Source organism: Bacillus sp. V3B, assembly GCF_024494465.1.
Classification (GTDB): domain Bacteria; phylum Bacillota; class Bacilli; order Bacillales; family Cytobacillaceae; genus Bacillus_BD.
The window spans coordinates 1-53695 of record NZ_JAETXM010000024.1; the positions used below are offsets into that span (position 1 = coordinate 1).

Sequence of the window (53695 nt, forward strand, 5' to 3'; positions counted from 1 at the left end):
ATTTTTGAGAGGTGGTTTTGGTATATTTAGCTAATGACAGCAATAATTCCTTGTTCATCATCTAGCACAAGTTCAATTCCTGAATAGGGGTCTCGATGTAAAACCTCATCAAGCCATAAACGTAGAGCTTCAATCAGGTTTACCGTAACAAGAACTTGCTTACGGCCGTTTGCATAGCTTTCCGCAGAGAACCCATAATCATCATCATACATTAGTTCTATCTCTATTTCTTCAGGCTTTATTTGTTTTTTTCTAGAAATGTAAATGCAAAGAGCATTAACAATATCTTGTTCAGAAATGATTACCCTCTCCATGGATTCGTTTCCTCTTTTTTCTTTTTATCCTTGAAATAGGTGAAAATTTTACGAATAACAGAGATTAAAACAACAATCGCTAGAACATTTACAAGTAAACCTAGAATAGAACCGAGTATTCCCATGTTTCCAAATAAACCACCGAACAATAATCCAGCAAGTCCACCTAACATGAGACCTTTCATTAATCCACCTGACATAAATCCACCTTTATTATTTTGTGTAGCAGCTGATTTATTGGTTGTTGTCGTGTCATCTTTTTTATTTTGGAAAAAGTTATTGTTATTGTTTGTACTATTGTTATTATTATTAAAACTTTTCTTGCCTGACTTGTACGATTTTGCTTCTGCTGTTGTTGTTTCATCTTGGAAAACGACGTTTCCGAGAGGTGAAAATACAAGAGTTGCCATAAGTAAAACTGATAATATTTTTTTCATTTACGATATTCCCCTCCAAAATGTAAGTATGATTAGTGTATACGGTTCTGTACTAAAACCATAGTATATCACCTTTCATATTGTATAGTATTTACGATTGAAAATAAAAAAGGTTTCATTTATTTTTAAAGAAGTATTTTTAATAAAACTGTTCATAATAAAATGCAGATAAGTTTATAAATTTTATGTTAACACGTTAGAAAAGTATGGCAATTTTTTAGTTGCTATTGTAATATACTAGTATACATAATTCTTTTGATTTATGATATTAAAAGAGTTTTTTAGGTAGGCCTAACACGAATGAGATACTTTATTTGTTTGCAAAGAGGTCTATTTTTGAGAGCGAATTTATTATGAATCTAGGTGAATGTATAGAAATACATATTTTTATCAAGAGAAGTAAATAGTAAATTCTAGCTCATCTAAAAATAAAAAGAGGTGTACATACGATGAAAAATGTAGATTTGAAAGCAAAACCTTACAATTTATCCGATTCTGATATAAATTGGGTGAAAGAAACGATAGATTCTATGTCGATTGAAGAGAAGATTGGTCAATTATTTGTAAATATGGGAGCCCGTAGAGATGAAGAATATTTAACAGATATTCTAAATAATTATCATATTGGTGCTGTTCGCTATAATCCTGGAAAATCTGATGAAGTATACGACCAAAATAAAATTCTCCAAGAAAATAGTAAAATACCGTTACTCATTGCAGCGAATACAGAAGCAGGAGGAAACGGGGCTTGTACGGATGGAACGGAAGTTGGATTAGAAGTTAAAATTGGCGCAACAAATGATGCAAAATGGGCTTATGAAATGGGTAGAGTTTCTGGTGTAGAAGCTGCTGCTATAGGATGTAACTGGAGCTTTGCCCCTATTGTTGATATTAACTACAATTGGCGTAATCCAATTATTTCTAGTCGTTCTTTTGCATCTGATCCAGATTTGGTATTAGAAATGAGTCTTGCCTACATGAAGGGAATTCAAGAAAGCGGGATTGCTCCTGCCGCTAAACACTGGCCTGGTGATGGGATTGATGAACGAGATCAGCATCTATCTTTCAGTGTGAACAGCTTATCATGTGAAGAATGGGATCAGACTTTTGGAAAAGTGTATAAAGGATTAATTGATGCTGGTCTACCATCCATTATGGCTGGACATATTCATTTGCCTGCGTATGAAAGATTTTTTAATCCTGATGTGAAAGATGAGGATCTATTACCTGCTACTCTTTCTAAAGAAATCACGACAGACTTATTACGTGGAAAATTAGGATTTAATGGGGTTGTTGTCACAGATGCCAGCCACATGGTAGGGATGACAGGTGCAATGAAGAGAAGTAAAATGCTTCCTACAGCAATTGCTGCTGGTTGTGACCTATTCTTATTCTTTAATGATCCCGATGAAGACTTCGAATACATGATGAACGGATATAAAGAAGGAATCATTACTGAAGACCGCCTACAAGAAGCTTTAGAACGTATTTTAGGTTTGAAAGCTAGCCTAGGTCTTCATAAAAAAGAAAAAACTGAAATTTTATCATCAAAAGAAGAAGCAATGGCAAAAATCGGCCTTCCAGAAAACAAAGCATTGTTCAAAGAAGTTGCTGATAAAGCCATTACTTTAGTAAAAGACAAACAAGATATCTGGCCTGTAACTCCTGAAAAATATAAACGCGTATTATTGGTCGATGTTAAAGGTGTACAAGGTGGATTTGGTGCATTGATTGGTAGTAAAGAAAAGGCTGTCGATATCATGAAAGAGTTGTTGGAAGCAAAAGGATTCGAAGTAACAGTTTGGGAATCAACAGAAGAGAAAATTATGAAACTCCCAGAAGAAGAAAGAGGAGCAGCTATTGCAAATGTATATGCACAAAAGAGACCGATTACTGAGTTGACGGATAATTATGATATGATCATTAATCTCGCCAGTGTTAACCCAGGAACAGTTCAAAGAATCGTATGGCCAGCAAGTAAAGGTACACCAGATATTCCATTCTATGTACATGAAGTGCCGACTATCTTTGTATCTGTTCAATACCCATATCATCTTGCTGACGTACCACAAGTAAAAACATACATCAATACGTACGATAGTAGACAGCAAACACTAGAAGTATTAGTAGAAAAATTAATGGGACAATCTGAATTTAAGGGTGAAAGTCCTGCTGATGCGTACTGTGGCTTTGTTGATACCCATATCTAATCTCATTAGAAAGTATAGTGGGATCGATAGAGGTCACCTGAAAAAGTCTTTATAAAAAAAGTGGCATCTCTATCTGATTAGGGGATGTCACTTTTTTGTGTGTGAGGAGGCAGACCAGCAAGGAAAAGCGAATCCGCCTCGTTATTGAAGTGTGAGAAGTCTGAATGGATCATAAAGAATTTTACAAATAAAATGTCTTCACAATAGGAGAGTTTTCTTTAACCTACTAAAATAATAGTTACTTAGATTAGATAGTTTTCTCTTAAAACTTAATTCCTGTCTTTTTTTTTCTCCTGCCCATTTTCTTGTACAATAAGCCATCTTAAACAACATAAGTTGACTGTTGATTTCTTTTTCATCAGACTTTGTTTCTACATAATGATAATCTCCTGAAGAAACTTGTTCACGTGCTTTTACATTGTCCTTTAATATTAAGTGAAGACATGTACAGATTCTCTCTTTCAAATGAGTTATCAAGACTGGGAACAAAATTTCTACACGGTTATCCATGTTTCGTGTCATCATATCTGCCGATGATAAAAGAACTTTTTTCTCTCCATGATGATGAAAGTAATAGATTCGGGTGTGCTCTAAAAATTTTCCAACGATGCGTCGAACTTTTATCATTTTAGGCGAGAAGACTCCCACTTCAATCTTGTGAAGGGCAACGCCCAAAAATAAGTGGGAGATGAATCGTCTTTTTGCGTAGCGAAACATGTGTTTGCATGGTATAATATACCTGTACAAGTTGTTCTTTGAAAACTGAAGATAGGAGGTTCTAGCAGGAAAAACGTCTGCTAGGTAAAATCTTCAACGTTCTTTCGTCCCACACGTACCGAAGTTGCTAATCCTTAGCTAAAGTAGGACGTGTGGCGAGTCAACGTACAAGTTTGCATGACCGGCAGGAGGCTAAATTAGTCTTTTGTACTGCTAACCGTCGGTGCGACGGGGTTAGCCTGCTCAATATCTGTTCGATAGAACGGAGTTCGCAGGAATCCCCCCACTTCAAATTTCGTCAGAAATTAAGTGGTGGGTAGTTCAAATTTTCACTGATATCCTTTATACCTGGTCGTAAACAACAAATTCCTCTTACAATTAAGTCAATCTTTACCCCTGCAATAGAGGCTTCATATAGTTTCATAATGATTTTCTTATCCGTAAGTGAATTCATTTTAGCGATAATATGGCCATCGTCAAACTGTTGGTGGTATGTAATTTCCTGGTCAATCCCCTGCATAAATTCATCTCTTATATCAAAAGGAGAAACAATTAAATGGTGATATTTTGGTTTTTCCATATGGCCCCTTAAGTAATTAAAAAAGTTCGTGGTATCGACCCCTATTTGTTCATCAGATGTAATTAATCCCATATCTGTATAAATCCTAGCTGTAGCATCATTGGTATTAATAGCCTATTGGGTAGGAGGAAAGATGGGTATAATTCAAGTTATTTGATTCCTAGTAATTGTAAAATAATTATGAAGGTCCATTTTAAGAGAATCTACTAATTTAGCTAAATTCTCTTAAAATAGATGATTAAAACCAAAGTGGAGAGAGGTTGCCATGCTACTTTCATTTGGAATAAAATCGACAGTGCTAACTGAAATTCGATATATAAGGGAAAATGCTCACTAAAAACGAATCATGGTACATTAATCAACTCAACTTCCAGCCATTTTCGTACACTATTAATAAACCAAATTCTCGAGCTTTTTTTTAAGTCAGCAATAGTTAATATTTTCTCCTGAACTTCTCCATTTTTGATTAACCTTTCGCGAAAGGTACCAGCTAACAAGCCGCTATCTACAGGTGGTGTCCATAATAAACCATCTATTTCTAACACAACGTTTCCATTCGTAAATTCAGTGAGCTCTCTATCCTGATTCCAAAGGAGCACATCGAAAACAAGAGAGGGCTTGTTTCTTTGAAATTGAGAGTAGACTTCTCTATTTGTCGTTTTGTGATACAAAAAAGGGTTATTACGATCAAGGGGTTTGTCTGCAAGCATGACTTTCAATGTTGTTTCCGGTTGTGCAAGCGGTTGTCCTTCAATTGTTATTTCTCTATTTTTTGCTGCAAGAAAACGAACTTTTAACACAGCATGACGATTTAACTGTGCAAAATCTAGTAAAGCCTTTTTTATATCTTCTAAATTCAGTTGAAATCCAAAGTATTGTGCCGAGTTCTGTAGACGATAGAGATGTTCTTCGAGCAAGAAGTAACGTCCTTCGTGTAACAACAAGCTTTCTAGTAAATGAAACTCCGGTCGATCTACCTCAAGTAATTTTGCTTTTTCAATTACTTCATCATATTCCCCTTCAGAAGTGGAATCCCATGTAACCCCGCCGCCGACTCCATAGGTTGCCTTCCCGGACTGTTGTTCAATTACGACTGTTCGGATCGGCACATTAAAGACAGCTTCCTTATTTGGTGTGATGTAGCCAATCGCTCCGCAATAGACGTCACGTGGTGCTGTTTCTAAGTCTGCAATAATTCCCATTGTACTGATTTTAGGTGCTCCTGTAATGGAACCGCATGGAAAAAGGGCTTTAAAAATATCAACAAGTTGGATGTTCTCTGAAAGCTTTGCTGTAATGGTTGAGGTCATTTGATGAACCGTTGGGTATTGTTCAATGTCAAACAGCTTTTGGACGTCCACTGTACCAGGTTCGGCAATGATGCCTAAATCATTACGTAATAAATCAACAATCATGACATTTTCAGATCGATTTTTTTCTGAATGATATAGCCAGCTCATCTTTTCGTTGTCCTCTGCAAATGATTTTCCTCGTTTTGTTGTTCCTTTCATGGGCCGGGTTGTAATGGTACCATCTTTTAAGTGGAAAAATAGTTCAGGTGAGGCAGATAAAATACTGTGTTCTCCTGTATGAATGTAAGCACAGTAATGTGAATCTTGTGCTCGTTTTAGTTTTTCGAAAAAAGAGATGTCGTCACCTTGGAACTCAGAATTCAAGCGGATCGTATAGTTTGCTTGGTATGTATCTCCATTTTCAATGGATTGTTTAATGGACGTAATGGATGCATGATAATTTTCCATATTCACAGATGGCTCCCATTCGGTAAGTTTGTAGGACCCAGTGCTGCTGATCGAGTTTTGCTGTGGCTCTGAAAAAAGGCCAAACCAGAATAATGGCATGGTTTGGCCTTTTTTGACTTTATACGCAGGATCAAATGCAGCTGCGCTTTCGTATGAAAGAAATCCAGCAACGTAATAACCGTTGTTCACAGCCTCTTGAACACGTTGAAAGCTAGGCAAAACTTCTTCGATTGTACGGGCAATAATGATCTTCTGTGGATTTTTAAATGTAAGTGGTCTTACTTGTCCTTTTGAATTCGCAAATTCAAAAGATAAGAGAGGTTCTTGTTTTGTTAAATGGTTGGTTTGCATGATTACCTTCCTTTATGATCGTTTGCGTTTCCTGAAAGAAATTCTGTAGCATCTGTAATCCTTTTTCGGTCAAGATTGCTTCGGGATGAAATTGAACGGCTTCAATTTTATACTGCTTATGTCGAAGTGCCATAATTTCACCGTCTTCTGTTTTTGCTGTGATTTCTAAGCATGGTGGGAAGGTAGTTTCATCCACAACTAATGAATGATATCTTGCCACCTGTAATGGTGAAGGTATGTTTCGAAAAATATGCTTTTCATCATGGATAATAAGAGAAGCTTTTCCGTGCATCGGTTTCTTTGCTTTTTTTACGAGTCCACCAAATGCTTGCGTAATAATTTGGTGTCCAAGGCAAACACCTAATATAGGTATTTCTTGATAAAACCGTTTTACAACGTCTAAGCAAATACCAGCTGTATTAGGGTTCCCAGGTCCAGGAGAAAGGAGAATATGATCTGGTTTCATTTCTTCGATCCCTTCCAATGACACTTGGTCATTGCGGATGACGACAACGTCTTCACCGATTTTTTTTATATATTGAACTAAATTGAATGTAAATGAGTCATAGTTATCAATTACTAATATCACTTTAAATACTAGCTCCATTTCGTTAACATAAGTGTTTGCTTTTGTTAGTTATAGCAACAAGTTAATTATAGATAAGCTACTGAGTCTTGTGAAGATGGTGAAAAGAAGAAAATATCAAGAATAGGTTAAAGTTTGCTTCTTTTAGCATGATTGATCGTGTATATTCTTTCATGAAAAAAAGGGTGTTCAAAAGATATACTTTTGACACCATTAATGGAATTGTATTAATTTTTCTTTGATCCAATAAGAATTGGAGGTCAGAGATTGTCTAATGAATGATTAGTTTTCGTTTTTTTGTTAAAGGTTAATACTTCATCAGTGGGTTGATAGGATTCACCGTAAAATTGTTGGTCTTTGTACGTATGGATCAGATTATAGGTTTTTTTCATGGCTTCAAAGATTATTTCTTCAGACTCATGATTTGGAGCCCAATAAAGGATTTCTAACTCGTTTATCTCCTTTGTTGCTAGGGATCTTCTTTCGTATCCGATTGACTTTGCGTGTTCAAATCCTTCCCGTTTATAAAAGTTTAGTCTTTTTTTCGTATCGGTGTCCTCATAGTTAACGGGTTCAACTTCAAGTATGATTGGTTTTCCTTTTTGTTTTAATTTTTCCAATAGTCTATGACCAAGTCTTTGGCCGCGGGCTTCTTTAGAAACTAGAAGATAATCAATAAAGATAAAATTGTCTAGCTCAACATACATAATAATATGATGAGGACCTTCATCTTTATGATAGATGTCTGAACGTTCTTTGAGTAAGGTTTCCATGTGATCTCTCGATTTCATTTCTTCAATTGGAAAATATCGATTTAACTTTTCATACCAATGCATAGAATTACTCCTTTTAATGTTTTTCCATCGTCGACATTCCATTTATTTTCATGACGGTAAGAATCTGAATGGTGGAAGTATTTGTTTTTATATCTTATATTATACCCTTTTGATTTAGTATAATATTTAAACGTTTTGACATAATTCTTTTGGTAACGATCGAATAAGGTGTATGTACTTATATATTATAATGGTTAACGTACTAATTCGTGACACAATTAGCCAAAGGTAGAATATCGTTTTGTAGGAATATGCTTCATTTTTACGAAACAACTTGTTAACAAAATAAAAGAGATTATGATTATATTTAGTGAAAGTATTGGAGACTCGATAAAAGGAATAACAGAGAGGGATTTTAGGATCATGTCTACAGACTAAGCATATTCTGATGCTCCACCTATTAAAAAAGGTGAAGCATTTCTTCAGTAATATTTAAACAGAGGGGTTATCTTCGAATAAGCCTTCTAAATCCACCACTTGTTCATGACCCATTTCATCAAGTGGAAAAACAGTTGCTGTCTGATCAATTGAATGAATTTCTTTAATATAAACGGGAATCCCACGGTAACTTACATTAATCATTGATGGGGAATGGATAATTTCCATTGAACGCTGAATGTCCATTAATTTAACTCCTTTAAAAAAATATTCAGTTTATCAAAGAAAATAGATCACTAACCATATCAACATGCTGTGGTTAGTGATCCATTTTTATTTATTATTTTATTTTTCTTGCTGCTATTTTTCTGGCTTTTTTACTAAGTGTTAAATCTGTTCCAAATTCCGTATCGCTTTGTCCAGCTTTACTTCCGGTATGTGGTTGATTTCGATTGTTATTACGGTTTGTCATTGTTCATCCTCCTGATGTATCCCAGAATTTGATTGGAAGAGTTAAATAGCCATAAAAAAGTTACTGTTTGAGATTTTCACAGAGTAAGGCTATTTTAAGCTCTCCAAGTTGCAAATAAGTAAAGGTGAAAAGCTATTTTAACAGTAACTATTACTTATTATGTGTGATCACTAAAATAATTATACTTAAATAGTGTTGTGAAAATACATGAATTAAGTGTGTAAAGTAAAATGGTAACGCTTTTGAAATAAAACTGACCAGTATGGTCTAATTTGTTATACTTTAATCGATCCATTTGGTCTAATAAAATTGCCAAAACAAGAAATGAAGGAAAAGACTAGTTTCTATAAACAGGAGGCGAAATAAATGCGTTTATTAGAAGTAAAAGGCCTAAAGAAAAAATTCGGGAATTTTACAGCATTGGATAACGTTAATCTTAGTATGAAGGAAGGGGAGGTTTACGGCTTTATCGGTCCAAATGGTGCCGGGAAATCAACTACGATTCGCGTGTTGCTGGGAATGTTAAAAGCTACCGAGGGTGAAGTGAAGATTTTCGGTAAGGATGCTTGGAAAGAAGCTGTAGAGATTCATAAAAGGGTTGCCTATGTTCCAGGAGATGCTAATCTTTGGCCAAACTTAACGGGTGGAGAGGTAATCGATCTATTTTTAAAAATGAGAGGCAATGGAAACAAGAATAGGCGTGAAGAGCTGATTAAACGATTTGGTTTGGATCCCACTAAAAAATGTCGTACGTATTCAAAAGGAAATCGTCAGAAAATCGCTTTAATTTCTGCTTTTGCCTCTGAAGCGGATTTATATATTTTGGATGAGCCCACTTCAGGGTTGGACCCACTAATGGAAAGAGTCTTTCAAGAATCTGTAATGGAAGTAAAAGCAGCCGGAAAAAGCGTGCTTCTTTCCAGTCATATTTTATCAGAAGTCGAAAAATTATGTGACAAAATTGCTATCATCCGCGAAGGTAAAATTATTGAAACAGGAACTTTACGTGAGATGCGACACCTGACCCGTACAAAATTAACCATTAAGACGAAAGAGGCTATCCCATCTTTATCTGAAGTAAGCGGGGTTCACAATCTTGTGGAGAAGGATTCAGAACTTTCTTTCCAAGTAGATACAGATGAAATGGATGCACTTATTCGTTATATTAGTCCATTTGGAATTATTAAATTAGAGAGCACACCGCCAACGTTAGAAGATTTATTTATGCGCCATTATCAAGGAACGGAGCACACTCATTCTGGAGTGGGAGGTGGGTTGTAATGTATGCCCGTTTATTTAAAGGAACTGGCCATTTAACCTATTTAATGTTCAGGCAAGAACGTTTTAGGATTCTTATCTGGCTGATCGGATTGATCGCTGTGACCTTAGCGGCTGCCTCAGCTTATCCGGGTATCTATCCAGATGAACCGTCACGGTTGGCCTTTGCTTTAACGATGGAAAACCCGGCAATGATCGCCATGATTGGACCCGTATATCCAGCAGTCTATTACACCATAGGTGTTATATTTGCTAATGAAATGTTACTTTTTACGGCGATCACCGTAGCCATTATGAATATATTGCTTGTTGGGCGCAGCACCCGAGCAGATGAAGAAGAGGGTCGTACTGAGGTGATTCGTTCGCTTCCCGTTGGTCGGTTATCTTATATGAGTGCTTCCATGTTTGTTATGTTTTTAATCAATATTCTTTTGGCACTGTTTATAGGAATTGGACTAGGTGCATTAAGGGTTGATGGAATCAACTTTGAAGGTTCTATTTTATATGGCTCTATTTTAGGTGCGACCGGTTTGATTTTTACCGCTTTCACCGCTTTTTTTGCTCAACTCTCAGAAACTTCAAGAGGGGCGACGACACTATCCTTTGCCACTTTAATTGTGGCTTATATTATTCGGGCCATTGGGGATGTAAGTAATGAAACTCTTTCTCTCTTGTCACCGCTTGGATGGATAGTCAGAACAGAAGTTTTTGCAGGGGATGATTGGTGGCCAATCTTTTTAACGGTAGCTGTAGCTATTGTGATGCTAGTTGCTGCGTTTTACCTAAATGCAATTCGTGATGTTGGTTCTGGATTTATACCAGAAAGAAAGGGGAAAAAGTATGCTTCTTCCTTTTTACAAACACCATTAGGCCTTATTCTAAGACTACAACGTACCCATATTATTGCCTGGTCCATCGGTCTTTTTCTTATGAGTGCTTCTTTTGGTTCTGTTCTAGGAGATTTAGAGACGTATTTTGCCGACAATGAGTTTGTTCAGGCTTTTTTGGCAGAAGACCCAGCCTATTCGATGACTGAGCAGTTTATCACCTTGCTGATGGCGATTATGGCGTTACTTAGCACTATTCCAGCAGTAATGTTAGTATTAAAATTGAAGGGGGAAGAAAATAAGAATCGGACAGAACATTTTTATAGTCGTGCCGTATCACGTACACGCATACTAGGTAGTTACTCCCTTTTAGCCATTGTGTTGAGCTTTGTTATGCAATCATTCGTTGCGGTTGGCCTTTGGTCTGTAGGATCTACCATGATGGACGGGGTACTAACATTTGATAGCATTTACACTTCAGCTCTTGTCTATTTACCTGCTATGTGGATTGTGATTGGCTTTGCGGTTTTATTTGTCGGGGTTGTTCCAAAAGCAACAGGATTGGTTTGGTTTTATGTGATCTATTGCTTTATCGTTGTATATCTGAGCGGAATACTCGATTTCCCTGAGTGGATGAATAATCTATCTGTCTTTGAACATATCCCGCAAATTCCAATTGAAGACATGAGTTTTGTGTCAATGATCCTACTTGTCTTCATTTCTATCGTTTTGACGATTATAGGATTTATTGGTTACAACAAACGAGACCTTGCAGGATAGTGTGATATACGTATTTTCATAATAACGTAGACTGGCATCTATATAAGTCTAACTTGATTTTTCGACATAAGATTGGATGGGAATGCCACTCCACTCTCCTTTCCCTGCGCTGTTCATTCCTGCGTAATAAAAGGCTTGCTCAAGCAGGCTGACTGACCGTTTCTTATGTCGATTTAACAAGTTGATATATATACATACCGGTCTTTTTCCTATTTCAGTTCCTGTTGTTAGGCCATTTTTTGTTTAATGCACTTATAAATGTTTTAACATTCTTTTTATCTTGCATGATAGGAGAATAAACATAGGACAACATTCTGTTAAAGGAATCATTTTTTAACTTAATAATCGAAAGATTCCGATGCTGTACGTCCCTTTCGATGACACTATGGGAGAGAAGGGCTAATCCCATCCCATTTATAACCGTTTCTTTAATGCCTTGATTACTGCTTATGGTAAGAAGTGATTTTACTTTTAACCCATTTGAACGAAACACGTGGTTAAGATATTCGCGAGTACCTGATCCCACTTCTCTCGTTATCCATGCTTGATTTTGAAGGTCAGTCATTCGTACTTCATCTTTAGATGCGAGTATATGGTCGTTCGAAGAAACAATGTATAACTCATCTTGCATAAAAGGATGCACGGAAAGCTCCTTTTCATTTGTTTGACCCTCGATTAATCCGATATCGACTTGAAACAATCGAACGGATTGAGTAATTTCTTCTGTATTTCCAATGAAAACTTGAAGTTCCAGTTCTGGAAAGTCATGTTGGAGGTCAATAAGCAATGAAGGCAAAATATACTCGCCGATGGTAAAACTTGCGCCGATCTTTAACTCTCCTTTGATCGAGTTGTTATATTCAAGAATATCTTGTTTTGTCTGATCGTATATCGTAATCATTTGTTTGGCACGATCATACAATATCTCGCCAGTTGGAGTAATCTTTAAGAATTTTGGAGATCGTAAAAATAATTGAGTTTGGAATTCCTTTTCTAAATTTTTGATATGTAAACTAACACTTGGTTGTGACATACGAAGAATTTCAGCTGTTTTTGTGAAGTTTTTTACATCTGCAAGGGTGACAAAGGTTTTTAACTCGTCATAATTCAAAAGAATTTCACCTCATTATTAGAAATACTAATAGTTATCATAATTTATATGTATTTTACTAATTTTATGTCTTTTGGTAAAGTGTAAGTAAGAAAATTAGTAAATAATTAGTCTATGTTACAAAATATATTTAACCTATAAGGATAATGTATATAGTGAAAACGTCAATTCTTTCGAGATTTGCGCAATTCCTACTTGACTTATATGAATAGTAAAATTACTATAGAGATAGTCAATTTAAAGGGTAATTAGTATGAATGGTTTAAACATTCTTTATTAATAAAGTAAGAAGTACAGAAATTTTATATTCTTTTGTGAGGTGGATATCGTTGCAACTTCAGGTCATGAACAGTCCGTTTAATCAGGAGCAGGCAGAGCTCCTTAATCGTCTTCTGCCATCTTTGACAGAATCGCAAAGAGTCTGGCTTAGCGGTTATTTGGCCGCATCATTGTCAGTTTCTCAGTCTTCTGCGGCTTTGGAAACACCAGTAGCATTGGAAGGACAACTTCCAGCAGAAAGCACAGGGAAAGCAGTTTCAAAAGAAGTGACTATTCTTTATGGTTCACAAACAGGAAATGCACAAGGGATTTCTGAAAATGCAGGTAAGACCTTAGAAGGGCGAGGTTTTCAGGTTACGGTTTCGTCCATGAATGACTTTAAACCGAATAACTTGAAGAAAATTCAAAATCTACTTATTGTTGTGAGCACACATGGTGAGGGTGACCCACCGGATAACGCACTATCTTTCCATGAGTTTCTTCATGGAAGACGGGCACCAAAGCTTGAGGATCTCCGCTTTTCTGTATTAGCACTAGGAGATAGTTCGTATGAATTTTTCTGTCAGACAGGTAAAGACTTTGATAAACGACTTGAAGAACTTGGTGGTACTCGACTATATCCTCGTTTTGACTGTGATCTTGACTATGATGAGCCTGCAAGCGAATGGCTTGAAGGTGTATTAGAAGGATTGAGTGAAGCACAGGCACAGGGTGGAAGTACTGCTCCAGTTCCGGTAACAGCATCACAAGCAGTTGAATCAGTGTATTCAAGAACAAATCCATTTAAAGCAGAAGTGCTTGAAAATTTAAATTTGAATGGCCGTGGCTCGAATAAAGAAACACGCCATCTTGAATTATCGCTTGAAGATTCAGGTCTAACGTATCAACCAGGTGACAGTCTTGGCGTCATTCCGGAAAATGATCCGGCTCTTGTAGAGTTGCTGATTGAGGCATTGAAATGGAATGCTGACGAAATGGTGACGGTAAAACAAGGAGATAATCGAACGCTAAAAGATGCGTTGATCTCTTATTATGAAATTACAACCTTAACAAAACCGCTTCTCCAAAAGGCTGCAGAGCTTTCAACGAATAATGATTTGCAACAGCTTGTAGCGCCGGGGAATGAAGAAAAGGCAAAAGCCTACCTTGAAGGACGCGATTTACTTGACTTCGTTCAAGATTTTGGTCCATGGGGCGAATCAGCGCAAGAATTTGTTTCGATTCTTCGAAAAATGCCGGCTCGACTTTATTCGATTGCAAGCAGTTTATCAGCGAATCCAGAGGAAGTACACTTAACAATCGGTGCTGTCCGCTACGAGGCGCATGGTCGTGAACGAAAGGGAGTTTGCTCGATTTTATGTGCAGATCGTCTGCAACCAGGGGATACATTACCGGTTTATATTCAGCATAACCAAAACTTTAAGCTGCCAAATAACCCAGATACCCCGATTATCATGGTAGGACCAGGAACAGGGGTTGCACCTTTCCGCTCCTTTATGCAAGAGCGCGAGGAATTGGGTGCAGAAGGAAAGTCATGGATGTTCTTCGGCGATCAGCATTTCGTAACAGATTTCCTTTATCAAACGGAATGGCAAAAATGGCTACAAGATGGTGTACTAACAAAAATGGATGTTGCGTTTTCACGCGACACAGATGAAAAAGTATATGTGCAACATCGCATGCTTGAACAAAGTAAGGAATTGTTCGAGTGGCTTCAAGAAGGAGCGGCCGTTTATATTTGTGGCGATGAGAAAAACATGGCACATGACGTCCACAATACATTAATCGACATTATTGAAAAAGAAAGTGGCATGAGCCGTGAAAAAGCGGAAGAGTATCTTGCCGATATGCAACAGCAAAAACGCTACCAACGTGATGTATATTAATGTTGGATTGAAAGGAGTTTTTTCTACATGGTGACGAAAAATTTAACAGCGCCGGAGGGCTCGCCAAGTGATGTTGAAGAAATAAAAGAAAGAAGTAATTATTTGCGTGGCACGCTGAAAGAATCAATGTTAGAACCGATTAGCTCTGGGATTTCTGACGATGATAACCGTCTGATGAAACATCACGGAAGCTATTTGCAGGATGACCGTGATCTTCGTAATGAGCGTCAAAAGCAAAAACTTGAACCTGCGTATCAATTCATGTTACGCGTCCGTTTGCCAGGAGGAGTAGCAAATCCAGATCAATGGTTAGTCCTAGACGAGCTTGCCGATAAATACGGCAATGGAACGTTAAAACTTACGACACGTGAGACGTTTCAAATGCATGGTATTTTAAAATGGAATATGAAAAAAACGATGCAGGAAATTAATAACACTCTTTTGGATACGATAGCAGCGTGCGGTGATGTGAACCGGAACGTTATGTGTGTTGTGAATCCATATCAGTCAGAGATTCATAGCGAAGTATATGAAATGTCGAAACAATTGAGTGATTATTTATTACCACGCACAAGAGCGTACCATGAAATTTGGTTGGATGAAGAAAAAGTGGCAGGCACTCCTGAAGTGGAAGAAGTTGAACATATGTATGGACCGCTTTATTTGCCGCGAAAATTCAAAATTGGGATTGCCGTTCCACCATCAAATGATATTGATGTCTTTTCACAGGATCTAGGGTTTATTGCGATTGTGGAAAATGACAAGTTGATCGGATTTAACGTGGCGATCGGTGGCGGTATGGGCATGACGCATGGTGACAAAGCGACATATCCGCAGCTTGCGAAAGTCATCGGTTTTTGTACGCCTGACCAAGTTCAGGATGTAGCGGAAAAAGTCATTACGATTCAGCGTGATTATGGAAATCGTTCTGTGCGTAAAAATGCTCGATTCAAGTATACGGTTGACCGTCTTGGACTGGAAACAGTCAAGACTGAACTTGAAAACCGCCTTGGTTGGAATCTAGATGAAGCGAAGTCCTATCATTTCGAAAGTAACGGAGATCGCTATGGCTGGGTAAAAGGTCTTCAAGGAAAATGGCATTTTACAATGTTTATCCAAAGTGGTCGTATTGCGGATGCTGGTGATTATAAGTTGAAGACTGGTCTGCGTGAGATTGCTAAGATTCATACGGGAGAATTTCGTTTGACAGCCAATCAAAACGTGATTATTGCTAATGTATCAAGTGAAGAAAAGGAAAAGATTACCGAACTGATTGAACAATACGGTATCACAGATGGCAGCCATTATAGTGCACTTCGTCGCAGTTCAATGGCCTGTACGTCCCTGCCAACTTGTGGATTGGCGATGGCGGAAGCAGAGCGTTATTTACCGACTCTTCTTGGGAAGATTGAGGAGATTATCGATGAAAATGGTTTGCGTGATAAAGAAATCACCATTCGTATGACAGGTTGCCCGAATGGCTGTGCACGACATGCGTTAGGTGAAATTGGATTTATCGGAAAAGGACCGGGCAAGTATAATATGTATCTTGGTGCGGCCTTTGATGGTAGTCGTCTAAGCAAAATGCATCGTGAAAACGTTGGTGAGGAAGAAATTTTGAATGAACTAGGTGAGATTCTTCCTCGCTATGCGAAAGAACGCGAAGAAGGCGAACACTTTGGTGACTTTGTGATTCGTGCGGGTATCATCAAAGAAACGACAGATGGCACAAATTTTCATGAATAATTAGGATGTATGTGAGACAGGATTTTGAATTCCTGTCTCTTTATTTTTTCTATTTGATTAACCGTAAAGGCACTCAAAAAATAAAGAAAACAATAGTCTATGAGTTGAAAGGGGAGAGTTTTAAGGGTAGGGGGTGTCTATCCTTCGCTAATGTATTAGTGTAGCGGAAGACAGGATTCTTTTCCATTAAAGAATGTTGGACGTTATCCTTGTTTGAGGAGTATACTGTACGAGTGAATATTTCGAATTATAAAATTAAACTAGTATATAAGTTTTGAGATTAAAGGTTTACTCGTTCAAAGCCGCTTTGGGACATAGACTAGTGGATCATACTTTATCAGATTATATACAATGAAATATTTTTTTGAAACAGGGAGAGGGGAACATGCGAAGTTATCTTATTTTGGGAATGTGTACTTTATTTATTATTCAATATTTTGCTCAAATCGGGTGGCTACAGTATGTGGTTGTCCTATTGTCATTACTGGCTTTCCTTGGTAGTGCATCAAGTGCGGATCGTTTTCCTCGTATCCTTGGCATTGTAATGATGATTGCAGGAATCAGCATTGAATGGAGCAAAGGAACCGGTTTGGACGGTATTAGTGAGGGAATTTTCTTAATCCTTCCGCTGCTCAGTCTGATTACGTTAGCACCACTTCTTTCGATTCCCTTAAGGCTCGGGGGATACTTTGGATCTGTTTCACATATGCTACATAATTTATTACATAAACCGAAAAAATTATATGCAGGAATAACGGGAACCTTATTCTTATTAAGCCCGATCTTAAACTTGGGTTCTGTCAGAATTATAAATGAGTTTCTTGAAGACCTTAAGCTTCCATCGGCTATGTCAGCAAAAAGCTATGTGGTAGGTTTTTCAACTGCTATGATGTGGTCACCTTATTTTGCATCGGTTTCATTAGTTCTTCATTATTTAAATGTGCCATTCAAAGAATACATGATCTATGGACTAGGATTATCCTTACTATCATTATTAATTGGAAATTTGTTGTTTGCTTTCTGGGAGAAACTACATCCTTTAGAAAGAGTAGATTCAGCAGTGGTTCCATTAGAAAAGGTTCAACGAAATCAGCTACTTAAGCTAGTGCTTTTTGTTGTCATATTAATGAGTGCTTGTCTCTTAATCGAAAGTTTGACAAGTTGGTCTATGATTGTGATCGTTTGTCTCATTTCAATCATTGTTCCACTGCTCTTTGCGATTTTCTCTTCAGATTGGAGAAAAGTCATTCCTTCATTGATTGACTTCCGCGATCGTGCTGTACCGATGATGAACAATGAAATTATGCTTTTTATGAGTGCGGGGATGTTAGCGTTCGCTTTGAAAGGGACCACTGTAATGAATGGAGTGAGTGTATTTCTTAATGCCCTGGCCAATTATTCCTTTTTTCTAGTTGCCTTAGCCATCATGGTCATTGTTTTTTGCCTCACTTACATGGGAATTCACCAAATTGCAGTTGTTGGTGCATTAGCTATGCAATTGAATGCGGCAGCATTAGGAATGAGTAACATAGCACTAGCGATGATTCTATTGCTCACTTGGGCTACATCTACCGCTTTAAGTCCATTCTCAGGTTTGAATCTTATGGTAAGTCGCTTTGTCCGTCTTTCTGGGATTCAAGTAGGTCTTCGTATCAATGGTCTGCATTTATTGGCTGTTGCTTTTATTGGAATAGCGATTATTTCGTTTATTAGGTAGTGTTTTTTACTATTTTTTGTCAATCATATTCTTATTCACATACCTTTTTTTATTTTATTTTTTTGATATAATTATAAACGGTAAGAATATCTAACATAAAACCTATGTATATAGTTATATCTTGCAAATATAAATTAATAGGTGGAATAAGAAAAATGAATCAAAAACCTTATCGAGTATTGTTGTATTATATGTACGTTCAGATTGAGAATCCTGAGGAATTTGCGCAGGAACATTTAAACTATTGTAAAGACATCGGTTTAAAAGGTCGAATCCTAATTGCCGCTGAAGGGATCAATGGAACCGTTTCGGGGACAGTGGAACAAACAGATCAATATATGGAAATGATGAAACAGGATCCTCGTTTTGCGGAAATGATTTTCAAAATAGATGAAGCAGATGAGCATGCCTTTAAGAAAATGAAGGTTCGTCATCGAAATGAATTAGTGACGCTTCGCTTAGAAGACGACATTAATCCGAATAAACTGACAGGTAAACATTTAAGTCCGAAAGAGTTTTTTGAGGGAATAAAGGATGAAGATACCGTATTATTAGATGCAAGAAATGATTATGAATATGATTTAGGCCATTTTAGAGGGGCGATTAGACCCGATATACAGAATTTCCGTGATCTTCCGGGGTGGGTTCGAGAAAATAAAGACCTGTTAGAAGATAAAAAAATCATTACGTATTGTACGGGTGGAATTCGTTGTGAGAAATTCTCTGGTTGGCTACTAAAAGAAGGGTTCGAGGACGTAGCTCAACTAGGTGGAGGAATTGTTACGTACGGAAAGGATCCAGAAGTTCAAGGGGAATTATGGGATGGCCAATTGTATGTTTTTGATGAGAGAATAGGAGTACCAGTTAATCAAAAAGAGAATGTTGTTGTTGGCCGTGATTATTTTTCAGGTGAGCCTTGCGAACGGTATGTGAATTGTGCTAATCCAGAATGTAATAAAAAAATTATCAGTTCAGAAGAAAATGAACATAAATATTTACGGAGCTGTTCCCATGATTGCCGTACGCATCCAAGAAACCGATATGCAGCTGAACATGGTTTAACCGAAGAAGAAGTAGCAGAAAGAATCCAGAAAATAGCAGAATAATCAAAGTGAACAAAGGGGAGTAGACTGCCTTAACTTGGCAAGATACTCTCCTTTTCTTTCTTTCTTCATTCAACAATGTGGGGCTTAAATCAATCGCTTCTCTAGTTTAAAAACACCGCTCACGGCCATGTGTAAAAAAATGGACTGCGTTTTTTCTACGGAAAAATGGGTTAGAAAGTTACATCATGTAGGGATTAAGGAGTTATAAACAGGATGTTTAGAGAAACTAAAGATTGAACAGAAGTGGGATGATGATGGACATAAACAATGCGGATGTAATCATGGCAATACTTCCCATAGCTACTTCTAGTTCACCCCACTCAAAGGCACGATTAGCTCCGACTATTTGGGCGGAAGTTCCTAATGAGAGTCCTTTTACAATTCTACCTTTGATACGACCGATTTTTAAAAATAGAGGTCCTGTAATCTTAGATGTGCCATTTTGGCTAACAGCACGACTGAAATGAAGCCAGCCAATGTTCCGAGCGTAACAAATGAAAGATTACATTTTTCTTAAACCGTGATAACTCATAGCCCTTTTTGAATATAATTCTGGATTTTTATTAATGATAGAAGGTGTTATCTCTTTTAGATGGTATAAAAATAAACTATAATGAAATTGTAATACATATTAAAGAAAATAAATTGGAATATAAACAAGGAGGAATTTTTACGTGATCATTGCGATCATTGTTCTATTATTTGTTTCATCTTTCTTTTCAGGTAGTGAAACAGCTCTCACAGCTACGAATAAGATGAGGCTTCAAACAAAGGCTAATAATAATGATAAGAAGGCTGAAAAACTTTTAAAGTTAGTTTCCCAACCAAGTGAATTTATTACGGCTATTTTAATTGGAAATAATATTGCCAACATATTGCTTCCGACACTTGCGACAATGCTCGCTCTTCAATATGGATTCAATGTGGCGCTAGTATCCGCCGTTTTGACGATTACGATTATCATTTTTTCTGAGGTCATTCCGAAATCAGTAGCAGCAACATTCCCAGATCGTGTTGCATACCTTGTTTTTCCGATCATTCAGTTAGTTGTCGTCATTTTGAAGCCAATAACGATTGTTCTAAATGGATTTACAGGATTCATTACAAGAGCACTTTCTAATGGCCAGGAGAAGGCTGTATCCATATCAAAAGAAGAGTTACGAGCAATGGTCGATATTGCGGACTCGGAAGGGATGTTTAAAAAAGAAGAATCCTATCGTATTAAGGGTGTTCTTGATTTTTATAATTTAAATGTGAAAGATGCACTGAAAACACCAAGGGTTGAAATTGTTGCTCTCCCTAATACGGCAACATTTAAAGAAGTAAGAGATATTGTCATTCGGAATCCATTCACTAGATATCCTGTTTATAAAGAGGATATTGATAATATTGTTGGAGTCTTTCATTCAAAATACTTGTTATCATGGTCAACAGAACCAGATAAGTCTCTTAAAGCATTCAGTGATACAGATCCTTTAGTTATTTATGAGTTTCATTCAATCGAATGGGTTTTTCGACAAATGACGAAGGATAAAAAGCATATGGCAATCGTATTAGATGAATATGGGGGAACTGAAGGAATCATAACACATGAGGACGTTATCGAGGCAATGATTGGTTTAGAAATTGAAGATGAAACAGATCTTGAAAAAGAAGCGCTTGTTGAAAAGCTTACCGATACTGAAATCATATGTGATGGAAAAATAACACTTTATCGACTAAATTCCATTTTTGGTACAGATATACCGGAAGAAGAAGATGTTCTTGCGGGATACCTATTAAAAGAATTTAATGATTTCCCTGAAGAGGGAGAGGTAATAGAAAGAAATAATTTAACGTATAAGATCTTGAAAATTGAAGGAAGAACGATCAAGAAAGTTCAGATTATTAAATAATTGTATGAACCTTTTCTTAAAATACATATAATGTAAATTTGATAAGTGGTAGCTCCTAAATAATTAGATGATACTAACTTTAGGGTTGTTTTTGTCTCTAATAGGTAGTATTTTATAGGACATACTAGTAGGGCTACTTTAAATAAATGGTATAAAAGGGGCAGTTGAGATGGCAGAAGAAAAAAACATGGATGAGAATAAGGATGTTCAAGAGAAAAGACCGAACATAGGAGATACGATTCATATTAAAAAGGGAAAGCAAAAAGGGAAAAAGGGAAAAGTTATTGTGTTGCGGGAAAACTCCGTTATTGTGGAATTGGGAGTAAACCCAAGTACAGGAGAACCAATCAAAACAGTAGTCAATCATAATAATTATAAACATTAATGGTTTAGATAAACGAACTTAAAAATAGTTTTTAACGAACAAGTATAGGTATATGATTACAATTTTTATAAAATAAAGGAAATAGGACAGTTTTCCACCTTCACAAACTGTCCTATTTTTTTATGAGATGAAAAGGTTATTCATGATTTGGTTGACTGGATTTTGGAGCATGATGAATGAAATATTTATTAATAAATCTAACTCTATTAAGGGTGAACATTTTGGGGGATTTTTCATGTTATGCTTATTATAGCAATTAGATTAGGAGGGGTTTTTTTGAGAAAGTACGGACTTCATTTAGTCGTTATTTTATTTATGACGTTGTTCATAGTAGGTTGTAACCAAGATGAAAAGGAACCGGAATTAGTAGTAGAAGATCATGAATCAGGGGAAAATGTGACTCTTGCAGAAGAATTTATTGTGATGTTGAATGAAGGACAATTTGAAGAAGCCACAGGATATTTTGATGAAACGATGACGGCAGAGCTTAGACCCGCAGCACTTGAAGAGATATGGAACACAACTCAGGAACAGGTAGGGAAATTCATTGATCAGGAATATGGTTCTATTCAGGAGACAGAGGGGTACCAGGTTGTGTTCATAAAAGGGTTATTTGAAAAGCAAGATGTTGTTTTTACTGTAACTTTTGACGAGAATCAAAAAATTGCTGGATTCTTTATCCAATAAGAGGAATGATCAGTACAAAAGAATAGAAGTACCTGCTTGGATCCATTTTTAAAGCAGTTTTTTCGAGAGAGATTCATTTTAAGATGCCAGTATAAATCGTTAGTTATTTCTCATACTATTGGTGAAATATCTTTTTTTTCCTACGTATGATATGATTAGTTTTTATATTGAAAGAGGACGTGAAGAATTATGATAAAAATCGATATCCCTACACCTGATCTTACGATTACAGAGAGAACACAAATCCCGAAAGAAAATGAACCGGAAATAAAGCCTATTTATGGATTTATTGATTTCCACCTGATTCCAAGAGATAAAGGCGGTATTTTTCAATTTTATAATATTAATGATGAACTTCTCTTCGTTGGAAAGGCAAGAAAATTAAGACAACGAATCAAAAAGCATTTTGAAGACAATGTTTCACCGATTAAAATGCATAGAGATGAAGTGTATCGAATTGATATTTGTTATGTAGAAGACCCGATGGACAGAGAGATTTACGAAACCTATATTGTGAATACACTAAAAGCTAAATATAATATAGATAAAGTATTTTTTAGATAAGAATTCGTGGTGACGAAGTGGCTAGTATTCAAAAAAGGAGCGCCGAATATGGATCAAGCCGTACAGCCTTATTTTGAAAGGTTACAATCTCAAGATAAGAACGAACAATATGAAGCTTTTCAGCAAATTATAGATGCAACCAATGAATCAGTAGACTGGGCTTATGACGTATGGGATCAATTGAAGGCGAATTTGACGCATTCAGACAATCATCAAAGATCAAGAGCCGCACAGTTTCTCTGTCAATTGGCAAAAAGTGATCCTGAAAAAAGAATACTTGTGGACTTTCCTGCCGTTTGAAAAGTAACAAAAGATAAGAAGTTTGTTACAGCAAGACATAGTCTGCAATCTATTTGGAAAATCGGGTTGGCTGGTCCTGAGCAAAAAGAGATGGTTATTAATCGTCTTATGGATCGGTTTACCCATTGTGTGGATGAAAAAAACGATACATTGATTCGTTTTGATATCATTCAAGGCCTTCGGAATTTGTTTGATGTACAAAAGGACGAGGAAATAAAGCGAGTCGCACTCGATTTAATTGAAGGGGAAGAAGACCCGAAATATAGAAAGAAATATGCCTCTTTATGGAGAAAAAGCTAACCCCACGTTAAATCCGATGGGGCTCTTTTGTTCCCTATCGTGGTTTTAAAGAAGTAAAACGGATAAGACTAACCAATGATAAGTACATAATTGTACAGAATAACGGAGTTGATTTTATGAGTAAAGCTAAAGGTAAGGGCGGAACAGGAAGAGGAACAGGGAAGAAGGGGTGGACTCGTTGGCAAACGAGTGCAAAAAAGGCGAAGGTCAAACCTTATAAAAGTAAAGGTGTAAAAAATCGCGATACAACGACGGGCAGCGACACATCAGGAAAATCGTGATGGAAAAAAGGGAGTGTTCCTTTTATTTTCTTTGAATACAGATAAGAACCACCCTATAATCAATTGTCATTCAAATAATAACGATCCTGAAAAGGAGTAAATGATGGAATACAAAGTACTTTTTCTAGATATAGATGGAACCATTTTAAAGTCTGACCATACCTATACGTCTTCGACTAAGGAAGCGATTTCTCAATTGAAACATCAAGAGATTGAAGTATTTCTTGCTACGGGAAGACCAGTTCATGAAGTAAAGGATCTTGCAGATGAATTACATGTAGATTCATTTATTGGAAATAACGGTGCATATGCCTTGTACAAAAATAAACCGATTCTTGATGAACCGTTGAAGGGGAATCAAGTAAAGCAATTTTTAGAGACGGCTAAAGAAAATAAGCATGAGATGGTATTGTATACAAGTGAAAAAAATTATTATACAACACTAGATCATCCAGTAGTTGAGTTTTTCAACAAGACTTTTCAACTGAAGAATAATGCATTGTTTACAGAATCTGTAATCGATCAAATTATTGGAATTACGGTGATGAATGTAACTCCTGATCAAATTGCTCTTTATGAATTAGATGAAAATATTCGTCTTGCCCAAGTGAATTCTCCAGGGAACGAGCATGCATATGATGTTCTTCGGATAGATGTGAATAAAGGGGAAGCGGTAAAGAAAGTGTTGCAACACTTAAATATTGAAAAAGAACAATCTATTGCTTTTGGAGATGGAATGAATGATGTAGAAATGCTCCAGGCTGTAGGAGAAGGATTTGCAATGGGAAACGCGCAGCCTGATCTTTATCAATATGCAAAGCATAAAACAACATCTGTAACTGATTCAGGTATTTTTAATGGACTAAAGACATTAGGATTGGTTCACTAATCGATTAATAGGAATAGGGAGCCTTGTTTCATTATGTAAAGGTTAAGATGAACAAATTAACGGTTGATTTATATTCGCAATTGTGACAATATTATAGAAAGAAAACTTAATATTTAATAACACTAGGGGTGCGCTAAAAGCTGAGAGAGATGAAAGGTCTTAACCCTTGAACCTGCACTAGGTAATGCTGGCGAAGGAAAGTGGTACATAACATAACATGGTCGATATACCTTTTTTTTCGTATATCAATAAAATAATGTGATGAGATTAAAACCACCTTTTTTTCCTAAAAAGGTGGTTTTTTCGTTTTTAAAGGGGGATAGATGGGGGAACCCAGTTCATTGAGTTGATAAAACTAGATTATGAGAAATGGAGAGAGGATAGTAAATGAAGTTTTCCGAACGTTTACATGAGAAATTACAATCTGTTTGGCGGAAGAATCATGCCCATCCATTTGTGAAGGAAATGGGTGATGGAACATTAGATAAAGAGAAATTTCGTTTCTATATGATACAAGATTATTTGTATTTAATCGATTATTCGAAGTTATTTGCGCTCGGTGCTGTCAAAGCAACGAACTTAGAGGATATGGGGAGATTTTCCACTTTATTACATGCAACCATGAATGAAGAAATGTCACTACATCGCCAATATGCTGCTCGTTTTGGCATTTCTACTAGCGAGCTTGAAAATGCAGAACCTTCTCCGATTACATTAGCCTATACACATTATATGCTTCATTCTGCACAAAATGGAACACTTGCAGAATTAGTGGCGGCCCTGCTTCCATGTGCGTGGAGCTATTGGGAAATCGGGAAAGAACTCAGCCTAATCCCAGGAGCGATTGACCATGAATGGTATGGGGATTGGATTAAGATGTATAGTTCTGAAGACTTTGGTGAGCATACAACATGGTGTATTGATTTATTAGATCGATTAGCCGAGGGAAAATCGGAAGCTGACCTTTTTCAATTAGAAAAAATCTTCTTAAACACGACACGATATGAATATATGTTCTGGGATATGGCTTATAACAAGAGAATGTGGGCTATAGATGCGTAAGCCAGTATTAGCGTTTGATCGTGTTACCTTTCAATATCCATCTGAAAAAAATAAAGTTCCTATTTCAATTCTCGATGGTATCAACTTTCGTGTGAATGAAGGTGAATTTGTCAGTATCATAGGGGCAAGTGGTTCTGGTAAAAGCACAATCTTTCGGTTAATCACAGGGCTTGAACAACCGACAAATGGCGAGATTTTAATAGATGGAAAGATCAGGACAAACCGATTAGGACATGTCGGCTATATGCCACAACAAGATTTATTAATGCCGTGGCGAAGCATCATGGAAAATGCAGTGCTTCCTTTAGAAATTAAGGGAATCAAAAAAGCAGAGGCGCAAAGCCAAGTAAGAAAATTACTTGATGATTTTGGTCTAAAAGGGGTAGAAAATAAAGTTCCTAGTGATCTCTCAGGTGGGATGAGACAGCGGGTGTCCTTCTTACGAACGATCTTAAGTGGATCCAATATTCTATTATTAGATGAGCCATTCAGTGCCTTAGATGCGATTACAAGACTGACGATGCAAGAGTGGTTGCTAGAGCAGTGGAAAAAATGGAAGAAAACGATTCTATTTATTACACATGATGTGGATGAAGCGTTATTTTTATCAGACCGTATTTTTGTCTTGCAGCAAAAGCCATATGATGCCATCAAAGAGGTAAATGTTCCATTAGGTCGTCCGCGAAGTATTCATGATGTAAGCCAAATGGATGTTGTCACACTGAAAGAGCAATTAATTGAACAGCTTCGTTCAGGAGTGGAGAGATGAAAAGTCTTACAACCTATTTATCATCAAGTATACTCGTATTTGTGATGCTTATCATTTGGGAGATTGGTGCACGAGCGTATGATAAAAGTTTTATTTTACCAACTCCAACAGATATTGTGTTAAAGCTATGGGAGTTGAAGTCTGTTTTATTATTTGAGCATCTTCCAGCAACCTTCTTGGTCATAGTGGTTGGACTAACTGCTTCCATCATTATCGGTATTGGTTTGGCGGTATGGATGAACATGAGTAAACTTGTGGAGAAAACATTTTATCCGCTTATTATTGCTTCACAGACGATCCCGATCATTGCTTTGGCTCCTATTTTTGTTGTTTGGTTTGGTTATAGCATTTGGAGTAAAGTGGTCGTTACATTTTTAATTACTTTTTTCCCGATTACGGTTAGTACTTTTGATGGACTGCGTTCATCGAATAAGGATTTAAAAGAATTATTAGTGACAATGGGAGCATCTAAGAAAGATATTTTCTTTAAATTAGATGTACCATCTGCGTTGCCCTCCATTTTCTCAGGATTAAAGGTAGCGGTTACTGTCAGTGTCATTGGAGCAGCGATTGGAGAATGGCTAGGAGCACAGGCAGGGCTTGGTTATTTTAGCCGCCGAATGATGACACAATTCGATGGTGCCGCTGTATTTGCGCCTATCGTTCTATTATCAATAGTGGGCATTTTATTATTTTTATTAGTAGTATGGTTAGAAAAAATATGTTTGAGATGGAGAAAATAAAAATGAAAAAATATGTAGGTAGAGTTTTAAGTGTATTGTTACTTTTATTAGTAGCTGCTTGTGGTGGAAATAATACCACTCAAGAGGGAAATAACGAAACAGAATCAAATCAAGAATCAGAAGAAACAGAATTAAAAGAAGTAAGTATTATGTTGGATTGGTATCCAAATGCTGTACATAGTTACTTATATGTTGCAAAAGAGAAAGGTTATTTTGAAGAAGAAGGTGTCAAGGTCGATATTCAATTTCCAGCAAATCCAACAGATCCACTGAGTCTTGCAGCTGCTGGTAAAATTACATTAGGTTTATATTATCAACCAGACGTTATTATGGCGCGTGCAAATGAGAACCTTCCAGTCAAGTCTGTTGCATCGATCGTACAGACACCCTTAAATCATATGGTATTCTTAGAGAATAGTCCGATTCAGTCTCCAAAAGATTTAGAAGGTAAAAAAGTCGGCTACCCAGGGATTCCGTTAAATGAGGCCTTATTAGAAACGATGGTCACCCATGATGGTGGAGACACAAGTAAAGTGAATTTGATTGATGTAGGATTTGATCTTGGTACCGCGGTTGTATCGGAACAGGTTGATGCTGTATTAGGGGCTTTTATTAACCATGAAGTACCGGTATTAAAAGATAAAGGATATGAAACTCGTAACTTTAACCCAGTTAATTATGGAGTACCTGCATATAATGAAATTGTCCTTGTTACAAGTGATGAAACATGGGCGCAGGATAAAGAGGCGATTCAATCGTTCTGGAAAGCTGCCAAAAAAGGCTATGAGTTTATGAAGGAAAATCCAGAAGAAGCACTAACGATTCTTTTCAATCATCAAGATGAAGCGAATTTCCGATTAGATGAGACAGTAGAAAAGGAAAGCCTTGACATCCTGCTACCGAAAATGGAAACTAAGGGAGTAGGATTTGGTTCACAAGATGAAGAAAATTGGGAAGAAGTAGGAGCTTGGCTGCAGGATGTTGGTTTAATTGAAACCGCACCTGAAGTAAACGATATGATTGTCAATATAGAAGAATAAAGAATAGCTAAATTTCTTTGTTAAGGTGCTTGTTCCCCATTTCGTTCATGTATTGGCGTACAAGGGGAATGGTGCTTTTTTATGAAGGTATTGACATTTTATTTTAAACTGGTAAAATAATTAATTATTTTACAATATTTAAAATATGGTTGTTATGAGAATAAATGATAGCTAGAAAGATCGACTTTAAAGTTGAAAATCTAGTCATTTGCCCTTAGTAAATAACCAAATAATAAGCATGCGTTGATTGTTATGGGTTTCACTATAACAGGAGCAGCTTCTGGAGAGAATGCAATGAAATAAATGCAACGCCGAAGGGTTCACAATCTCAGGCAAAAGGACAGAAGAGTAGCAAATATGTATATTTATTTGTTATTCTGACGTATGATGAGATTGGGAAAATACCAATCTTTTTTTATTGGCTGTGAAATAGTCTTGTCCACTCGTAGCTAAATGAATGAATTACTAGTCATCTTATTAATCAAAGGGCCTTGCTAAACAATCGTGTTGTTGCTTTTAAAGCTTTTGGGGTACACGAGTATTAAATTATTCTATGGAATAATTTAATGCCTGTTTACATTAAAGGGAGTTTTTAAGGAAATAATCATTAACACAGCTAGCCAAAAAAATATTATAATACAAAGGGGAAACGACACAAGTGTATACAATTAAAACGTTAAATAATATTGCTGAATGTGGATTAAATGTATTCAAAGAAAATTACAAAATTGATAATGATAGTAAGAATCCCGATGGAATTCTTCTACGTAGCTTTAATATGCACGGTATGGAATTAGACAGTAATGTTAAAGCAATTGCACGAGCTGGTGCAGGTGTTAATAATATTCCTGTTGATGCTTATACAGAGCGTGGAGTTGTTGTATTTAATACACCAGGTGCCAATGCGAATGCGGTGAAAGAACTTGTACTGACATCTTTAATGGCTTCTTCACGTAACTTATTTGCCGGAGTGTCTTGGGCGAAATCATTAGATGGAAAAGGTGAAGAAATTCCAAAACTTGTGGAAGCTGGAAAAAAACAGTTTGCCGGTAAAGAAATTAAAGGTAAAACGCTCGGTATTATCGGTTTAGGGGCCATCGGAGCTCGTGTAGCAAATGATGCACTAGATTTGGATATGGATGTAATCGGATTTGATCCATTTATATCTGTAGATACGGCTTGGAACTTAGCTCGTAACGTACAGCGTGCCATGACAATTGAGCAGCTGTTTGAAAACAGTGATTATATTACGGTACATGTTCCATTACTTGACGCAACAAGAGGGATGTTTAACGAAAAAGCATTTAGCATCATGAAAGATGGGGTTCATATTTTAAACTTCTCTCGTGGTGAGCTTGTTAATGAAAAAGATATGGCTGCTGCACTTGAAAGCGGAAAAGTTGGTAAGTACATTACAGACTTCCCGAATGAAGCCGTATTGAAAATGAAAAATGCTGTTCCGATTCCTCATCTTGGTGCTTCAACGAAGGAATCAGAAGAAAACTGTGCGATTATGGCTGCTCAACAGGTTAAAGAGTTTCTTGAAACAGGAAATATTAGAAATTCAGTAAATTTTCCAAATGCATTCATTCCTTATACAGGAAAGCGTCGCGTGACAGTCTATCATAAAAATGTACCAAACATGGTTGGACAAATCACAAACGTTTTATCAAACTATAGCTTAAATATCGCTGATATGGTCAACAGAAGCCGTGGGGATCACGCTTACACGATGATTGATATCGATAATAAATTTAACGGTGATCTGACTCCTACTTTAGAAGAAGAAGTTGGCCAAATCGAAGGTGTCGTTACTGTTCGGATTATTTAATAGGTGCTAGGCACCTCCCAGAAAAAGAAAATCTCAAGCGGGATAGATGTGAATAGTCAGCTAGACCGCTTGCTAGGGGTTTATATGTTCTGTATGCAAAAAAACTAACCAACAAAGGTTAGTTTTTTTGTTTTCCCATTCTAGAAAATTTTTAATGGATTATTGATCTCTACTTATATGTGAAGTAGGTTGTTTCAGATAACAAGCTAATAAAAAACAGACTCTCCTAGGAGAGTCTGCTGTATCGGCAGTTAGTTATTATGCTTTTTGTACGTTAGTTGCTTGTGGTCCGCGTTGACCTTGTTCAACTTCAAAAGTTACGCTTTGTCCTTCGTCTAAAGACTTGAAGCCTTCGCTTTGGATAGCTGAGAAATGTACGAATACATCGTCTCCATCTTCACGTTCGATAAATCCAAAACCTTTTTCTGCATTAAACCATTTAACTTTACCTTGTTCCATTTTTGTTGCCTCCTAGTGCGTTTCAAACACAATATATTACTATCCTTGCTCAAAGATTTAGACGAAAAGTTAATACTTATACAATCCATTACACCGAACAAAAATAATTCTTTTATAGAATAACAAGAATTGAAGAGAAAAGCAAATGGTTTATTATATATTGGAGAGAAGTTACTGTTATATTGAAACATAAAACCTTATGGTATCACTTGTTTCAAGCTTAATTAATAACCGTTAAAAATAATTTCCACCTTGAATCTATTTGATGAATTGAGCGGGTAGTTCGTTATGCCAATGAGAAGGGACAGAAGAGTATATCATTTGGTTTGAAATAGTAAAAGTGATATGGAGAAGCGTAGATGGATGGATGTTTATCAATTATCAGGGACAACTTTTTGACATGTAAACCTACCAGTACCACAAAATTGGGCATATATGAGAAATTATATAAATGTGCAGAAAACATGAAAAAACAGACTCTCCTAGGAGAGTCTGTTATATCGGCAGTCAGTTATTAAGCTTTTTGTACGTTAGTTGCTTGTGGTCCGCGTTGACCTTGTTCAACTTCAAAAGTTACGCTTTGTCCTTCGTCTAAAGACTTGAACCCTTCGCTTTGGATAGCTGAGAAATGTACGAATACATCGTCTCCATCTTCACGTTCGATAAATCCAAAACCTTTTTCTGCATTAAACCATTTAACTTTACCTTGTTCCATTTTTGTTGCCTCCTAGTGCGTTTCAAACACAATGTTACTATCCTTGCTCAAAGGTTTAGACGAAAAGTTAATACTTATACAATCTATTACACCGAACAAAAATAATTCTTTTATAGCATAACAGGAAATGAAGAGGAAAGCAAATGTTTTATATGGTATTGGGAAGAAGTGACTGTTAAACTAAAGCGTAAAACCTTATCGTACCAGTTGTCTCCATCTTAAATAATAAACCTTTATGAATCACTTTTTTCTTGATGTTGCGTTTAGAAAATTATTCTTATATTACGTAGGAAGTAGATAATTCCCCAATGAATTCTTTAAAAAGAAGATTAAACATGAAAGAGCAAATGATTATTACTGCCATTTTAAAATCGAAAGAGGGGCTTCCTAAAAGTAAAGGTATCAGATACCACAAGACAATATCTAGTATCATCAAGTTGAACCTGATGATACTAGATAAATGTGATTTTGTGGATGTCTGACACCTTATAGGGACAGTCCTTTATAGAGTAATGAGGATTCGTCTAACCCATTAGTTCAACTAAAGAATAGATCAAAAGCGAGGTTAATTAGCCATAGGGCACTAAGGGCAACAGATAAATACATACCTATGTAAAGTAATAATTCCATTATTTACCTCTTTCTTAGTTAATGATTTTTTCTCCACTAGACATTATATATAAGATTATCTTAATAATTTGTCGAATTATTGAACTAATCTATATTTTTATTTAAAATGTAAACTGTTTTTAATAAAAGAATAGTATAAAGGCATATTGAATCTTTATTTTTGAGGATTAGGTCGTTTTACTAGCAGGTATTATAGGATGTGTTCTAGAATGTATAGATACTGGAGTCTAAAAAGGGTTAATGAATCGAAAGAATTCATCTAATTTGTTAAACTAAGTAAAAAACGTTTAATAATTCGAACAATATGAAGGTTGAAAGCAAGCCTATATCCACGAACCTAAAGGTATCGTGGTTTTAAGGGCACTACAATTATTAAAGAAATTCTTATGGAACTCTTATATTGGTGTGAAACAAGGTGAATGGAGGAATGGGATGTTTGAGTATGATACAAATATAGACCAGAATGCTAGAATTAAGGTAATTGGTGTTGGCGGAGGGGGAAACAACGCCGTCAACCGTATGATTGAGGATGGAATTGAGGGTGTCGAATTTATTGCTCTGAATACAGATGCACAGGCTCTTAGATACTCGAAGGCAGAAATCACGATGCAAATTGGTACTTCATTAACTAGAGGTTTAGGGGCAGGTGCCAATCCAGAAGTAGGTAAACTAGCAGTAGAAGAAAGTGAAAATGAGATCCAAGAGGTATTAAACAGAGCAGATATGGTTTTTGTTACAGCGGGAATGGGTGGTGGTACTGGTACAGGAGCAGCACCAGCTATTGCCAAGATTGCCCGTGGATTAGGTATTCTAACAATAGGAATTGTCACGCGTCCATTTACATTCGAAGGACGTAAGCGTGCGAAGAATGCAGAAGTCGGAATTGAAACGATGAAGCAGGCCGTGGACACCTTAATCATCATTCCGAATGATCGTATTTTGGGTATTGTAGATAAAAAAACCCCTATGCTTGAAGCATTCCGTGAAGCGGATCACGTTCTTCGACAAGGTGTACAAGGAATTTCAGATTTAATTGCGGTACCGGGTTTAATTAACCTCGACTTTGCTGATGTAAAAACGATTATGTCCAATCAAGGAACAGCTTTAATGGGAATCGGTATTGCTGAAGGGGATGGCAGAGCTGTTGAAGCCGTAAGACAAGCAATATCTAGCCCATTACTTGAAACTTCTATTACTGGAGCTCAAGGGGTATTAATGAATATCACTGGTGGCAGTGATTTAAGTTTGTATGAAGTACAAGAGGCCGCGGATATCGTTGCTTCTTCTTCAGATGAGGAACTTAATATGATTTTTGGTTCGATCATTAATGAAAATTTAAAAAATAAAATTATTGTAACAGTCATTGCTACTGGATTTGATGATAAAGAGGCTAAAACATTGAAAACGACTTCTCGCCCTTCAATGGATAGGGGGATGAATCCACGTTTAGGAGTACAACAAACAGACAGAAATCCACTAAAACGTGAGGAACCTGCTCAAGCTCATAGCCGACACCAAGCATCGCAAGAAGCAGAATCACTAGATATTCCAACTTTTTTACGTAATCGAAAAAGAAGGTTTTAATAGGATGACACAGGAGGATACCTTTTGATCTTAAATAAATACTGACTGGATCCTATCTATCTTAATCATATTAAAGTGATCGTTATCCGAAATTAGAAGATTATGCATAACTATATCTTTACTATCATATGCTCTTCATTTGGGCTGTCCTAAAGGAAAAGGTGTCTAAGATCCTTTTTTAGGACAGTCCTTTTTCATGGTAATAAGACAAAAAAAACAGACTCTCTAAGAGAGTCTGTTGTATCTAGCTGTTATTAAGCTTTTTGTACGTTAGTTGCTTGAGGTCCACGTTGACCTTGTTCAACTTCGAAAGTTACGCTTTGTCCTTCGTCTAAAGACTTGAACCCTTCGCTTTGGATAGCTGAGAAATGTACGAATACATCGTCTCCATCTTCACGTTCGATAAATCCAAAACCTTTTTCTGCATTAAACCATTTAACTTTACCTTGTTCCATTTTTGTTGCCTCCTAGTGCGTTCACACACGATTATATAACTATCCTTGTTCAAAGAGCTTTAGACGAAAAGCAATAACTTATACGATCCATTACTACAGAACAAAAATAATTCTTCTATATCATAACAGGAAATGAATTGGAAAGCAAATGCTTTTATATATTAGATTGAATAAATTTTTGAAGAAGTTCTTCTATCATAAAGAAATTCCCATTCAAATCTAGTGATAAATTGGCTCGAGAGAAGTAAAGGGAACAAATTACCATTGAAAGATGAAAGGATATAGAGTATTATACTAATACAAGCTGCGTTGTCCGTAAGCATAACAAAGTTTTAACCTTTAAGCTGTAATAGGGAGTTTAACATTGAAACAGAAATGACAAGCCTCTGTCTATAGGACAAGGAGGACATGCAAGAATGTTTCTGCGAACACCCACTTTGAGGAGTGGTGGTTTAAAACTTTCTTAATTCGTTTACGACAAAGGCGGCTACATATTTTTTGATATCAAACCAGTTTCCAATCGGGAGCTGGTTTTTTATGTAAAAAAATTTTTAATAGTAGGTAGAATGTGAAAGAAGGGGATTCCTGGTACAATACTGTATTAAAGTATAAAGAGATAGAGTCCTTTTCAAAAACTAGGTTTCAGTTGAGTTTATTCTTGTTAAAAATGAGTGTCTGCCCCCTGATGTATGAAAATACTAGGGAACAGGCACCTTTTTCCATTTCATTTTATCGAAGAACCGTTCAGAAATTTTTTGCAAAATGTTAAGGGAATGTTAAGATTTTTACTGAATGAGTCGAAATAAATCAAGGTGTATCCTTATGTACAAGCTTTGTAAGGATTAAACAAGTTAGTGAAGTAATTGACACTCTTTTCTGAAGTGAGTCTGTATGTAATATAGAAATATTTTTTGAAAAAACTAACTATAACGAATTATCAAGCTCTTATGATATTATTTAATTAATAGAATGTTAATTTTCTAGAATGGGTATTTCTTTTGTCTATTAAAAGAAAGTAACTAAGGAAATTCTAGATAATTTATGTAAAATAGTATTATGACATAATGTATTTGATAAAAAATGAATTTACTTTTAGTAGGAGGTAGTATGAAATTTAAGACAAAGCTCTATTCGAGCATAGGATTAATTTTAGTATTAATTTCATTTAGTGTAGTTGTGTTAATGAATATGCTGGAAAAATCTATGGTAAATATGCATGTAGTTGTGAATGAACTATATGTACGAATTGAAAACGCTTCAGATATAAGATACGAGACGGCTAATATAGATAGGATTTTTAGGGGGATTATTGATAATCCATCAAATGAAGGTGATCAAACATCCATTAACGCTTGGGAAGAATCAAATTTAAAGATTAGACAAAGAATTGAATCACTTAAAGAAATGGATACTCAAGAAAAGTCCATCGAGTTAATGGAACAATATACAGCTCTACATGATGGTTACCAAAGTACCGTACAGCAAGTGATTATAATGCAAAAAATAGATGGTGAGGTTGATATTCAACTGGAACTTTTGAATGATTTAAAAATTACCCAGGAAAGAATGCTGCAAATTTCTAGTCTTCTGATTGGATTGCAAGAACAAGAGTTGAAAAATGAACTTGTAAGATCTAGAGAAACCTATAATTGGGCTATCACAACGATATACTTTTATCTAGGAATCACATTGACCTTAGGAATAGGACTCATCATTTGGGTCATTAGGAGTATGACAAAGAACCTCCATAAAGTAACAACAGTCATGGAAGGTGTTAGCAATCATAATGTGAACCAATTGCCTAGGGTTGCGATCTCCTCAAAAGATGAAATTGGTTCAATTGCCAATGCTTTTAACAAAATGGTTACGGAGCTAGAGGCACACAACAAGCTTGAAAAAAAATTATTAGAAGAAGCAGAGGAACAGGGCTGGGTTCAAACGAAAATTGCGGAAATCGTAACGATGTATCCTGAAGCTAAGGATATAAGGATGTTAGCAGAGTTAATTATATCTAAGCTTGTCCCCACGGTTGGTGCAAGTTTTGGGGTGTTTTATTTTAAGAGTGATGAAGGAGAGAAGCCTTCCCTTAAAAGGATGGCTAGCTACGCTTATTCCAATAGCCTTAAGGTATATGAATCCTTCCAAATAGGAGAAGGACTTGTAGGACAGTGTGCACTTGAAAAGAAGACCTTATTACTCAATCAAATACCAAATGATTATCTAAAAATACGTTCAGGTATAGGAGAAGGTTCACCGAAAAATATTATCATCTTACCTGTGCTAATTGAAGATGATGTACTAGCTGTTATCGAAATTGCCTCCTATGAATCCTTTACTTCTAGCCATATAAAGCTTCTTGAGGAAGTCATGGGTACTATTGGTATAACAATCAATAGTATCTCAAATCATATGAAGGCAGAAAAGTTATTGAAAGAATCACAGACCTTAACAGAAGAACTGCAAGTTCAATCGGAAGAACTTCAATTACAACAAGAGGAGTTAAGAACAACAAATGAAAAACTTGAAGAACAGTATATCGCCTCTGAACAAAAGAAAGAAGAGTTAGAGAAAGTGAAAGAGGATCTTGAAGAAAAAGCGCAACAATTAGAGATCAGCTCACAATATAAATCTGAGTTTCTCGCTAATATGTCTCATGAGCTTAGAACACCACTGAATAGTTTACTCATTTTAGCGCAGATCCTTTCCGAAAACGGTGATGGTAACCTTACAGAGAAACAAGAGGAGTATATTCGTACAATTTATACTTCCGGGAATGATTTACTTCTATTAATAAATGATATTTTAGATTTAGCAAAAGTAGAATCAGGGAAATTAGACGTGGTACGCAGAGCAGTAGATTTAGAAGAAATTCAACATAGTATGATCAGGCAATTTTCACCGATTGCTCATCAGAAAGACATTCAGTTTAACATTCAACTAGATCCAGATGTCGCACAGAATTTTTATACGGATGAACACCGTTTAAAGCAAGTTTTAAATAATTTGCTTTCAAATGCTTTTAAATTTACAGAAAAAGGTAGTATATCACTCGTTATTCATAAGATCATGAAAGAAAGTATGAATAAACAAATGGAACCGAGCGAAAGCATAGAAGATCTTTTAGCTTTCTCCGTCATTGATACAGGTATTGGAATTCCTAGAGAAAAACAGGGCTCCATTTTTGATGCCTTTAAGCAGGTTGATGGTACGACAAGCCGAAAGTATGGCGGGACAGGGTTAGGATTATCAATAAGCCGTGAAATCGCTCATTTATTAGGTGGATTTATTGAATTAAAGAGTAGAGTAGGAGAAGGAAGTAGCTTTACTCTTTATTTACCCATTGAACAACCAGTGAAAAGGATCGAAAGGAAACCTTATCTAGAGGTAGCTGCAGCAGCTCCTTCGTATGAGCCTGATCTACTGAACAAAAGTGATGAAGTAGTTGAAGAAGCTAGTCTTTTAAAAGAACAAGGGAAATCTTCGTTGAAAAATAAAAAGGTACTTATAGTCGATGATGATATACGAAATGTCTATGCTTTAACGATTGCGCTTGAAAAGGCTGAAATGGAGATTATTGTAGCGGAAAATGGTCGTGAAGGGATTGAAATGTTACAAGGTAATCCAGACACAGATCTGATATTAATGGATATTATGATGCCTGAGATGGATGGTTTTGAAGCTATACGTAGAATTAGGCAACTACCAAAGTATCAAACATTACCAATCATTGCTCTTACGGCGAAGGCGATGAAAAAAAGTCGAGAAGAATGTTTAGATGCAGGGGCAACAGATTTTATTAGTAAGCCCATTAACGTTGATCAATTACTCTCACTCATGCATGTATGGTTATATAGAAAGGCAGGGTAAGTGATGACGAATGAATAAGGATATAAAAGATCCAATACAAAATGAAGAGATTGAAAAAATAGAAATAGAGTTACTCCTAGAAGCTATTCACCGCTACTATGGGTATGATTTTAGAAATTATGCACAATCATTTATTCAGAGGAGAATACTTCAGCGTGTTCAAAAGGAGAATCTAGCAAGTATTTCTGCCCTACAGGAAAAGGTTCTTCGTGATCCTGAAATGATAAAGAAATTGCTTTCTGACTTTTCTATTAATGTCACAGCAATGTTTCGCGATCCTGAATTTTTTAAGTCGTTTCGAAAAAATATCATCCCAATTCTAAAAGATTATCCGACTATTCGAATTTGGCATGTTGGCTGTTCGACTGGTGAGGAAGTGTATTCTATGGCTATTCTTTTACACGAAGAGGGAATTTACGAAAAAGCTAGGATCTATGCAACCGATATGAATGCAAATATGGTAGAGAAGGCGAAGGAAGGGAATGTTCCTTTAGCGAACATGCAGCAATACACAAAAAATTATATTGAAGCTGGAGGAATAAAAGATTTCTCAGAATATTATAAGGTTGTCGGAGAACAGGTTGTTTTCAGTCCTATTTTGAAGAAAAATATGCTGTTTGCAGAGCATAATTTAGTAACAGATTCTTCCTTTAATGAGTTTGATGTAATTATTTGTCGGAATGTCCTCATCTATTTTAATAAGAGTTTACAAAATGAGGTACACCAGCTGTTTTATGAAAGTCTAAGCTTATCTGGTTTTCTAGGACTAGGGAAAAGAGAGGGGATTAAATTTACTCGTTATGAAAATTACTATGAAGAAATCGACTCAACAGAAAGATTATACCGCAAATGTAAATAGTGTCATTTCCAAAAAGGTAAATATATTAATGGTGGACGATCACCCTGAAAATTTGCTAGCGCTGGAAGCTGTACTTTCATCACCAAATTATCGTTTAGTGAGTGCCAACTCAGGGAAAGAAGCGCTGAAATGTCTACTTCAACAAGAATTTGCTGTTATTTTACTAGATGTACAGATGCCAGGATTAAATGGCTTTGAAACAGCTAAACTGATACGGGCGAGAGAAAAGACAAAGCATACGCCTATTATTTTCATTACGGCCATTAGCCAAGATAGCGAGAATGTTCAACGCGGTTATTCTGTTGGAGCAATTGATTATATTTTTAAACCATTTCATCCTGAAACATTAAAACAAAAAATAGAAAAGTTCGTTGAAATACACCAGAATTATGAAGAGGAAATTAGTAAGAGTGAGTGGAAACGTACAGTAGAACTAAAGGAAGTGAATCAAAAGTTAGATCGAACCGCCTTAGACTTGCGTCGAACGGCGGCATTAAATAGAGTCATAGGTGAGACATTAATCGATACAATTATTACTTTGGACGGACAAGGTAGTATATTATCAGTAAATCCTGCTGTAAAAAGTATGTTCGGATATCAGCCTGAAGAACTTATAGGACAGGATGTCTCCAAGCTCTTTCTAAAAGTCATGGAAGAAAAGAGTGAGTGCTCTCCGTATATTTTCTTATCTTTAATGAAACAAGGAAAAGGAAAAGTGATTGAGTCGGTTGCATTGCGTAAGGATGAAAGTTATTTTCCTGCAGATCTACAAATGGGAGAGACGCAAATAGAGGGCAGTCAAATATTTGTTTGTACGATTCGTGATGTAACAGAAAGAAAACAAATAGAGAAAGTGAAAAAGCAAGAGTTTAATAATTTAGAAGATATGGTGGAAGAGCGTACATTAGATCTGCTATTAGCGAATGAAAAGTTAAATCAAGAAATTGTAGAGAGGAAAAAGATTACGGATGACCTTTTTGTTTCACAGGAACGATTCCGAAAAATATTTGAGTCCAGTCCGAACTTAATGGCCATAGTATCATTAAAAGATGGAACCTATGTGGATATCAATACAAGCTGGATCGACTTTACTGGTTACAGTTATGGTGAGTTGAAAAATCAAAAAATGAATGTACAAGATTTTATTGAAGAGGATGGAGGCTATTCTATCCATCTAGAGCAATCCATTCATAATATAAAAATTCACTATAAGACAAAAGAAGGAGAAATACGTTCTGGTTTATTATCATCAGAAATGATCGATATTAAACCAGAACCTTGTATTCTATTTGTATTAACAGATATTACAGAAAGGGTTCTTTTTGAGAAAGAACTATCTCGCTTAGATCGATTAAATTTAATTGGAGAGATGGCTGCGGGGATTGCTCATGAAATTCGAAATCCAATGACAACGGTTTATGGTTTTTTGCAAATAGCAAAGGGAAATCAAGTGTCAGATGAAATCATTGAGCTCATGTTGGATGAATTAAACAGAGCTAACTCGATTATTACTGAATTTCTCAATTTAGCTAAAAATAAAGTGAGTGATAAAAAACCACAAAATTTAAATGTAATTATTGAAGCGATATTTCCATTGATTCAAGCAGAAGCTATGCGAGCTAGTAAGCAGGTACACCTCCAGTTAAATCAATGTTTAGATATATTAATAGATGAAAAGGAAATTCGTCAAGTGATCTTAAATATAGCTTTGAATGGACTTGATGCGATGAGTCCTGGAGGGGAACTTACGATTAGGACGTATGAGGAAGAACAAGCCGTTATTTTGGAAATAATCGATCAAGGAAGAGGCATAGATCCAGAGATTTTAGAGAAAGTTGGCACACCATTCTTTACGACGAAGGAGCAAGGCACAGGGTTAGGTTTAGCCATTTGCTATAGTATTGCGAAACGCCATCATGCCGATATTGACATCGATACAGGAACAAAGGGGACAACCTTTTCAATCCGATTTAAAACGAATAGATAGATATAACGGTAGATGCTAGTCATGGAAATGTTCCTTATTAGAAGAAAGGAGGATTAAATGTTAAAAAAACGTAAATGGCTTCTTCTTATAACGTTTATGATTTCTGTGATCTTAATCGTCACTGTATTCAAACAGTTTGAAGAAGAAAAGCCAAAAGTAGTTATAGTTTTAAAAAATTTCGACTTCCACTATTGGGATTTTGTTAAAGCTGGAGCAGAAAAAGGGTTTAAAGATTTTGGGGTAGATGGTAGAGTGATTGCACCTAAAGGAGGAACACGTGAGGAACAGAAGAATATGGTGAAAGATATCCTTAAAGAAAAGCCAGATGTATTAATTATTTCACCGATTTATGCACCTACTCTCATTCCTGAATTGGAAACGTTTGTAGAAAATGACATTCCTGTGTTACTGATACATTCAGATGACTCTTGGGAGAATAAGACTGCCTATATTGGTACGAATAATTTAGAGTTAGGTAGAAGAGCGGGAATATTAATGGCTTCACAGTTGCAACCAGGAGATAAGGTAGCTCTTCTTGGTGGAGAACAAGTTGCCGTTGAAGGTGAACGGACAAAAGGCATTAAAGCTAGTTTAGAAGCTGTAGGGATTAAAATAACGGTACAAAAAGAAGGATTACCACCTAATCATCCTGAAGTAGTTGAAAACCGAATGGAAGTAATTTTACAAAATAATCCAGATCTTAAAGGTGTCATTACGACGAGTGAGTATCTTGCTATTCCTGCATTAAAGGTTATCCAGGAACAAGGGCTCGATATTCCTGTCACAGGAGCGGATGGAAGTATCGAAATGCTCAAAGTAATACAAGAAGGAACATTACCTTCTGCAGTAACACAAAACCCTTATGACATGGGATATTTAAGTGTTGAAACGGCCACGAAAGTGACAAAGGGAGAGAAAGCAAACCCAATCATTGATAGTGGTGTGGATATTATCACAAAAGAGAATGCGAAGCAAAGATTAGAATTTTACAATAAACTTTTAAAGTGAATTTTCTTTTGTTCTTATTTTTAACGAGCGTACGTTATAAAGTCCAAAAAAGGAAGGGAGTATGCCCTTCCTTTTTCTTGTAAATAAGTTTACCTACTTATTTTTATTTTTCGTTCTATTGGTTCCATTCTTTCATCTTTCTTTGACTTCCATTCAAAATGGTCCTTTTCAATTAGAAGAGAGACTAGTAAACTTCCGACAATGGCCCATAACGGTGCGCTAATGTTGAAGAAGTTGACGCCAGACATGCCGATAATAAAAGCAAAAAAAGCACCCATTTGAAATTTACTATTGGAAAAAGCTGTTTTTAGTGCATTTAAGAGAACACCTAGCATGGCTAATCCGGCGATTGCACTCACAATAGCACTAGGCATGGCGATCACTAAGGGAACAACAAGTGATGCAAATAATCCAAAAATAGCAAACCATACTCCATTCACAACGGATGCTGCGTACCTGCTTTCTTTTTTTCCTGTTTCTTTTGCCGAACAGATGGCTGTCATGGGTCCAGCAATATTGGCAGCATGAGAACCAAAGAATGAAGCGAAAAATCCGACGCTTGCACCGTAACTGGACATAGCACTTACCGGAGGCTTGTATCCTTGAGCCAATAGCACGCCTGTGGCTTGTGCATTCTCTGTACAAATAATGAGTAATGCAAGCGGAATGGAAATAGACACAATGGCTTCAAGAGTAAATAATGGCATTTCTACTTGAGGTAGGATAAAAGCACTTTGAATAGTCTCGACCTTAAACTCACTTGTCAAAAAGGCTAGCAAAATAGAAACGACTAACGCCGGTAAAATAGGTGGAAGCTTTTTCAAAAATCGTGAAGAAAGCAGATACACTAAAATAGCTGAACCTGCAAGTAATGGTGATAGTGAGAGAGAGGTAATCATTTCTGTCGCAAAACGAATCATGACCCCAACAATCATTCCCATCACAATCGGAACAGGTATCCAGTTCATCACTTTTTCAATTAAACCTGATAAACCTAAAACAAAGATAAGGAGATTGGCAACGATGTAAGCTCCTATTGCTTCATTTAGTGAAAAATGAGTTAAAGCCCCAGCCATTAAAACAGATCCAGCAATGGAAGCAGCACCAGAAAGGGGCATACGATACTTTAAAGATAAAAATATGCCGAGTAAACCGCAAAAAAAATAAGCAGCGAACAGCCAGCTGATTGTCTGAGAATAAGTCAAGCCACCGCTTGTAGCTCCTCCAATGACAATCATGGCAGGCCCTGTACATCCAAATATTGCGGCAACCGTCCCTGCGCTAATGGTATTCATATTTAGATCCTTACCTAAGCTTTTAAATCCCAAACGTACATGATTCTCTTTCATTAAGATCTCCTAACTTTACTTAAAATTATTTTGTCATAGTTCTATAATAAAATATATAAAAATATTATAAATCTTTCAACTATTATAATTCTATAGAAATTCAAACGTTAAGAGAAGAAATGAAGAATAGCTGGGATATAGTAAGTGGTGAAATGCAGTGAGTATGTATGGTAAAAAATTATTGTAGACAAAAAATATAAATGAGTGCTAGAATATTCTTAATATAATAAACCGATGAGCAAGAGTAGTAAGGATTATGACTTGTACATAGAGAGCCGCTAGCTGGTGAAAATGCGGTTGCAAGGATGATTCTGAATGGACTTGTGAGGGAAGCCTGAAATTTAGAGAGAGTAGGCGCTTACGGGGACCTGTCCGTTATCAGTGGGCTGTATATCATAGTATACAGAATAAGTGGACGATTTATCGTCAATTTGGGTGGTACCGCAGAAGTTGCAAGCTTTTGTCCCTTTTTATAGGGATAAGGGCTTTTTTATATTAAATCATGAAGAGGAGACTGGTGCATATGTCTAAAGGAAGATTTGGAATTCACGGAGGGCAATATATTCCTGAGACGCTAATGAACGCCGTAATTGAGCTTGAAGAAGCTTACAATCACTTTAAGAACGATCCGGAATTTGTAGCGGAATTAAATGATCTATTAAATAATTATGCTGGACGTCCATCAAGACTCTATTATGCGGAAAAGATGACGAAAGATTTGGGTGGAGCAAAGGTTTATCTTAAACGTGAGGATCTTAACCATACTGGTTCCCATAAAATTAACAATGTATTGGGACAGGTACTTCTTGCAAAACGGATGGGGAAAACACGTGTCATTGCAGAGACTGGTGCAGGACAGCATGGTGTGGCAACAGCAACAGCAGCTGCACTTATGGGGCTGGAATGCGAGATCTTTATGGGGAAAGAAGACACAGATCGGCAGGCACTTAATGTTTACCGAATGGAGTTACTAGGTGCGAAGGTGCATGCGGTAACAAGCGGTACTCAAACACTGAAAGATGCCGTGAACGAAACGATGCGTGAATGGACACAACGTGTTGACGATACCCATTATGTGCTTGGATCTGTCATGGGTCCGCATCCATTTCCAACGATTGTTCGCGACTTTCAAAGTGTCATTAGCCGGGAAATTAAACAGCAAATGTTGGAAACAGAAGGAAAGCTTCCTGATGCTGTTCTTGCCTGTGTTGGAGGAGGAAGTAATGCAATCGGGGCATTTTATGACTTTATCGAAGACGCTTCTGTTCGACTTATTGGGTGTGAGGCAGCTGGGCTGGGTGCTGATACAGATAAAACGGCTGCCACAATGGCAACGGGAACAGTTGGTATTTTCCATGGGATGAAATCTTACTTTTGTCAAGATGAGTATGGGCAAATTGCCCCAGTCTATTCCATTTCAGCGGGACTTGATTATCCAGGTGTAGGGCCTGAGCACGCAAACTTGCGTGATCTAGGAAGAGCAGAATATGTACCAGTAACAGATGATGAGGCAGTAGAAGCCTTTGAATATCTCTCACGTACGGAAGGCATTATTCCGGCAATCGAAAGTGCTCATGCTGTTGCCTATGCAAAAAAGTTTGCTCCTACGATGAGTCAAGATCAAGTCATGGTTATCTGTCTTTCTGGCAGGGGCGATAAAGATGTTGCTGCAATAGCACGTTACAAGGGGGTGCAAATTTATGAATAAAATACAACAGATATTTTCAAATGGTAAGGCATTTATTCCCTTTATAACAGCAGGGGATCCATCAATGGAAATAACGGAGCAATTGGTTTTGCAAATGGCAGAGGCTGGTGCTGATTTAATTGAACTAGGTATTCCTTTTTCTGATCCGATGGCAGAAGGACCTGTCATTCAAGAGGCTGATTATCGTGCTCTTGCGGGTGGTGCCACAACGGATAAACTTTTTGACATGATGCGAAAAATCCGTCGGTCAAGCGATGTTCCTGTCGCATTTATGACTTATATGAATCCAATCTTTACGTATGGAACGGATCGATTTATGAAAAACTGTCAAGAAGTTGGGGTTGATGCTGTCATTGTTCCGGATGTGCCATATGAAGAAAAAGAAGAACTCATGTCTTATTGTACAAAATACGGCATTACGTTGATTTCAATGATTGCTCCGACATCTAATAATCGCATCCGTATAATCGCAAGCGAAGCAGAAGGGTTCATTTACTGTGTATCCTCTATGGGAGTGACTGGTGTACGGACGGAGATTAGTAATGATGTGGAAGAAATGATCAAGCTTGCAAAAGAGGTCAAAGACATCCCGTGTGCTATTGGGTTTGGTATTTCCACACCGGAACAAGCAGCGAAAATGGCTGGAATTTCAGATGGTGTTATTGTGGGGAGTGCGATTGTAAAAATAGTAGCACAATATGGTTCGGACTGTGTGCCACATGTTGTGGAATATGTACGTAATATGAAGAACGCGATTAAATAACTATTATTACAAGTGCCAGGCACCATCCAAAAATGGGATGGTGCCTGGCACTTAAATGCATTTACTTTAGAAGAACCAAGGATCTCTTCTTCTATCGTCTTTTCTATCGTCTTTTCTATCGTCTTTTCTATCGGGTCTATCATGGCGTTTTCTGTCATCATCATCTTTAATAATAATCACGTCATCTGCACGGATAATTACTTTATCAACATCCAATACTAAGTTTCCTCTACGATCAAATACACCAAGTACATCTTCTTGATCCACTCGGTCACGTCTTCTTTTTTTATCTGACATCTATACTTCACCTCCTTTATTTACGGTTACTATATACATATGCTGCTTTGGAAAAAAGGAATGGACAAGGATGTAAAAAAACGTCCAATTTTTGATTTGATAATATTGAAAGTAAAAAGATTATTTTCTTTTATAAAAACGAATGAATGGGTAAAGTTAAAATGAATATATAAGAGGTTCTTATTAAATTAATCCAAACAGGGTGAGGTTTGAATGATGTATAAAAAAAGATATCAAGAACTATTAGACAAGATGAATCAGTACAATTCTGGAGAACATGGGATTACTAGAGTTGCATATTCGAATGAAGAGCAGGCATGTACTCATGCATTTATGCGACTATGCAAAGATGAAAAATTAGAAGTGAGATTAGACAACTGTGGAAATCTTATTGCAAGAAGAGAAGGAAGAATAGCCGGGTTGCCACCTGTCGTAATAGGGTCCCATCTAGACACGGTTTACCAAGGGGGTAAGTATGATGGAACGGTTGGTGTAACGGCGGCTCTTGAGATTATTAAACGCTTTAACGAAAAGGGAATTCAAACCGATCACCCGATTGAGATTATTTCTTTTGCCTGTGAGGAGTCAGCTCGCTTTGGTGTATCAACAGTGGGAAGTAAGGCGATGGCTGGTTTTATTGAAAAAGAAAAGTACCGTCACTTAAAAGATCGAAATGGAATTACGATGGAAAAAGCTTTTTCTTTATGTGCTCTTGATTATAATAGTGTTGATCAAGCAAGCCGAAAAGGAGAAGAATTCAAGGCCTTTTTCGAGTTGCATATTGAACAAGGACCATTATTAATTAATGAAAATAAAAGTATTGGAATTGTTACAGGCATTGCTGCACCAGCAAGGATTATTTTGAAAATAATCGGAAAAGCATCCCATTCAGGAACAACTCCAATGAATATGAGAAAAGATGCCTTACTTGGGGCTTCAGAGATTGCCTTAGAGCTTGAGAAAGTAGCCATACAAGAACATACATATGGGACGGTTGCGACTGTTGGTGATTTGGAAGTCCGCTCGGGAGCGATGAATGTAGTTCCAGGTGAAATCGAGATGAAAATAGATATTAGGTCTTCCTCGATAGAATCTAGACAGAGGGTTTTAGACTATTTATGTGAGACTATTTTGCTTGTGAAAAATAAAAGACATCTTGAGATTGAAGACAATGTGATCAGTATGGAGTCACCGGTGACACTTTCAGAGGACCTTAGGGGTGATCTAAAAGACATCTGTGAGGAAAGGGGAATTCCGTATCGTATTATGCAAAGTGGTGCAGGACATGATGCCATGAATATGGTAGGATTAGGTCCAGTGGGTCTTATTTTTATTCCCTCTGTAGATGGGATTAGCCATAACCCAAATGAACATACTGACCTTGAAGATATCTTATATGGAATTGATGTATTAGAATCCATCATTCTTGACTATGCAATAGAAAAGTCATAAATAAAGCGAACAGTGTTTGTCACTGTTCGCTTTATTTATGGTTAGACCTCCAGCGAGTCAATGTTTGACTCTGTTGGAGGTCTAATTCTGTTTTTTGAATTCATTAGTCAACTAAACTTGCGTAACTTTCAAATATTTCTTTGTAATTGCCGGAAGTGGTAATGAAACCAGGATTTTCATCATAACACTTCTCATGAGTAAGCTTATTCAGAATGTCTAAAATTACTTGATCCTCGTCTTTAAATTCCACTTTACATTTAGCGCAAACACTTTCCATTTTAAATCCCCTCTCCCATTTAGAATTCTGGTTTTTTTTTGTGAATTCCCCCATTTAGAATTCTCTATTATTTTACCATGTAAGCGCTATTATGAATACTATAAATATGAACATTTTGTGAATTTTTGTAAATATATGTCGTTATATGTGATATAAGTTAGATCTCATCATTCAATTTAGTCTAGATAATCGTATTGTCTATTTAATCTTCCACTTCTACAATGATTTCAATTTCAACTGCAGAATTATTCGGAAGTTGAGCCATTCCTACTGCCGAGCGAGCATGCTTCCCCTTTTCACCGAATACTTCCACTAATAAATCAGAAGCTCCATTCATCACTTGTGGCTGTTCTGTAAAATCCAGAGCTGAATGAACCATTCCAAAAAGTTTAACAACCTTTTTTACCTTTGATAATTCACCAAGTTCATCTTTTAGTATACATAGAAGATTAATCATTGCTTGTCGTGCAGCTAAGTATCCTTCTTCTATCGTTAAGTCCATTCCTAGTTTTCCATGATATTGATCAACAGCCTGGCCGGAGGTATAGATTAAATTTCCTGTACGTACACAACTAACGTAATTCCCTAAAGGTTTCCTTGATGGGACAAGTGTAAGCCCCAATCCTTCAAGCATTTCTTCTGGAGTGCCGACTTCTCTTTGCATGTTACATCCCTCTTTTTTCTAAATTTAACGAACCTTAATTTCTTTCTTGCAGATCCTTTTTTTCTAAGAAAAAAGAATCGTATGCTTTTAAGAGTTCGACAACAAGTACGTTAGAACCTTCAATACGTTGTATAAATGTATTAGGTGTAAGATGGTTTTTAAAGATATCTTCTTATGAGAAATATCAAATACTGGGTTATTATGATAGGGGTTTTTTTAGAAAAGGAAGCTTAGAGTTGTTGATTTCGTTGGGACACTTGTTAAAATAAAGAGTGTAACAGCAGGGGATATTAACATTATTAGAATGCTGGATACTATGTAATATGTTAAGATACTAAATGGTACGGATTCCATGCTACTGTAAGAGATGAAAAACAAAATCATAAAAAGAAAGTATTCGAAGTAGTTAAAAGCTACTTCGAAGTGAAGAAATAGCCGTTAATAGGTGAATTGTTATGAAAAGAGGGAAATAGATGAATAAAGAGTCCATTTATGGATTAACGATAGATCAACTGACAGATTGGCTTATGGAACATGGCCATAAAAAGTCTAGGGCATCACAAGTTTGGGATTGGCTTTATCGAAAGCGTGTAACAAATTTCTCTGACATGGTGGATGTGAATCAAGAATGTATTCAATTATTGGAAGATCACTATAGCATTCAAACGTTAAACGAGCATGTAAAGCAAGAATCAGCGGATGGAACGATCAAGTTTTTGTTCAAATTACTGGATGGAAATTTAATTGAAACGGTTATGATGAGACATAAATATGGTATATCTGTTTGTGTCACAACGCAAGTAGGCTGTAATATTGGTTGTAGTTTTTGTGCGAGTGGTTTATTAGCAAAAAGTCGTGATTTATCGAGTGGTGAAATAGCCGAACAGATTATGAATGTTCAACTGCATCTAGATAAAATGGGTCAAGGGGAAATAGTGAGTCATATTGTCGTAATGGGGATTGGTGAACCGTTTGATAATTTTGATAATCTGTTAAGCTTTTTACGAATTATGATTGATTATAAGGGACTAGCGATCGCTCCTAGACGCATCACTGTATCAACGAGCGGGCTTGCTGACAAGATTTATGAGTTTACAGATACGAAAATACCAGTGAACTTAGCCATATCGTTGCACGCGCCAAATAATGAACTGCGAACTCGTATTATGAAAATTAATCGTGCGATTCCAATCGAAAAGTTAATGGAGTCACTTGAATATTATTTAGAGCAAACAAACAAAAGACTGACGATTGAATATATCCTTTTAAAGGATGTGAATGATCATAAAGAAGAAGCGGAGCAACTTGGGGATCTTCTTGGTCATATGAAAGATCAACTATATGTGAACTTAATTCCGTATAATCCTGTGGATGAACATAGTCAATATCAAAGAAGTGAGCAGGAGTCGGTGTTATCGTTTTATGATACGTTAAAAAAGAGAGGCATCAATTGTAAAATTCGCCAAGAACATGGAACGGACATTGATGCCGCTTGTGGACAATTAAGAAGTAAACAAATCAAAAAAACAGAAGTTAAATAATTTAGATCAGGGGTCAGTCCACAGCTACTTTAATGTAGTTAGGGACTGACCTTTTGAAAGAAATCCCATATCATTGATGTGGCATCTGGTCCAAGAGGATCGGTGAATTTCCCGGTTTCACTTCCTCCAGACCATCCATGATCCATATCATGGACCAGCCAAAGTTCCATAAAAGGATCATCATTACTGTCGTTATAAACCTCTTGGGTATAGCTTCTGCCATTTTTTATTGTATCTACTTTGATAGTAGTAGGGGCCAAGTTCACTTTATCTTGACCACCCTCTATGAGGTTATGGGTTTGCCCCCATTGAGTAACGACTTGTTCTCCATTTTTCGGATGAACTGTCGTATCATTCATGCCATGAAAAGCAATCATGGGAATTTTTCTTTTGATCCCTGTTTCGGTAAATGCCTTTTTCATTTCATTAAGGGCTTTATTTCCACACTCATAGGGGTCTTTTACCCCGTTTCTCATGGCCATTTCGGATTCCCTATTCCATGGGTCATTCCACAAATTTGTACTTGCAGCCTGATAGGGCAACCCGGAACATACGGCAATTCCGCTAAATATATCAGGGTATGTGACTCCAAGGATACAGGCCATTGCCCCACCTGAGGAAAAGCCGGCTGCATAAACTTTGTTCCAATCAATAGAAAAGTTATTATTATCTTTTACATTTCTTTCTGCACCATAGATCATGTCGACTATATTTTTAGGAAGTCCTTTTCCTCGATGTTGGTTTTCATCTAAGAACCAGTTCCAGCATCCAGCGAGATTGAATTTATGGGGAGTATCGAAAAGAGGATTATACCAGCGATTCATTGTGGGGTAGAGGACGATGAAATTTTCTTTTTCAGCTAGTTGATTCATTTTTGTTTCTTCAGCAAATTGATCAGGATCCTGTTCACAACCATGAAGCATGACGACTAATGGCAGAGAGTTTTCTTTGGTAGAACCGTTCGGAACATAAAGTTTATACATGAGTCCTTCATGTATATATTCTTTAAATTTATTCATTCGTTGCTCTCCTCTCCTCTCCTCTCCTTAAACTTTCACTTTTTCCCTAAAAAGCTTTTTATCAAGGGAGTAGATTGATTTGGTAAAACGGAACTTCATTCATGCATGTTACTATAAACTATGTATCTAAGCCCTAGATTGTCACACTTTTAAATACAGTGATATAAGGGAGTATTAATTTCTAGGTGCTGTTAGAGCTCAAAATAAGCGCCAGGCAACATCCATTTTTTGGATGTTGCCTGGCGCTTATTTTGATAGGTATTAATTTGATTTTTCTGTAGAAACTAACCTTATCTATATGTCTTCTTTGCTTTATATATCTTTTAAGGGGTGTAACCAATGGATCAATCACTAGGATATTTGCGAGAAATACTGTCTGCGCATACAGAGAATGATGCGGTCGGAAAGAGAATTTTCGATAGGATTTCGACTGAAAATTATCCAACCGAGGGAAAGTTTGTCGATGGTTTAACACAGGAAGAAAATAATTATTTGAATCAAATATTGGTTGAGGCAATCGACTATTCTAATCAGGAACAGGACTACGAGAGAGCCCGCCAATTGAATGAAGTGTATGAGTTATTATTCGTTTAAGAAAGTTTAATGATCCCAGTATTAATTAAAAGTATGAAGTGGAGATAGTCAAAACCTGACAGGATTTTCACTTCTTTTTTATTCTTTTATTCTTTTTTGTAACTATATCCTATCCTTTTTAAGAAGAAAAATTCTACCAATTCATGGTTTAAGCGGTTTAATTTAATATCTATTTTTTTATGCCATAAGATCATACTAATGAAGAAAAATTCTCTAATGGAAGGATTGATGAAATGACATTAGATCAAAACCAAATAGCTGCCTTCCGTTCCACTTTATTAGATTTGCAACAGGATATTAATGAAAGACAAGAGAAAAATAATAATTTCGATTTAAATGAAGGTCATTACCATGAGTCAATGGGTGAATTATCAAGTTATGATAACCATCCTGGTGATGAAGGAACTGAGTTGTATGAGCGTGAAAAGGATATCGCATTGCATCAACATCTAGATTATGAACTTGAAAATATTCAAGCGGCACTTACTGCTATGGAAAAAGGAACGTATGGAAAATGCTTAACTTGTCAACAGGATATTCCTTTAGAAAGACTAGAAGCCATTCCAACTACCTTATATTGCAAAGACCATAGTCTAGACCAAACGGTTTCCCATAACCGACCGATTGAAGAAGGAGTAGTAATGCCACCATTTGGAAAATTCGATATGGATGAACAGGATGAATCTGTAGGATACGATGCTGAAGACGCTTGGCAGGAAGTTGCGTCGTGGGGAACTTCTGAATCTCCTTCAGATTTTGAAGTTCCTCCTTTGAGTTATAATGACACGAATATAGAATATGAAGAAAATGTTGGCTATGTTGAAGACTTTGAGAACTTTGTTGGGAATGATATTGAAGGAAAAAATATAATGGTTTATCCGAATGAGCAGCATGAACAGTATGAAGATAGCCTTGATGAAGAAGGAATCATGACAGAATTTGGAGATTTACCTGCTGTTGAACATGATCCTTATGTGGAAGAATAGCCAGTGTCTAAAGTATATAGGATCAGGAGTTTATTAAAAAATGCGGAGAGTTTTATGAGCTCCGCATTTTTCTTACTAATTTAAATAGTGATGTAAATTAGCTTGGGTCGTGCTCATCTAGAGATAAAGTGACGACTTTAGTATATTCGCCTTTAGAAACTTCTTGTGAAGTTGCTTCCCGATCTAGTTCGTCTTCAGTGTTCATTCCTTCAGCAATTGTTGGTTCTTCAGTATGTTTTTGTTTTTTCATGTTCCACACTCCTTTCGTTTATAATATTGTTCAGAAATAGATCTTTCATTCGTTTTCTACACTTGCATTGTTATAAATGACCCTTTGGTGTATTCATCTACTAAAAACCAGGTAGATCGTCTGATGGGCTTAGTGATATTTGAGAATTTGGTAATTTCCTAATGATAATGAATGAAATGACAACGATGGAGGAATGTAGAATATGGATAGAATAGAAAGCAACTCACTGCAAAGTGTTCTCACTCTCACTGATCATAGACCTTTTCCACTTCCAAAGTTACCTTGGGTCATGAAACAAAAATAGGAAGATGTCTTGTTTCTTCATTATTGACAAGGTGTAATATTTTTTGGAATTGTAGCTTTAAAAGGGCGGTTGGAAATGACTTCATTTGATACGGTCCTTTGTTTACATAAAAATGAAACAGAGAGTTATGTTCGCAGAATATTCATAATTAAAGCGTTTACATTATTGAAATGATGAGCTATACTATAAGTGTAGAAAAGATAATACAAAAGAAAAAGAAATAAAGCTTTAACACTTTTGGAGGCTCAACCATATAGTGTTCGTTCCGAAAAATATTTAAGAACGAAAAGCTATACTCTTTCAAAATTAATTGGAACTACTTAGTCTTATAAATTCAGTTTTATAAGATAAGGAAAACAATTAAGAGAATGAAAGTGAGCAGAAAAAAATTGAATACAAGGGAGGCATTCAAGCGGAATAGAGTGATAAGATAAAGTCTATATTATTAAGGAAGTCATAGTCGGTGTTGTAGATAAATTGGACACCTAATTTGCAAAATCGTTATGATAGACGAAAAATAATAATAGGCTAATTAAAAACTCTTGACCTAAAATCATAATACTAATGAAAGTGAAATAGCTATTTCACTAAAGGTATATGATTGGAATTCTAAGTACCCTTGACCATTTCGTTTATCGTTAAATCGATTAAACTACGTGATAATGAATGTGGAACAAACACAAATTTGCTGAATAGCCATCACTTGAGTGAGATTCTTAGAACTCACTAAATAGGATAAAAGATGTTCGCATATCAGCTAATAACGATGGTTGGGTCTCCAAAAGTGTTAATTTAAAACCCCTCTTTAAC

47 protein-coding genes, 1 other RNA gene, 2 pseudogenes, 2 riboswitches and 1 other annotated feature are annotated in these 53695 nt (G+C 36.5%); of the genes and pseudogenes, 31 read left to right on the top strand and 19 right to left on the bottom strand.

Annotated features, from left to right (window positions below):
* Positions 1 to 26 precede the first annotated feature (26 nt).
* Complete coding sequence (locus tag JMM81_RS18590) at positions 27 to 314, bottom strand: YxcD family protein (RefSeq protein ID WP_256243040.1); 288 nt, start codon at positions 312 to 314, stop codon at positions 27 to 29.
* Entirely contained in the window at positions 302 to 751 is a 450-nt protein-coding gene (locus JMM81_RS18595) for a hypothetical protein (RefSeq protein ID WP_256243041.1), read from the bottom strand. Before JMM81_RS18595 ends, JMM81_RS18590 begins: the two co-directional genes overlap by 13 nt.
* A gap of 449 nt (positions 752 to 1200) precedes the next feature.
* Between JMM81_RS18595 and JMM81_RS18600 the strand changes: the two genes are divergently transcribed.
* Positions 1201 to 2961, top strand: a complete 1761-nt coding sequence (locus JMM81_RS18600; RefSeq protein ID WP_256243042.1) for a glycoside hydrolase family 3 protein — start codon at positions 1201 to 1203, stop codon at positions 2959 to 2961.
* A 198-nt stretch (positions 2962 to 3159) separates the two neighbouring features.
* Here JMM81_RS18600 and JMM81_RS18605 read toward each other — a convergent pair whose 3' ends face one another.
* The 7 genes and pseudogenes from JMM81_RS18605 to JMM81_RS18635 all read right to left on the bottom strand — a co-directional run bounded on the left by JMM81_RS18605 (position 3160) and on the right by JMM81_RS18635 (position 8641).
* Positions 3160 to 3588 carry a hypothetical protein gene (locus JMM81_RS18605; protein ID WP_309143506.1) on the bottom strand — a complete coding sequence of 143 codons (429 nt, stop codon included), beginning with the start codon at positions 3586 to 3588 and terminating at the stop codon, positions 3160 to 3162.
* A gap of 412 nt (positions 3589 to 4000) precedes the next feature.
* Positions 4001 to 4366 (bottom strand): annotated as a pseudogene (locus JMM81_RS18610) (RNA degradosome polyphosphate kinase); the annotation flags it as partial.
* A gap of 236 nt (positions 4367 to 4602) precedes the next feature.
* Positions 4603 to 6369 carry an aminodeoxychorismate synthase component I gene (pabB, locus tag JMM81_RS18615; RefSeq protein WP_256243043.1) on the bottom strand — a complete coding sequence of 589 codons (1767 nt, stop codon included), beginning with the start codon at positions 6367 to 6369 and terminating at the stop codon, positions 4603 to 4605.
* Positions 6323 to 6958 carry an anthranilate synthase component II gene (locus JMM81_RS18620; RefSeq protein WP_256243044.1) on the bottom strand — a complete coding sequence of 212 codons (636 nt, stop codon included), beginning with the start codon at positions 6956 to 6958 and terminating at the stop codon, positions 6323 to 6325. The genes pabB and JMM81_RS18620 overlap by 47 nt, the downstream gene beginning before the upstream one ends.
* 257 nt (positions 6959 to 7215) lie before the next feature.
* Complete coding sequence (locus JMM81_RS18625) at positions 7216 to 7791, bottom strand: GNAT family N-acetyltransferase (RefSeq protein ID WP_256243045.1); 576 nt, start codon at positions 7789 to 7791, stop codon at positions 7216 to 7218.
* A gap of 432 nt (positions 7792 to 8223) precedes the next feature.
* The gene (locus JMM81_RS18630; RefSeq protein WP_256243046.1) at positions 8224 to 8415 is read right to left on the bottom strand and encodes an H-type small acid-soluble spore protein; all 192 of its coding nucleotides are present in this window, start codon (positions 8413 to 8415) and stop codon (positions 8224 to 8226) included.
* 94 nt (positions 8416 to 8509) lie between these two features.
* On the bottom strand, positions 8510 to 8641 hold the full coding sequence (locus tag JMM81_RS18635; protein ID WP_256243047.1) for a hypothetical protein: 132 nt from the start codon (positions 8639 to 8641) through the stop codon (positions 8510 to 8512).
* 366 nt (positions 8642 to 9007) lie between these two features.
* On the opposite strand from JMM81_RS18635, the gene JMM81_RS18640 reads away from it, so the two are divergent.
* Together JMM81_RS18640 and JMM81_RS18645 are read left to right on the top strand one after the other, a co-directional pair.
* Entirely contained in the window at positions 9008 to 9922 is a 915-nt protein-coding gene (locus JMM81_RS18640; RefSeq protein ID WP_256243048.1) for an ABC transporter ATP-binding protein, read from the top strand.
* Positions 9922 to 11526: an ABC transporter permease gene (locus JMM81_RS18645; RefSeq protein ID WP_256243049.1), complete on the top strand. Its 1605-nt coding sequence runs from the start codon at positions 9922 to 9924 to the stop codon at positions 11524 to 11526. Before JMM81_RS18640 ends, JMM81_RS18645 begins: the two co-directional genes overlap by 1 nt.
* 214 nt (positions 11527 to 11740) lie before the next feature.
* On the opposite strand, the gene JMM81_RS18650 is transcribed toward JMM81_RS18645, so the two are convergent.
* Positions 11741 to 12637: a LysR family transcriptional regulator gene (locus tag JMM81_RS18650; RefSeq protein WP_256243050.1), complete on the bottom strand. Its 897-nt coding sequence runs from the start codon at positions 12635 to 12637 to the stop codon at positions 11741 to 11743.
* 329 nt (positions 12638 to 12966) lie between these two features.
* Between JMM81_RS18650 and JMM81_RS18655 the strand changes: the two genes are divergently transcribed.
* From JMM81_RS18655 to trhO, 4 genes are all read left to right on the top strand, one after another.
* Positions 12967 to 14802 carry an assimilatory sulfite reductase (NADPH) flavoprotein subunit gene (locus JMM81_RS18655; protein WP_256243051.1) on the top strand — a complete coding sequence of 612 codons (1836 nt, stop codon included), beginning with the start codon at positions 12967 to 12969 and terminating at the stop codon, positions 14800 to 14802.
* Positions 14803 to 14829: 27 nt separating this feature from the next.
* Entirely contained in the window at positions 14830 to 16548 is a 1719-nt protein-coding gene (gene cysI / locus JMM81_RS18660; protein WP_256243052.1) for an assimilatory sulfite reductase (NADPH) hemoprotein subunit, read from the top strand.
* Between the two features lie 385 nt (positions 16549 to 16933).
* Positions 16934 to 18265: a hypothetical protein gene (locus JMM81_RS18665; RefSeq protein ID WP_256243053.1), complete on the top strand. Its 1332-nt coding sequence runs from the start codon at positions 16934 to 16936 to the stop codon at positions 18263 to 18265.
* Positions 18266 to 18420: 155 nt separating this feature from the next.
* A complete protein-coding gene (gene trhO, locus JMM81_RS18670) occupies positions 18421 to 19371 on the top strand; it encodes an oxygen-dependent tRNA uridine(34) hydroxylase TrhO (RefSeq protein ID WP_256243054.1) in 951 nt (316 codons plus the stop codon).
* A gap of 226 nt (positions 19372 to 19597) precedes the next feature.
* Here the strand turns inward: trhO and JMM81_RS18675 are convergent, their stop codons facing one another.
* Positions 19598 to 19867, bottom strand: coding sequence for an LrgB family protein (locus tag JMM81_RS18675; protein ID WP_309143508.1), 270 nt, complete (start codon positions 19865 to 19867; stop codon positions 19598 to 19600).
* Between the two features lie 178 nt (positions 19868 to 20045).
* Between JMM81_RS18675 and JMM81_RS18680 the strand changes: the two genes are divergently transcribed.
* The 12 genes and pseudogenes from JMM81_RS18680 (at position 20046) to JMM81_RS18735 (ending at position 30117) form a co-directional block, all read left to right on the top strand.
* Positions 20046 to 21266, top strand: coding sequence for a hemolysin family protein (locus tag JMM81_RS18680; RefSeq protein WP_256243055.1), 1221 nt, complete (start codon positions 20046 to 20048; stop codon positions 21264 to 21266).
* Between the two features lie 169 nt (positions 21267 to 21435).
* On the top strand, positions 21436 to 21651 hold the full coding sequence (locus JMM81_RS18685; protein ID WP_256243056.1) for a DUF2187 family protein: 216 nt from the start codon (positions 21436 to 21438) through the stop codon (positions 21649 to 21651).
* Positions 21652 to 21927: 276 nt separating this feature from the next.
* Positions 21928 to 22338 carry a DUF3887 domain-containing protein gene (locus JMM81_RS18690; protein ID WP_256243057.1) on the top strand — a complete coding sequence of 137 codons (411 nt, stop codon included), beginning with the start codon at positions 21928 to 21930 and terminating at the stop codon, positions 22336 to 22338.
* 189 nt (positions 22339 to 22527) lie between these two features.
* Positions 22528 to 22902 (top strand): nucleotide excision repair endonuclease, encoded by a 375-nt coding sequence (locus tag JMM81_RS18695; RefSeq protein WP_256243058.1) that lies wholly within the window; start codon positions 22528 to 22530, stop codon positions 22900 to 22902.
* Positions 22903 to 22950: 48 nt separating this feature from the next.
* Positions 22951 to 23502, top strand: a pseudogene (locus tag JMM81_RS18700) (hypothetical protein).
* A 116-nt stretch (positions 23503 to 23618) separates the two neighbouring features.
* Positions 23619 to 23783 carry a DUF3934 family protein gene (locus JMM81_RS18705; RefSeq protein WP_256243059.1) on the top strand — a complete coding sequence of 55 codons (165 nt, stop codon included), beginning with the start codon at positions 23619 to 23621 and terminating at the stop codon, positions 23781 to 23783.
* A gap of 100 nt (positions 23784 to 23883) precedes the next feature.
* A complete protein-coding gene (locus JMM81_RS18710) occupies positions 23884 to 24672 on the top strand; it encodes an HAD family hydrolase (RefSeq protein ID WP_309143507.1) in 789 nt (262 codons plus the stop codon).
* Between the two features lie 114 nt (positions 24673 to 24786).
* A riboswitch (TPP riboswitch) is annotated at positions 24787 to 24888 on the top strand.
* Between the two features lie 171 nt (positions 24889 to 25059).
* The gene (gene tenA, locus JMM81_RS18715) at positions 25060 to 25734 is read left to right on the top strand and encodes a thiaminase II (protein WP_256243060.1); all 675 of its coding nucleotides are present in this window, start codon (positions 25060 to 25062) and stop codon (positions 25732 to 25734) included.
* Entirely contained in the window at positions 25727 to 26503 is a 777-nt protein-coding gene (locus tag JMM81_RS18720) for an ABC transporter ATP-binding protein (RefSeq protein WP_256243061.1), read from the top strand. The genes tenA and JMM81_RS18720 overlap by 8 nt, the downstream gene beginning before the upstream one ends.
* Positions 26500 to 27246 (top strand): ABC transporter permease, encoded by a 747-nt coding sequence (locus JMM81_RS18725; protein WP_256243062.1) that lies wholly within the window; start codon positions 26500 to 26502, stop codon positions 27244 to 27246. The genes JMM81_RS18720 and JMM81_RS18725 overlap by 4 nt, the downstream gene beginning before the upstream one ends.
* Before the next feature lie 2 nt (positions 27247 to 27248).
* Complete coding sequence (locus JMM81_RS18730; RefSeq protein ID WP_256243063.1) at positions 27249 to 28286, top strand: ABC transporter substrate-binding protein; 1038 nt, start codon at positions 27249 to 27251, stop codon at positions 28284 to 28286.
* 270 nt (positions 28287 to 28556) lie between these two features.
* Positions 28557 to 28640: riboswitch (glycine riboswitch) on the top strand.
* A 304-nt stretch (positions 28641 to 28944) separates the two neighbouring features.
* The gene (locus tag JMM81_RS18735; RefSeq protein ID WP_256243064.1) at positions 28945 to 30117 is read left to right on the top strand and encodes a phosphoglycerate dehydrogenase; all 1173 of its coding nucleotides are present in this window, start codon (positions 28945 to 28947) and stop codon (positions 30115 to 30117) included.
* Positions 30118 to 30375: 258 nt separating this feature from the next.
* Here JMM81_RS18735 and JMM81_RS18740 read toward each other — a convergent pair whose 3' ends face one another.
* Positions 30376 to 30576, bottom strand: a complete 201-nt coding sequence (locus JMM81_RS18740; protein ID WP_256243065.1) for a cold-shock protein — start codon at positions 30574 to 30576, stop codon at positions 30376 to 30378.
* A 514-nt stretch (positions 30577 to 31090) separates the two neighbouring features.
* On the bottom strand, positions 31091 to 31291 hold the full coding sequence (locus JMM81_RS18745) for a cold-shock protein (protein WP_256243065.1): 201 nt from the start codon (positions 31289 to 31291) through the stop codon (positions 31091 to 31093).
* 1062 nt (positions 31292 to 32353) lie between these two features.
* Here JMM81_RS18745 and ftsZ point away from each other — a divergent pair.
* Positions 32354 to 33505, top strand: coding sequence for a cell division protein FtsZ (gene ftsZ / locus JMM81_RS18750; RefSeq protein WP_256243066.1), 1152 nt, complete (start codon positions 32354 to 32356; stop codon positions 33503 to 33505).
* 254 nt (positions 33506 to 33759) lie between these two features.
* Here the strand turns inward: ftsZ and JMM81_RS18755 are convergent, their stop codons facing one another.
* A complete protein-coding gene (locus JMM81_RS18755) occupies positions 33760 to 33960 on the bottom strand; it encodes a cold-shock protein (protein ID WP_256243065.1) in 201 nt (66 codons plus the stop codon).
* A 298-nt stretch (positions 33961 to 34258) separates the two neighbouring features.
* Between JMM81_RS18755 and ssrS the strand changes: the two genes are divergently transcribed.
* The 5 genes from ssrS to JMM81_RS18780 all read left to right on the top strand — a co-directional run bounded on the left by ssrS (position 34259) and on the right by JMM81_RS18780 (position 41681).
* Positions 34259 to 34454, top strand: a non-coding RNA gene (ssrS, locus tag JMM81_RS18760) — 6S RNA.
* 613 nt (positions 34455 to 35067) lie between these two features.
* Positions 35068 to 37827 carry a response regulator gene (locus tag JMM81_RS18765; protein WP_256243067.1) on the top strand — a complete coding sequence of 920 codons (2760 nt, stop codon included), beginning with the start codon at positions 35068 to 35070 and terminating at the stop codon, positions 37825 to 37827.
* 10 nt (positions 37828 to 37837) lie between these two features.
* Positions 37838 to 38686 (top strand): CheR family methyltransferase, encoded by an 849-nt coding sequence (locus tag JMM81_RS18770; RefSeq protein WP_256243068.1) that lies wholly within the window; start codon positions 37838 to 37840, stop codon positions 38684 to 38686.
* On the top strand, positions 38628 to 40673 hold the full coding sequence (locus tag JMM81_RS18775) for a PAS domain S-box protein (protein WP_256243069.1): 2046 nt from the start codon (positions 38628 to 38630) through the stop codon (positions 40671 to 40673). Before JMM81_RS18770 ends, JMM81_RS18775 begins: the two co-directional genes overlap by 59 nt.
* Positions 40674 to 40730: 57 nt before the next feature.
* The gene (locus JMM81_RS18780) at positions 40731 to 41681 is read left to right on the top strand and encodes a sugar ABC transporter substrate-binding protein (protein ID WP_256243070.1); all 951 of its coding nucleotides are present in this window, start codon (positions 40731 to 40733) and stop codon (positions 41679 to 41681) included.
* 89 nt (positions 41682 to 41770) lie between these two features.
* Here the strand turns inward: JMM81_RS18780 and JMM81_RS18785 are convergent, their stop codons facing one another.
* Positions 41771 to 43030 (bottom strand): benzoate/H(+) symporter BenE family transporter, encoded by a 1260-nt coding sequence (locus JMM81_RS18785; RefSeq protein ID WP_256243071.1) that lies wholly within the window; start codon positions 43028 to 43030, stop codon positions 41771 to 41773.
* Positions 43031 to 43255: 225 nt separating this feature from the next.
* Positions 43256 to 43501, top strand: a binding site (T-box leader).
* A gap of 52 nt (positions 43502 to 43553) precedes the next feature.
* Here JMM81_RS18785 and trpB point away from each other — a divergent pair.
* Together trpB and trpA are read left to right on the top strand one after the other, a co-directional pair.
* On the top strand, positions 43554 to 44738 hold the full coding sequence (gene trpB / locus JMM81_RS18790; RefSeq protein ID WP_256243072.1) for a tryptophan synthase subunit beta: 1185 nt from the start codon (positions 43554 to 43556) through the stop codon (positions 44736 to 44738).
* Complete coding sequence (gene trpA, locus JMM81_RS18795; RefSeq protein ID WP_256243073.1) at positions 44731 to 45501, top strand: tryptophan synthase subunit alpha; 771 nt, start codon at positions 44731 to 44733, stop codon at positions 45499 to 45501. The genes trpB and trpA overlap by 8 nt, the downstream gene beginning before the upstream one ends.
* Positions 45502 to 45567: 66 nt before the next feature.
* On the opposite strand, the gene JMM81_RS18800 is transcribed toward trpA, so the two are convergent.
* Positions 45568 to 45798: a hypothetical protein gene (locus tag JMM81_RS18800; protein ID WP_256243074.1), complete on the bottom strand. Its 231-nt coding sequence runs from the start codon at positions 45796 to 45798 to the stop codon at positions 45568 to 45570.
* Between the two features lie 213 nt (positions 45799 to 46011).
* On the opposite strand from JMM81_RS18800, the gene JMM81_RS18805 reads away from it, so the two are divergent.
* The gene (locus JMM81_RS18805; RefSeq protein WP_256243075.1) at positions 46012 to 47250 is read left to right on the top strand and encodes a Zn-dependent hydrolase; all 1239 of its coding nucleotides are present in this window, start codon (positions 46012 to 46014) and stop codon (positions 47248 to 47250) included.
* A gap of 479 nt (positions 47251 to 47729) precedes the next feature.
* On the opposite strand, the gene JMM81_RS18810 is transcribed toward JMM81_RS18805, so the two are convergent.
* Entirely contained in the window at positions 47730 to 48191 is a 462-nt protein-coding gene (locus JMM81_RS18810) for a RidA family protein (protein WP_256243076.1), read from the bottom strand.
* Positions 48192 to 48664: 473 nt separating this feature from the next.
* Between JMM81_RS18810 and rlmN the strand changes: the two genes are divergently transcribed.
* Positions 48665 to 49732, top strand: a complete 1068-nt coding sequence (gene rlmN / locus JMM81_RS18815; RefSeq protein WP_256243077.1) for a dual-specificity RNA methyltransferase RlmN — start codon at positions 48665 to 48667, stop codon at positions 49730 to 49732.
* Positions 49733 to 49770: 38 nt separating this feature from the next.
* Here rlmN and JMM81_RS18820 read toward each other — a convergent pair whose 3' ends face one another.
* Positions 49771 to 50751 carry an extracellular catalytic domain type 1 short-chain-length polyhydroxyalkanoate depolymerase gene (locus tag JMM81_RS18820; RefSeq protein ID WP_256243078.1) on the bottom strand — a complete coding sequence of 327 codons (981 nt, stop codon included), beginning with the start codon at positions 50749 to 50751 and terminating at the stop codon, positions 49771 to 49773.
* Positions 50752 to 51090: 339 nt separating this feature from the next.
* Here JMM81_RS18820 and JMM81_RS18825 point away from each other — a divergent pair, with 339 nt between their 5' ends.
* Positions 51091 to 51345, top strand: a complete 255-nt coding sequence (locus JMM81_RS18825) for a sigma-G-dependent sporulation-specific acid-soluble spore protein CsgA (RefSeq protein ID WP_256243079.1) — start codon at positions 51091 to 51093, stop codon at positions 51343 to 51345.
* 233 nt (positions 51346 to 51578) lie between these two features.
* A complete protein-coding gene (locus JMM81_RS18830) occupies positions 51579 to 52331 on the top strand; it encodes a TraR/DksA C4-type zinc finger protein (protein WP_256243080.1) in 753 nt (250 codons plus the stop codon).
* Between the two features lie 97 nt (positions 52332 to 52428).
* Here JMM81_RS18830 and JMM81_RS18835 read toward each other — a convergent pair whose 3' ends face one another.
* The gene (locus JMM81_RS18835; protein ID WP_256243081.1) at positions 52429 to 52581 is read right to left on the bottom strand and encodes a hypothetical protein; all 153 of its coding nucleotides are present in this window, start codon (positions 52579 to 52581) and stop codon (positions 52429 to 52431) included.
* Between the last annotated feature and the right edge of the window lie 1114 nt (positions 52582 to 53695).

Excerpts from the sequence above, each read along its gene's own strand:
- JMM81_RS18590 (WP_256243040.1), bottom strand. The coding sequence starts at position 314 with ATGGAGAGGGTAATCATTTCTGAACAAGATATTGTTAATGCTCTTTGC.
- JMM81_RS18595 (WP_256243041.1), bottom strand. The coding sequence starts at position 751 with ATGAAAAAAATATTATCAGTTTTACTTATGGCAACTCTTGTATTTTCA.
- JMM81_RS18600 (WP_256243042.1), top strand. The coding sequence starts at position 1,201 with ATGAAAAATGTAGATTTGAAAGCAAAACCTTACAATTTATCCGATTCT.
- JMM81_RS18605 (WP_309143506.1), bottom strand. The coding sequence starts at position 3,588 with ATGATAAAAGTTCGACGCATCGTTGGAAAATTTTTAGAGCACACCCGA.
- pabB (WP_256243043.1), bottom strand. The coding sequence starts at position 6,369 with ATGCAAACCAACCATTTAACAAAACAAGAACCTCTCTTATCTTTTGAA.
- JMM81_RS18625 (WP_256243045.1), bottom strand. The coding sequence starts at position 7,791 with ATGCATTGGTATGAAAAGTTAAATCGATATTTTCCAATTGAAGAAATG.
- JMM81_RS18630 (WP_256243046.1), bottom strand. The coding sequence starts at position 8,415 with ATGGACATTCAGCGTTCAATGGAAATTATCCATTCCCCATCAATGATT.
- JMM81_RS18635 (WP_256243047.1), bottom strand. The coding sequence starts at position 8,641 with ATGACAAACCGTAATAACAATCGAAATCAACCACATACCGGAAGTAAA.
- JMM81_RS18640 (WP_256243048.1), top strand. The coding sequence starts at position 9,008 with ATGCGTTTATTAGAAGTAAAAGGCCTAAAGAAAAAATTCGGGAATTTT.
- JMM81_RS18645 (WP_256243049.1), top strand. The coding sequence starts at position 9,922 with ATGTATGCCCGTTTATTTAAAGGAACTGGCCATTTAACCTATTTAATG.
- cysI (WP_256243052.1), top strand. The coding sequence starts at position 14,830 with ATGGTGACGAAAAATTTAACAGCGCCGGAGGGCTCGCCAAGTGATGTT.
- JMM81_RS18665 (WP_256243053.1), top strand. The coding sequence starts at position 16,934 with ATGCGAAGTTATCTTATTTTGGGAATGTGTACTTTATTTATTATTCAA.
- trhO (WP_256243054.1), top strand. The coding sequence starts at position 18,421 with ATGAATCAAAAACCTTATCGAGTATTGTTGTATTATATGTACGTTCAG.
- JMM81_RS18685 (WP_256243056.1), top strand. The coding sequence starts at position 21,436 with ATGGCAGAAGAAAAAAACATGGATGAGAATAAGGATGTTCAAGAGAAA.
- JMM81_RS18695 (WP_256243058.1), top strand. The coding sequence starts at position 22,528 with ATGATAAAAATCGATATCCCTACACCTGATCTTACGATTACAGAGAGA.
- JMM81_RS18705 (WP_256243059.1), top strand. The coding sequence starts at position 23,619 with ATGAGTAAAGCTAAAGGTAAGGGCGGAACAGGAAGAGGAACAGGGAAG.
- JMM81_RS18710 (WP_309143507.1), top strand. The coding sequence starts at position 23,884 with ATGATGGAATACAAAGTACTTTTTCTAGATATAGATGGAACCATTTTA.
- tenA (WP_256243060.1), top strand. The coding sequence starts at position 25,060 with ATGAAGTTTTCCGAACGTTTACATGAGAAATTACAATCTGTTTGGCGG.
- JMM81_RS18720 (WP_256243061.1), top strand. The coding sequence starts at position 25,727 with ATGCGTAAGCCAGTATTAGCGTTTGATCGTGTTACCTTTCAATATCCA.
- JMM81_RS18725 (WP_256243062.1), top strand. The coding sequence starts at position 26,500 with ATGAAAAGTCTTACAACCTATTTATCATCAAGTATACTCGTATTTGTG.
- JMM81_RS18730 (WP_256243063.1), top strand. The coding sequence starts at position 27,249 with ATGAAAAAATATGTAGGTAGAGTTTTAAGTGTATTGTTACTTTTATTA.
- JMM81_RS18740 (WP_256243065.1), bottom strand. The coding sequence starts at position 30,576 with ATGGAACAAGGTAAAGTTAAATGGTTTAATGCAGAAAAAGGTTTTGGA.
- JMM81_RS18745 (WP_256243065.1), bottom strand. The coding sequence starts at position 31,291 with ATGGAACAAGGTAAAGTTAAATGGTTTAATGCAGAAAAAGGTTTTGGA.
- ftsZ (WP_256243066.1), top strand. The coding sequence starts at position 32,354 with ATGTTTGAGTATGATACAAATATAGACCAGAATGCTAGAATTAAGGTA.
- JMM81_RS18755 (WP_256243065.1), bottom strand. The coding sequence starts at position 33,960 with ATGGAACAAGGTAAAGTTAAATGGTTTAATGCAGAAAAAGGTTTTGGA.
- JMM81_RS18765 (WP_256243067.1), top strand. The coding sequence starts at position 35,068 with ATGAAATTTAAGACAAAGCTCTATTCGAGCATAGGATTAATTTTAGTA.
- JMM81_RS18770 (WP_256243068.1), top strand. The coding sequence starts at position 37,838 with ATGAATAAGGATATAAAAGATCCAATACAAAATGAAGAGATTGAAAAA.
- JMM81_RS18775 (WP_256243069.1), top strand. The coding sequence starts at position 38,628 with ATGAAAATTACTATGAAGAAATCGACTCAACAGAAAGATTATACCGCA.
- JMM81_RS18780 (WP_256243070.1), top strand. The coding sequence starts at position 40,731 with ATGTTAAAAAAACGTAAATGGCTTCTTCTTATAACGTTTATGATTTCT.
- JMM81_RS18785 (WP_256243071.1), bottom strand. The coding sequence starts at position 43,030 with ATGAAAGAGAATCATGTACGTTTGGGATTTAAAAGCTTAGGTAAGGAT.
- trpB (WP_256243072.1), top strand. The coding sequence starts at position 43,554 with ATGTCTAAAGGAAGATTTGGAATTCACGGAGGGCAATATATTCCTGAG.
- trpA (WP_256243073.1), top strand. The coding sequence starts at position 44,731 with ATGAATAAAATACAACAGATATTTTCAAATGGTAAGGCATTTATTCCC.
- JMM81_RS18800 (WP_256243074.1), bottom strand. The coding sequence starts at position 45,798 with ATGTCAGATAAAAAAAGAAGACGTGACCGAGTGGATCAAGAAGATGTA.
- JMM81_RS18805 (WP_256243075.1), top strand. The coding sequence starts at position 46,012 with ATGATGTATAAAAAAAGATATCAAGAACTATTAGACAAGATGAATCAG.
- JMM81_RS18810 (WP_256243076.1), bottom strand. The coding sequence starts at position 48,191 with ATGCAAAGAGAAGTCGGCACTCCAGAAGAAATGCTTGAAGGATTGGGG.
- rlmN (WP_256243077.1), top strand. The coding sequence starts at position 48,665 with ATGAATAAAGAGTCCATTTATGGATTAACGATAGATCAACTGACAGAT.
- JMM81_RS18820 (WP_256243078.1), bottom strand. The coding sequence starts at position 50,751 with ATGAATAAATTTAAAGAATATATACATGAAGGACTCATGTATAAACTT.
- JMM81_RS18825 (WP_256243079.1), top strand. The coding sequence starts at position 51,091 with ATGGATCAATCACTAGGATATTTGCGAGAAATACTGTCTGCGCATACA.
- JMM81_RS18830 (WP_256243080.1), top strand. The coding sequence starts at position 51,579 with ATGACATTAGATCAAAACCAAATAGCTGCCTTCCGTTCCACTTTATTA.
- JMM81_RS18835 (WP_256243081.1), bottom strand. The coding sequence starts at position 52,581 with ATGAAAAAACAAAAACATACTGAAGAACCAACAATTGCTGAAGGAATG.